Below are 57,466 nucleotides of genomic sequence, written 5' to 3' on the forward strand. Positions count from 1 at the left end.
GATAAGAAATCTAAAAAAACTTCCCCAAGAATCTACTTGAGGAAGTTCTTTTCGAAAGATTAGTCAATGTAGTGCAATTTTCCACGGAAGTCTTCCAGGCTTTGGTAGCCTTTTTCCTCCATAATAGCTTTGAGCTCAGCTGTAATACGCTCGAAAGCCCCAACTCCTTCTTTATGAAGTGTGGTTCCGATTTGCACCATACTAGCGCCACAAAGGATATGTTCAAAGGCATCGCGACCAGTCAAGACCCCACCGGTTCCCACTATCTGAATTTCTGGATTCAAACGTTGGTAAAAGGCATGGACATTGGCCAGAGCAGTTGGTTTGATGTACTCGCCACCAATTCCACCAAAACCGTTCTTCGGACGGATCACTACGGTTTCATCCTCGATATAGAGACCATTTCCGATCGAGTTGACACAGTTGACAAACTTGAGCGGGTATTTGTTAAAAATCGTTGCAGCTTGATCAAAGTGGACAATATCAAAGTAAGGTGGTAACTTGATGCCAAGAGGTTTGGTGAAATAGGCAAAGACCTCTGACAAGATCCGATCCGTCGTCTCAAAGTCATAAGCAATCTGAGGTTTTCCAGGGACATTAGGGCAAGAAAGGTTCAGTTCTGTCAAGCCTTTAAAGTCGCTGTCCTGCACCTTTTTCAAGATGGTATGGGTCTCTTCGGGCGACATGCCGACAAGAGATAAGAAGAAGGTCCGGTCAGGATCTGTTTCTTGCAACTCTAATAGGTAATCCAAATAATAATCCAATCCTTGGTTAGGTAGCCCCATCGAATTGATTGAGCCAAGTGGCACATCTTGGTAGCGTGGCTCTGGATTTCCAGCACGGAATTCCAGAGTTGCTGTCTTGGTCACAAAAGTCCCAGCAGCTGAATTCTTCACTTCCTCTAATTCCTCAGTAGTCATACAGGCTACACCCGCCGCATTCATCAGGCAGTTGTCAAATTCAAAACCAGCAATTTGCGTCTTTGTTGATACCATCTTCTTCTCCTTGAAATAAATTCCTACAGTCATTATAGCACGAAAAAAAGAATTCATGCCTAGAAAACTAAAAAAGAGAAAGGATCGTCCGGAAATAGTAAGAAATTACTCAAGAAAGAGTAGCTTTTTTCTCTAGGAATAGCTAAAAATCGTATCATCATTTCAACCGGACTCAGTCCAAGATAGGGATCTTTTTGACATCGTCCATCAGCTGTGAAAATTTTCAGAAAATTCAACTTTTTTCTTTACAAGTCAAAAAAAGTCTGTTATAATGATCCACGTAATAAAACATGACATTGCTTTCAGCAGTGCCTCCATATACCAGTATGTTCGCTAACCTACTGGCATTCGTTTCAATAAAAAAAGGAGAAACAAGATGACAACTGCAAAAGAATATATCCAAAGCACTTTCGAAACTGTAAAAGCTCGTAACGGCCATGAAGCAGAATTCCTTCAAGCTGTTGAAGAGTTCCTCAGCACTTTGGAACCTGTATTTGAAAAACATCCAGAATACATTGAAGAAAATATCTTGGCTCGCATTACTGAGCCAGAACGCGTGATTTCTTTCCGTGTTCCTTGGGTTGACTGTGATGGAAAGGTTCAAGTGAACCGTGGTTACCGTGTTCAATTCAACTCAGCTGTCGGTCCTTACAAAGGCGGACTTCGTTTCCACCCAACTGTTAACCAAGGGATCTTGAAATTCCTCGGATTTGAACAAATCTTCAAAAACGTCTTGACTGGCCTTCCTATCGGTGGTGGTAAAGGTGGATCAGACTTTGATCCTAAAGGCAAGACTGATGCGGAAGTGATGCGCTTCTGCCAAAGCTTCATGACTGAATTGCAAAAACACATCGGTCCTTCTCTTGACGTGCCTGCCGGTGATATCGGAGTTGGTGGACGTGAGATTGGTTACCTTTACGGACAATACAAACGTCTTCGCCAATTTGACGCTGGTGTCTTGACTGGTAAACCTCTTGGTTTCGGTGGTAGCTTGATCCGTCCAGAAGCAACTGGTTACGGTTTGGTTTACTATACGGAAGAAATGCTCAAAGCCAACGGCGACAGCTTTGCTGGTAAGAAAGTCGTGATCTCAGGTTCTGGTAACGTTGCTCAATACGCTCTTCAAAAAGCAACTGAACTTGGTGCAACTGTTATCTCTGTATCTGACTCAAACGGTTACGTGATCGACGAGAACGGTATTGACTTCGACCTTCTTACAGACGTCAAAGAAAAACGTCGTGCACGTTTGACTGAATACGCTGCAGAAAAACCAACTGCTACCTACTACGAGGGTTCTGTATGGACTTACGCTGGTCACTATGACATCGCACTTCCATGTGCAACTCAAAATGAAATCGATGGCGATGCTGCTAAACGTTTGGTCGCTCAAGGTGTGAAAGTTGTCTCTGAAGGAGCCAACATGCCTAGCGACCTTGAAGCCATTAAAGTCTACAAAGAAAACGGCATCCTTTATGGACCTGCTAAAGCTGCCAATGCTGGTGGGGTAGCTGTATCTGCTCTTGAAATGAGCCAAAACAGCCTCCGTCTTTCATGGACACGTGAAGAAGTGGATGGTCGTTTGAAAGACATCATGACCAACATCTTCAACACTGCTAAAACAACTGCAGAAACTTACGGACTTGGTAAAGATTACCTTGCAGGCGCCAACATCGCTGCCTTTGAAAATGTCGCAAACGCGATGATTGCACAAGGTCTTGTATAATCAATCGATATTTTTCTTTGAGACCTTCGGGTCAAAGCCTCTCAACTCTTGAAACCAGTGTGTTTCAGGAGTTTTTTGTAGCTACTGATCTCTTTAGGGACAATTGGTCCCAAGGGAAGAAAGTCATTTTTAAAGAAAGGAATCTTAACCATCATTAGAGGTGAGAGATTTGAGTCTTGTCTTTTTCTGTATCTTTTTCTAAAAAAATTTTATTTTTTTACGTTCCCCCCTTGCATTTTTAATAAATTAGTATTAAACTATAGCAAAAGGAGGTGCGCTTATGTTTCATTTTGCTCAAGACAAGTCAACTACCATTGAGTTCCTTAAATCTGAATTGATGCAACTGCTTTCTGATATGCGTCAGGAGATTGCAGCAAGCCGTCAAACACAGACTTGTACTGCTTGCCAGCACATCCAACACTGCATTAACAAGATCCAAAGGGCAAAAAGTTCCGTAGCCATAGCCCTCACCATCGAATCACTGGATCTTGAAATCACTGCCCTATTGCGCAAGCAATTATTGATCTTACCACCTAAAGCTCGAAAGATTTGGGATCAGATTAAATATTTGGATGACAAATACTGCCACTTAAGATCGTAACATCGATTAAAAAGAGAGTGGGACAGAAATCGGTAATTCGTTAGAATTCGATTTCGTCGTCCCACCTCCGCACAGTTGAGTAGGGCTGTAAAAGCTTATGAAATCAGCGTTGTAGAGCCCACTCAACCACTGCGTCTTGCTCGACAATCCAAAAACAATTAAGAGGCTAGGACTTTTGTCCCAGCCTCTTTTTTACATGATTCCGTTATTTGCTGTTGGAAGGTTGATTCCTGCTTCCATCAAGGCATCATGATAGAGTTTATAGTAAGTATGATAAACAGTAACCTGGGTTCCATTTTGAGCGGTCATAGCAATACGGAAGGAATAGCGACCACTTTTTTCGATCTGTGGGCCTAAAATGGTAGGGCCTGTCAACACTTCTGGATGCTTATCTTGTTGAGACTGATTGACCTGAGCGATAACCTGGTAGATCTTGTCAAGATCTGTATTCGCATCTAGTGGAATATCTACCAACACGCGCATATCTCCACGAGAAAGATTGCTGACGACAGTGATATTGCGATTCGGGACAAAGTGGAGAGTCCCGTCAAAATCACGTACTTGAGTTGTCCGAATTCCCACACTGCTAACGATGCCGGCAATATTAATAGAACCATTGGTAAGTCGGACATTGTCCCCCACATCCAGCTGGCGTTCTAAAAGGATAAAGAAACCATTGACCAAATCGGAAAGGAAGCCCTGGGCTCCCATCCCGATAGCCACCCCAGCAATCCCAGCACCAGCCAATAGACTAGAGACTGGAAGACCCAGGATCGACAAAATCCAGTAAATCAATATAAAATACAAGCAGTAGTTCAAGAGACTCTCTACTAAACGGAGAATGGTTTTTTTACGGGCTTCATCCTGCACCGTATACTTAAAGGAAGGAGTTAATATCCGCTTGACCAGGCTATGGATGACCTTTTTAGCGATGAAAAATAAGAGAAAGACAAAAATCAGGGAGATGCATTTTGAAATTAGGTCATCAAAAATCTTTGTCCAGTCTATTTTACTGAAATAACGTTGGAAAATTTGACTCATTTATTCGGGCCCTTCTAGCAAATAATAGTTTGATTATATCAAATATTCGGAAATGACGCTATTTTTTTCTAAATTGCATTGCTTTTACCCCCTAACTATCGTATAATATTCCTTAACTATTTTTTTAGGGGGTCTCGTATGTTTCATCGGCTGATTACCACTTGGAATAAAACCAACCTCATGAAGCGGATCGCGATTGGGATTGTACTTGGTGTTATTCTCGCACTTCTCTTCCCAAAAGCAACTGCTATTGGACTTTTAGGAGAGTTCTTCGTCGGAGGACTACGTGCCATCGCACCCCTTCTGGTCTTTGCGCTCGTCGCAAATGCCCTCTCCCAACACCAAAAAGGGACAGAGACCAATATGAAAAAGGTCATTATCCTCTATCTCTTAGGAACCTTTGCGGCAGCCTTTATTGCTGTCTTGGTCAATTATCTATTCCCAATCACCATTACCTTAACTGGGAAAGCGGCCGAAGGCTCCTCTCCAAATGGAATTGGCGAAGTCATTAGTAATCTTTTGCTCAAGATCGTCGACAACCCTGTCAATGCCTTGCAACAAGCCAACTACATTGGGATCCTTTCTTGGGCAACTGTCTTTGGAATTGCCATGAGAGAAGCCAGTGAACATAGTAAAGACCTCTTGCAAACCCTAGCAGATATCACATCAAAAATTGTCGAGTGGATTATCAATCTAGCTCCATTTGGGATATTGGGCTTGGTCTATACGACGATCGCTGGCCAAGGACTCAGTGCCCTTAGTAACTACGGGATTCTCTTGCTAGTATTGGTGGGAACGATGGCTTTTGTCGCTCTGGTCATCAATCCTTTGATTGTTTTCATGATGATCCACAAGAACCCTTATCCCCTTGTTTGGAAATGTCTTCGCATCAGTGGGGTGACAGCCTTCTTTACAAGAAGCTCAGCGGCGAACATTCCTGTCAATATGCGCCTTTGTGAAGAGCTGGGTCTCAATCCAGATACCTACTCTGTTTCTATCCCTCTTGGATCGACCATTAACATGGCAGGTGCAGCGGTAACCATCAATACCTTAACCCTTGCAGCAGCCAATACTTTAGGGATTCAGGTTGACTTTGGAACGGCGCTTATCCTCAGTGTTGTGGCAGCTATCTCAGCCTGCGGGGCATCCGGAGTTGCGGGAGGATCTCTCCTTCTGATCCCTGTTGCTTGTAGCCTCTTTGGCATCACCAATGATCTGGCCATGCAAGTCGTCAGTGTCGGCTTTATCATCGGGGTCATTCAAGACTCTTGCGAAACAGCCCTCAACTCATCAACAGATGTACTCTTCACAGCAGTCGCTGAGATGAGTAGCTGGCCAAAAGAAAAACGCTATTAAAAGATCCTATCTCAAATAGACAATAAAACCCAGACCTCGCGATCTGGGTTTTATTATTTCTTAAAGTAGCCTTTACTTTCTTTGATAATGACTGGGGAGAGGGCCAAGAGCGCAATCAAGTTGGGTAGAGCCATAAGCCCATTGACGATATCTGCAATCACCCAGACCAGATCTAATTTTAGGAAACCGCCTAGTCCAACCATTAAGACAAAGAAGATCCGGTAGAGATTGATATGTTTGACACCAAACAGGAATTCGAAACACCGTTCTCCGTAGTAAGACCATCCAAGAATGGTCGTTGTCGCAAACAGCACCAAGCACAGCGTTAAGATAATGCCTCCAACTGGGCCAAAGACACCTGTAAACGTATCCTGAGTCAAGGTACTCGTGCTGCCCTTCGCCATCCACTCACCTGATACCAGAAGAGACAGCCCTGTCAAACTACAGATGATAATGGTATCAATAAAGGTCCCTGTCATCGAGATCAAGCCCTGCTCGACAGGTTCATTGGTCTTCGCAGCTGCTGCTGCAATGGGAGCCGATCCAAGGCCCGATTCATTGGAGAAGACACCACGCGCCACCCCTTTTTGGATGGCCATTTTGACCGTTGCTCCTGCAAAACCTCCCATGGCTGCAGTCCCTGTGAAGGCACTTGAAAAGACCGATTTTAAAGCTGGAAGCAATTGGTCCAGATGCAAGGCAATGATCGTGACAGTCGCAAAGATATAGGCAGCAGCCATAAAAGGAACCACCTTTTCAGAGACTTTGGAAATCCAGTGAATCCCACCAAAGATAACGGTCGAAACGATGAGGGCAATCACCACACTAGCCACTTCTGGTGCTGTGCCAAAACTTGCGTGGAGAGAGCCTATGATAGAATTGACCTGGGTCATGGTTCCGATCCCAAAGAGGGCCACTAGAACTCCTGCAACCGCAAAGAAAATAGCTAGCGGTCGCCACTTCTCTCCCATTCCGTGAAGAATGTAGTACATGGGACCACCCGAAATAAGGCCATTGTCATCCTTGGTCCGATAACGAATGGCTAAGAGCCCTTCTGCATACTTGGTCGCCATTCCAAAGAAGGCTGCCATCCACATCCAAAAGAGGGCCCCTGGGCCACCTGTCTGAATCGCTGTTGCTACCCCTACGATATTGCCTGTTCCCACTGTGGCAGCTAGAGCTGTCGCCAGTGCTCCAAAGCTCGAGATATCCCCATGCCCCTCATCTTCTGTAAAGATCAGGCGAAAAGCTTTTGGAAGGTAGCGTATCTGAAGCAAGCCCAAGCGAAGGGTCAGGTAGATCCCTGTCCCTACCAAGAGCACCAAAAGCGGGGCGCCCCACACTAGATTATCGAGTTGCTGAAAAAACTGCAATACATGATCCATTCTTTGCCTCCTTTTTCATCGACCGCTCGACAGAAAAGAGAAAAAGAAAGAGTACATGTCAAACATGCACTCTGGTCCTGCTTAAAATAGGGGACTTCCCCTATTCTTCGCTCTGTCCTTTTACCTGAGAGTTTGAGTAGATGCATCCTCTACCTTGCCCCTTCGGTGCCATTTCTGGTCTCTCCAGAGTTCCGTCCATTCACAGTCACTCACGCTCCTGCAAACTTCATTCGGTCGTATGTAATTTTCTCTATTCTAATTGATTTTCAAAACTTTGTCAAAGATTAATGAAAATATCTTGCAAGATTTCTGCAAATGCACGGTTTTTAATCACTCAAGGAGAAGTGATTGGTCATGAGGTTGCTAGCATCTAGCAAAATCTTGTCTAAGAGTTGATCTGTCGCTTCCTGGATTTGATCACTCATGGCTTGGTTTTCCGCCTCAAAATCGACGGTTTCACCTGCTGCAAGGGCACGATCGACTTTATTGATGCGTGCATGTCCCCAAGCCATTGTCGATTCTTGGTAGTCATCTAGATCCCCAACATGGTGAGCATAGTGAGGATCTGCTAGTCCTGCAATAATCCGGTTAGCCCAGTAAAAGGAATTAGTCGTGACTTTAGCTGTCGTATTGGCAAAGTAGTCTGGCGTTGTATCCACTTGGGTAAAGAAAGGGACAGCTGTGTTGTATGGCATGGAGCCGTAAGAAAGCCATTGGATGCCTGTCGTTTCCTGTGGTTTATTGGGACGCAATTGAAGAATCGCTGTCTGACTGGTCCGGTTGATCCCGATTGTCCGGAAGGTCCGCTGACTTACCTGATCTCCTTCTGGTCCATATGGATCGTAGATGGTATCTTGGTAGTGGTTGCTCAAGACATATTTGACATCTTCAATCGTCACCTTGCGATAGGGCTTTTGACACCAAGGAATCTCAAAATTCCGTGGATCCTGCTCGATTTCAGGATTTAGGAAACGCTGGATGGCCCAAGCCCGCGGTGTATTGTAGTGGCGGTCCTTGTCTTTTTGGCTACCAAAAGCATAGCGTGGATTGAAACCTTTACCTTTTTGATCCAGAATCAAATGGTGCTCTGCGACAAAGTTCTCAAGATCTGGGTCACAGAGAAACTCGTCTGGATTTCCAAATTCAAAATAATCACTTCCCAGTTGGTTCGGGTTGGTCACATAGGCATCATCTGGGACACGGCGTGCCATCCAGTGGTGACCTCCGATGGTTTCCAACCACCAGATTTCATGGACATCTGAAATAGCAATCCCATTAGACTCATAGGTTCCGTACTCTTCTAAAATCTTTCCGAGACGCAAAACCCCTTCGCGGGCAGTCTTGACATAAGGCAAGACCAAGGTCAGCATGTCTTCCTCACCGATGCCACTCTCTACAAGAGGATCTGCCCCTAGCACACGGCTATTGGTCGTAATGGTCTCTGTTTCACTCATGGCAACATTATAGACATTGATCCCAGCTTCTCCCCAGATCCCGTCCTTAGGAATGGCATCTGGAACTGCTGTATAGCGAACTGGATTATCTGGTAAGTCAATCTCAAAAGTGGATAAGACAGACTTGTAATGACGCGGTTGATCTTCTGGTTTGACCACGATCCATTTCTTAGGTGTAAAGGCCCCATTTTGAGAATCCTCTGTCCGTGCTACAATCGTTGAACCATCATAGCTAGCATTTTTTCCGACTAGAATCGTTGTACACGAATCTGCACTTTCACGTTTACGCATGCGTATCCTCCCAAATCATTCATTGCCTTTATTATAGCACTTTTAAAAAGAAGGACCTACTGAAAATCAGATTTAAAAGCGAATCCTTTTCATCGGCTCTCAATCATTTTCATGATGTCAGATGTAAAAAAACCTAGCTGATAAACAGCAAGATTTTAGAATGTAGATAAAATTTTTACTTAAAACAACTTAACTGATATAGAATAATTAAAACTGATACATACTAATAGGCTCATTCAAACATACACTGAAACTTTCCGCCGTGAGAAAAGTGTCTGAAACACAATTGTTTCAGACACTCGGAAGTTTTGAGACCTTAGGCTCAAAACTAAGTCATGGAACTTCTTCGAAGTTCGCTGACGTCCGTACTCACCTAAGGAAAGTTGCTAAGATAGCTTTTTCTTTAATCTGAATCTAGCTGATAAACAGCTAGGATTCGATTAGCCTTTAAACGTGACAATAGTTGCACCGCTTCCACCTGCATTTTGTGGGGCATATTCAAAACTCTTGACATGCTTGTTGCGGCGGAGGTATTTGGTCACCCCTTCACGGATGACCCCTGTCCCAATCCCGTGGATGATATCGACTTGGGCCATGTTGTTGAGCAGAGCCTGATCGATAAAATCATCTAGCTCTTGCATGGCCTCTTCATAGCGTTTTCCACGGAGGTCCAGACGCGCTCTCGGCCCGCTCGTGTTTGAGCGCTTGACGACATTCACCTGGCGTTTCTTAGGTTGAGCCGCTTCTTTTTCAACCTTGATAAGGTTGAATTCTTTTTCTTCCAAGGTCATCTTGATCAAGCCGACTTGCGCCTCCCAGCGCCCATCTTTGAGTTGCTTGACTAGGGTTCCGCGTTGCCCATAGCTGATAACCAGGATTTCATCTCCGACCTTAGGAGCACGCGCCTTCTTGGCTTTTTTCAAGACCTTATTTTTAGAAAGATCGACGGTCTCAGGAGCTAGTTTTTTCAACTGAGCCTTGGCCTCAATGATCTCATGTGGCTTCAACTGAGATTTGGCGTGAAGACCTTGAAGGATGCGGTCACTCTCTGAAAGTGCCATGTCCACAATTTCCTTGGCTTCTTCTCTTGCCTTATTGAGCTCTGTTTCCCTCTCTCGAGTCAGCTCGTTATAGAGCTTTCGAAGAGCGCGATTGAATTTGAGATTTTCTTGCTCCACTTCTTGAATGGTATCCAAGCGCTTGCGACTCTCTAAGGTCTGCGCCTCCAGTTTTTCAATAATCTGATTGACATCATTGTCCGTATTGGTCATCTTCATGGCATCCTGGATAATGGTCTCAGACAAGCCCAAACGGCGGGCGATCTCAAAAGCATTGGAGCGACCAGGAACTCCTTGCATAAAGCGATAGGTCGGGCGCAGACTCGTTGTGTCAAACTCCATGCTAGCATTTTGCACCCCATCAGTCTCAATTCCATAAGCCTTGAGCTCTGGATAGTGGGTTGTCGCCATGGTCTTAATCCCGCGTAAGCGCAGGTCTTCTAAGATGGCAATGGCAAGGCCAGCCCCCTCTTGGGGATCGGTTCCAGCACCCAACTCATCCAGAAGGATCAAGGAGGCGGTATCTACTTGATGTAAGATCGATACGATATTGGTCATATGACTGGAGAAGGTCGACAAGCTCTGCTCGATCGATTGTTCATCTCCAATATCTGCAAAGACTTGTGAGAAGATGCCCACACGACTACCTGGATCCGCTAGGATGGGAAGACCAGACTGGGCCATAATTTGCGCTAGTCCCAGCGTTTTTAGCATGATGGTTTTACCACCTGTATTGGGACCAGTAATCACGATTTCAGTCAAGTCCTCGGTAAAATGCAGGTCATTCGCGACGGCATTCTCAATCAAGGGATGACGCACTTGCAAGAGCTGAATCGAGCGATTGTTAGTCACTTCTGGGACCACTGCCTTGAAATCGCGCATAAATCGATACTTGGCCTTGATCAAGTCCAAGTGTCCAATAATCCAGGCATTATTTGCAATTTCTGCTGCATGAGGGCGCAGGGTGTCAGATAATTCCTCCAGAATCTGAATAATCTCATACCGCTCATCAGCTCTATGATTGGCAATTTCTTCATTGAGATTAACCACTGCACGAGGCTCGATATAAACAGTATTCCCACTGGCAGAGATATCATGAACCACCCCTGCAATGCGGTTTCGATAGGTGTTTTTTACCGGCAGAACATTTCGCCCATTTCGACTAGCAACTACAGCATCCGCCAACATATCGGCTTTACTTTTCAACAGGTCTTGCAGAATCTCTCTGACCTGGTGTTCATTTTCCTGGATGCGGCGACGGATTTTAGCCAATTTTTCACTGGCAAAAGACTCGACAAAGCCTCCTTCGTTGATAGCTTGTAGCCCTCCTTGTAAGCGGGGCAAATCCACCAAGTTGTCAAAGAGGCGATGGAGCCTTTCCAAACGGACATTTTCCAAGTTTTCGTAAAAATCCTTGAGCTCATGTGTCACTCGAAGAACTGCTTTTAAAGCCAGTAATTCATCGATATTGAGGGCCGCCTCCATCTCCAAACGCTTGGTCACTGGACGGACATCTTGGATGGTCGATACTGCAAAGCGTGAATCTTCCAAGAGGATCTGCTCCATATCCTCTAGCTCCATAAAGGCCGTTTCGATGCTTTCTTTTTTATCAGTTGGAGTAAGGACTGCTAGCTCCATCTCCCCTTGCTCTGTCTGTAAATAGGGTTCAAAGAGCTGCTTGACCTTGTCAAACTCCAGAATATCTAAGATTTTTTTGTTCATTTTTCTCCTACAAAAAAAGTGAGCGTACGTCCTTGAGTCGTACTTGTCTCACTCCTTTCTTCCTGTCTTGCTCCTTAAGCCCCGACGATCGCAGTTACCCACAAATTGTGGAACAGACTTGAACTAATCGGGGTATGAAGGATGATAAAGCGGATCAAGCCGCTTGCATTTAGTCTATTTTGGATGGAAACCATGGGAACAGTTGAAAGGACGGTTAAGCCCATCTGGATGACCAAGAGAGTTATCACCACGGCGATCACACCTGCTCCAATTTGATACTTGCGCTCCTCCAGTTTTTCTGGCTGGGGAACCAAGTGCATAAAGATTCCAATCACACGGCCGATTAAATAAACAACCGCAAAAATCGCCACATAGGCCAGACCTGCATAAAAAATTTCATCTAACTGAAACAAGTAGTGATTGGAATAAAAATAATTCACCGATTCTTGGGTGGGACTCGAAAAAGGGACCCATAGAGATAAAATCTTAGCCAAGCTCTTGTAACTAGCACCTGCAATCAAGAGGGCCAAGATGGTCACTAGAAAATAGTAGGCCTGCAGAATAATCCCTCTTGCAAAGCCAATATAAAAGCTCCATGCCAAAATCAATAAGATTAAGAAAGTTAACATGTATCTCCTCTTATTTAGATGATTTATCCTTTAAGTCGTCTAAAGCTTTGCGACGAAAATCATCTAGTTCTGTTTCCTTGTCGTCAAACTCAATCTCTCGATTCAGTTGCATAGACAAACTATTTACTGCCAATAAAATGGCGATGGTTTCATCGTCAGCCTCCGGCATTTGTTCTTTAATTGCTTGGTATTTTTCTCTTGCAACACGTTCGACTTCTTCCATAAACAAATTATCATGGTTGGTTGTTAAAGTGAGCGCTTTGTTTCCAAATGTAAATTTATATCTATTTAAGCTCGCCATAAAAATCACCTCACGGTATTATATCAAAAAAGGGGCGCTTTGTCAGTAGCAAAGGCCCTCTTCAAGGCGATTTTCTTAAGGGATTCTTTCTTTCTTTTTGCTCCCTCTCTCCCTGAATTTGTGGTACAATAGTGGTTATGGAAAGTATGACACTCACTCCAACACAGGAGCAAATCCTTGATTTTGTCCATACCTATCGCAGTTCTCTCACTCAAAGCAAGAACCCACATATGGATTATTTCTTTCGACTAGAGGGAGCGACCGTTTCGATCTACAAGTCTGGAAAGGTCCTGCTCCAGGGCAATGACCTCACTCCTTACCTGACCTTTTTCGGGCAAGATGCTGGGAACCTTAAGCGTTCTACTTCATCTGCACGACAAGATCTAGCCATGATCGGAACCGATGAGGTCGGAAACGGCTCTTATTTTGGTGGACTCACCGTTGTCGCATCCTTTGTGACACCTGACCAGCACGACTGGCTCAAAAAGCTCGGTGTTGGAGATTCTAAGACCTTGGATGATCGAAAAATTCAGCAATTGGCTCCTCTCCTTGAGGAAAATATCCAGCACCAAGCACTCTTATTGTCTCCAAAGAAGTATAATGAAGTGATCGCTTCTGGTTACAATGCTGTTTCGGTCAAGGTAGCCCTGCACAATCAGGCCATCTACCTTCTATTAAATACAGGAGTTCAAGCAGAGCGAATTGTGATTGATGCCTTTACAACTGCTAAAAACTACCAAAAATACGTAAAAGCTGAAAAAAATCAGGTCTCCCAAGCTATTGAGTTGGAAGAAAAAGCAGAAGGTAAGTATTTAGCTGTAGCGGTTAGTTCCATCATCGCCCGCAATCTCTTCCTTCAAAATCTGGAAGATCTGGGCAAAGAACTGGGCTTTAATCTCCCTAGTGGAGCAGGGCCTAAATCAGACCAAGTCGCTGCTAAATTGCTCCAGACCTACGGGATGAAAGCTTTGGATTATTGTGCCAAACTCCATTTTAAAAACACAGAAAAAGCAAAGAAATTACTAGAAAGATAAGTTATGTCAAAAAGAAGTTCAAAACATACATCTAGCTCACCAGTGGTGAGATTCCTTAAAGAATGGGGCCTCTTCAGTATCATTGTTGGTCTCATCATCGCCTCTCGCATTTATCTCTGGGCTCCTGTCAAGGTGGATGGCCATTCGATGGATCCTACCTTAGCTGATAGCGAGTACCTTCTTGTGGTCAACCATCTCTCGATCGATCGCTTCGACATTGTCGTTGCTAGCGAAAAAGACGACGACGGCAAAACCAAGGACATTGTCAAACGGGTCATCGGTCTTCCTGGAGATACCATCCAGTATGACAACGATACCCTCTATATCAATGGAAAGAAAACCGATGAGCCCTATTTAAAAGACTACATCGCTCGCTTCAAAAAAGATAAATTGCAATCGACCTACACTGGAAAAGGGTTCGAAGAAAATGGAGAACTCTTCCGCCAATTGGCCAATACAGCCCAAGCCTTTACGGTAGACAAGGATGGCAATACAAAATTCACCTTGAAGTTACTGGACAATGAATACCTCTTACTTGGAGACGACCGGATCGTTTCAAAAGATAGCCGTCAGGTCGGAGCTTTCAAAAAAGAACAAATCAAAGGGCAAGCCGTCTTTAGACTTTGGCCTATCTACCCCTTCAAAACGTATTAGTATAGATTAACAGACTGAGGCTGAGACAAGTATGTCCCAGCCTTGCTTTATAAAAAGGAAAAAATGATGGAATATTATTTTTCAGGCACCATCGAGCGCATTATTTTTGAAAATCCTAGCAGTTTTTTTCGAATTCTCTTGCTCGATATCAGCGATACAGATGCCGAAGATTTTGACAATTTTGAAATCATTGTAACGGGGACTATGGCAGACATCTTAGAAGGTGAAGACTACTCCTTCTGGGGAGAGTTGGTCCATCATCCCAAATACGGAGAACAACTTAAAATCAGTCGCTACGAACGAGCTAAACCCACTAGCAAGGGATTGGTCAAATATTTTTCCAGTGATCACTTTAAAGGGATTGGTCTCAAAACCGCTCAAAAGATCGTCGATCTCTATGGCGACAACACCATCGATAAAATTCTTGAGGCTCCTGAAAAATTAGAAGAAATCGCAGGCCTCTCCAAGAAAAACCGCTTGGCTTTTGTGGACAAGCTCCGTCAGAATTATGGAACAGAACGCATTCTCGCCCAACTAGCTAATTACGGAATTCCCAATAAATTGGCCTTTCAGATCCAAGATTTCTACAAAGAAGAAACGCTCCAAATTGTGGAGCAACAGCCCTACCAATTGGTGGAAGATATCCAAGGCATGGGCTTTAAAATCGCGGACCAATTGGCCGAAGAGCTTGGCATTGCCAGTGACGCCCCTGAACGTTTCCGTGCGGGGCTGATTCACAGCCTCTTTAGCTATTCTATCGAGACAGGAAATACCTATATCGAAGCCAAGGACCTCTTACGCTACACTATTGATCTCTTAGAATCTGCACGACCAGTAGAATTGGATCCTTCCACTGTCGCCCAAGAATTAGGACGTCTCATCGAGGAAGACAAGGTCCAAAACGTGGATACTAAGATTTTTGACAACAGCCTCTTCTTTGCGGAGGAAGGCATTCGCAGTCACATCGGTCGATTGTTGGAAAAAGGAAAGCAAGCTTCATTTGAAGCTGAGAAAATCAACCAGGCTATTGCGCAAGTTGAAAAAGATTTGGGGATCCACTACGATGCCATTCAAAAAGAGGCCATTCACCAAGCCATCCAAAACAAGGTCTTTATCCTCACTGGGGGACCGGGGACAGGAAAGACCACGGTTATCAACGGGATGATTAGTGTCTATGCCCAACTCCACCAGTTGGATCTTCGGAAGAAACAAGACCTGCCGATCCTCTTGGCTGCCCCAACGGGACGGGCTGCTCGGCGCATGAATGAACTGACAGGACTTCCGAGTGCTACCATCCACCGCCATTTGGGGATGACAGGAGATGATGACACCAGCCACTTAGAGGACTATCTGGACGCCGACTTTATCATTGTGGACGAATTTTCCATGGTTGATACCTGGCTGGCCAATCAATTGCTCAGCAATATCGCAACCGATACCAAACTCTTGATTGTGGGAGATGCAGACCAATTACCATCTGTCAGTCCTGGTCAGGTCTTAGCTGATCTCTTGCAGATCCCAAGCATCCCTCAGACCAAACTCGAACATATTTTCCGACAGAGTGAAGATTCGACCATTGTCTCCCTGGCAGGAGACATTCGCCAGGGTAAACTTCCCCATGACTTCACGGAACGAAAAGCCGACCGCTCATACTTCGAAGCTGGAAGCGAACATATCCCTAAGATGATTGAACAGATCACCTCTGCTGCCCTTCGCAGTCAGATCCCGGCTCAAGATATCCAAGTCTTAGCTCCTATGTACAAGGGCCAGGCCGGTATTGACAATATCAATACACTCATGCAAGACCTTCTCAATCCAGCTGTCAAAGATCAGGTCGTCTTTGACACGCCAGACTGCCAATACCGTGATGGGGATAAGGTCATCCATCTGGTCAACGATGCGGAAAGCAATGTTTTTAATGGAGATATTGGCTACATCACAGACCTTCTACCAGGAAAATATACAGAATCCAAGCAAGATGAATTGACCATTCAATTTGATGGCAATGAAATCGTCTACCCGCGCAATGAATGGTACAAAATTCGCTTAGCCTATGCGATGAGTATTCACAAATCGCAAGGAAGCGAATTTCCTGTGGTGATTTTACCCATTACTAATCAAAGCCACCGGATGTTGCAACGTAATTTGATCTATACCGCCATCACGCGCTCAAAGAGCAAGCTGATTCTCTTAGGAGAATACAGCGCCTTTGATTACGCTACTAAAAATACCGGTACTGCACGTAAGACCTACTTGGTGGAGCGCTTCAAGGACCTGGATGGAGGCGCAGACACCAAAGACTCTTCTTCAGCCGTTACCACAGCTTCTGCTACGGTCGAATCTGCACGAAGGAAGGAAGAAACTGTTGAAAGGAAGGCTGATCTTGACGAACCGACTGTCTATCGACTGACTGAAGACAATCTCCACACCATCTCGCCTATGATTGGACTAACAGAAGAAGAGATTGCAGCCTTTTTTGATATCAAAAAAGACGACTAGTGAATAGACTAGTTGTCTTTTTCTTCCTCTACCAGAGGCAGCTCAGTATGATCAACAAAGTTAGTCATGGTGACCCCCAAGAGGCGAATTCCCATATTTGTCGACTCAATCTCTTGGAAAATGTGACGCGCTGAACGATTGATGCGCTCAGCATCTCGCGTTGGCTCCGTCAGGGTGATGCGCTTAGTCAGGGTGGTAAAGTCTCCATAGCGCACTTTTAAAACCAAGGTCTTTCCTTGCTTCCCATGTTTTTCCAGCGATTGGGCCACCTTACTGGACAGATTGGCAATTTCTTCTAGAACATCATCTTCTCCATAGAGGAGCTTGCGGTAGGTCCGCTCTTTTCCGATCGACTTCCGGATTCGATGATTTTTGACAGGGCTATTGTGAATCCCTCGCGCCTTTCGAAAGAGATCATAGCCAAAGCGCCCAAACCGATCGATCAAGGTCATCTCCGGAATATCCAACAGATCGGCACCAGTATAGACCCCCATCTCGTGTAGGCGCTCCACTGTCTTTTTTCCCACCCCATGAAATTTGGCAATGTCCATCTGGCTCAGAAAATCCTCAGCATCCTCCGGCAAGACCACCGTCAAACCACGGGGTTTCTGATAGTCACTTGCCATCTTGGCCAAAAACTTATTATAAGAGACCCCTGCAGAGGCTGTCAGATGTAGTTCCTCCCAGATAGCGTGCTGGATCAAGCGGGCGATTTTGACAGCTGATTTGCTCTGAATTTTATTTTCCGTCACATCCAGATAGGCTTCGTCAATACTCACGGGCTCGATGAGATCCGTATACCGCCTAAAAATCTCACGAACTTGCTCACCCACTTCTCGGTATTTTTCATAATTCCCAGAAATAAAGATTGCTTTGGGGCAGAGTTCCAACGCTTCTTTGGAACTCATAGCCGAGTGGATCCCGTATTTTCGAGCTTCATAGTTGCAGGTCGAGACCACCCCTCTTCCCCCTGACTGTCGAGGGTCCTGGCCAATCACAAGCGGTTGGCCTTTCAAACTAGGATTGTCTCTTTCTTCGACAGCAGCAAAAAATGCATCCATATCAATATGAATGATCTTACGACTTGTATCGTTCACTAATGGAAATATCAGCATTTTTCGCCCTCCTTTTTCTATTATAAAAATAAAATTTCGGAATTGCAAAAATCGACATTCACCCAATTCTTGGAAATTGATGGAAATAATTTTCGGTTTTCAAAAATATAGTACAGTATAGTAATAATCGCTAAACTGTATTATAAAAGAATCTGCTATTTTCCGCGATTCTCCTTTGTGTAACCGATTTCTGTATGGTATACTACTAGTGTAAATGCAACAGATACAGTTGCTAGAAAGACAAATAGAGGAAAATACAAATGGTTGTTAAAACAGTTGTTGAAGCACAAGATATTTTTGATAAAGCTTGGGAAGGCTTCAAAGGTGAAGATTGGAAAGAAAAAGCAAGCGTTTCTCGCTTCGTTCAAGCTAACTACACACCATATGATGGAGATGAAAGCTTCCTAGCTGGTCCAACTGAACGTTCTCTTCACATCAAAAAAATTGTTGAAGAAACGAAAGCTCATTATGAAGAAACTCGTTTCCCATACGATAACCGTCCAACATCTATCGCTGATATCGCAGCTGGATATATCGATAAAGAAAACGAAGTCATCTTCGGTATCCAAAACGATGAACTCTTCAAATTGAACTTCATGCCTCGTGGTGGTATCCGTATGGCGGAAACTACTTTGAAAGAAAATGGCTATGAACCAGATCCAGCTGTTCATGAAATCTTCACTAAATATGTTACAACTGTAAACGATGGTATTTTCCGTGCTTACACTACAAACATTCGTCGTGCACGTCACGCTCACACTGTAACTGGTCTTCCAGATGCATACTCACGTGGACGTATCATCGGGGTTTATGCTCGTTTGGCTCTTTATGGTGCTGACTACTTGATGGCTGAAAAAGCAAACGACTGGAATGCGATCACTGAAATCGACGAAGAATCAATCCGTCTTCGTGAAGAAGTAAACCTTCAATACCAAGCACTTAAAGAAGTTGTTAAATTGGGTGACCTTTATGGTGTAGATGTACGTCGTCCTGCCTTCGATACAAAAGAAGCGATCCAATGGACAAACATCGCCTTCATGGCTGTCTGCCGTGTGATCAACGGTGCTGCTACTTCTCTTGGACGTGTGCCAATCGTTTTGGATATCTATGCTGAACGTGACTTGGCTCGTGGTACTTACACTGAGTCTGAAATCCAAGAATTCGTTGACGATTTCGTTATGAAATTGCGTACTGTTAAATTTGCTCGTACAAAAGCTTACGACCAATTGTACTCAGGTGACCCAACCTTCATCACAACTTCTATGGCTGGTATGGGGAACGACGGACGTCACCGTGTTACTAAGATGGACTTCCGTTTCTTGAACACTTTGGACAACATCGGTAACTCTCCAGAACCAAACTTGACAGTTCTTTGGACTGACAAATTGCCATATAGCTTCCGTCGCTACTGTATGCACATGAGCCACAAACACTCTTCTATCCAATACGAAGGTGTGACAACAATGGCTAAAGACGGATACGGTGAAATGAGCTGTATTTCATGTTGTGTATCTCCACTTGACCCAGAAAACGAAGAACAACGCCACAACATCCAGTACTTCGGTGCTCGTGTAAACGTGCTTAAAGCTCTTCTTACTGGTTTGAACGGTGGTTACGACGACGTTCATAAAGACTACAAAGTATTTGACATCGATCCTATCCGTGACGAAGTTCTTGAATTCGAATCTGTTAAAGCAAACTTCGAAAAATCTCTTGACTGGTTGACTGACACTTATGTAGATGCTTTGAACATCATCCACTACATGACTGATAAGTACAACTACGAAGCAGTTCAAATGGCCTTCTTGCCAACTCACCAACGCGCTAACATGGGATTCGGTATCTGTGGATTCGCTAACACTGTTGATACCTTGTCAGCAATCAAATACGCTACAGTTAAACCAATCCGTTACGAAAATGGCTACATCTACGATTACGAAACAATCGGTGAATACCCACGTTGGGGTGAAGATGATCCACGTTCAAACGAATTGGCAGAATGGTTGATCGAAGCTTACACAACTCGTCTACGTAGCCACAAACTTTACAAAGACGCAGAAGCTACTGTATCACTTTTGACTATCACTTCTAACGTTGCATACTCTAAACAAACTGGTAACTCTCCAGTCCACAAAGGGGTATACCTCAACGAAGATGGTTCTGTGAACTTGTCTAAATTGGAATTCTTCTCACCAGGTGCTAACCCATCTAACAAAGCAAAAGGTGGTTGGTTGCAAAACTTGAACTCACTTGCTAGCCTTGACTTTGGTTATGCAGCTGACGGTATCTCACTCACTACTCAAGTTTCACCACGTGCTCTTGGTAAAACTCGTGACGAACAAGTTGATAACTTGGTAACAATCCTTGATGGTTACTTCGAAAACGGTGGACAACACGTTAACTTGAACGTTATGGACTTGAACGATGTTTACGAAAAGATCATGAGCGGTGAAGACGTTATCGTTCGTATCTCTGGATACTGCGTAAACACTAAATACCTCACTCCAGAACAAAAAACTGAATTGACACAACGTGTCTTCCACGAAGTTCTTTCAATGGATGATGCATTGAGCTAAGATTCAAGCAAATCATATAAACCAGTCGGAAACGGCTGGTTTTTTTCATCCCATCGTAAGACTATTCTGAATTTTGAAAGAGTTTAACAGCTTGCAGTATAGCGTTTGACAGCGTTTTCTCCAAGTGTTATAGTAGAGCTGTAAATAAGATAGAAGGGGTGATCCTATGTTTTTAACATTTATTTTCGCTATTATTTGGCTCTTTATTCTGATTGCACTGATCTTTTTAGCAACCCTTCTCGTCCAGGATACGACCGTGCAGCATCACCACCCGAGTTAACGAATGATAAAGCTAAACGAATAGCTCTCTAAATGGAATTCATAAGGACAAGAAACAAACTAGAATTGTCAAATTTTAGTTCTGTCTCTCGTCCTTTTTTGCTATAATAGAAACAGATTATTTAGTAAGAAGGAAATTATGGAAGAGTCAAAACAGATCAACCAAGTGATCGACGTCCTGATGTTAGCTGGAACCCTCCTTATTGAGAGTGGTTCTGAGATTCACCGGGTCGAAGATACCATGATCCGGATCGCCCATTCACAGGGAATCATCGATTGCAATGTTTTAGCGATGCCCGTCGCTATTTTCTTTTCAATTGAAAACGCCAATGTGACGCGCATGAAACGGATCTTACGGACCAATTACAACATTGAAAAAGTCTGCGATGTCAACCAGATCTCTCGTCAACTGGTTTCTGGAGAGTTGGATCTTGACCAAGCCTACCAGGCCTTGAGCGAGTTGAAAAACAAGCGTGTTCCTTATACCAATCTCCAGTTGACCATTGCGGCAACCCTTAGTGCGCCTTTCTTCTCCATCATGTTTGGTGGAAATTTCTACGATGCCATTGGAGCGGGCATTGCAACTGTCTTTGCCTTTGCTTTTTCACTTGTCGTTGATAAATATGTGCGCATTCCTTTTGCCACTGCTTTTGCGGCCGCTTTTGTCTTTGGCTTTTTGGCTCATATCTGGACGCGCTATAGTGGTTTCCCTTCTAATACCGATCTCATCATTGCCGGCTGTGTTATGCCCTTTGTTCCTGGTATTGCCATGACCAATGCTGTCCGCGATCTCATGAATTACCACCTTAACTCTGGGATGAGTAAGCTCTTTGAGACTCTCCTCATTACTCTTGCCCTTGGTGCCGGAACGACCGTCGCCCTTGTCCTGATGAAATAGAACCATGAACTTAACTGAATTTTTAATCCAAGCAGTGGCCAGTTTGATTGCCATCATCACCTTTTTAATCGTCCTAAATGTGCAACGCTCCATGCTGATTCCTGGAGGTATTCTCGGTATGGGGATTTGGCTCCTCTACTATGTACTAAAAGGGCCTACCAATGTCATCGTAGCAACTTTTATCGCGGCCATTGTCGGCTCTTGTATTAGTCAGATTTTAAGTATCGTCCTTAAGACACCTGTCGTTGTCTTTATGCTGGCTATTCTCGCACCCTTGGTTCCTGGATATATTTCCTATCGGACCACTTCCTTCTTTGTTAGTGGCCAATACCGGCAAGCAGTGACTAGCGTGAGTCTGGTTGTTATTCTCGCCTTGGTGATCTCCATTGGGATGGCTAGTGGATCTGTCGTTTTGAAACTCTACCATTCTTATCAACGCCATCAAAAAAGAAAAATGACCAATGCCAACTAGCATTGGTTTTCTAATTTTCATCTATGTAATCGCTTGCTTTATCGCTTAAAAGGAGTACAATAATAGTGGAAAAACAAATTCTTTAAAGGATGCGAGGTGCTGTATGATGGTAAACAAGTATATCAAGTATCTTCCTTGGATGATCCTAGGAGCCTTCCCCTCCTATCAATCAGCGACTTACTATGCCCGCAATTCATTTGACTTGTTTTATCTGACCTTGAACTTTCTGATTGTGTACATCGCTTTAATCGTCTTCTACGAAAAAGTTCTAAGAGACAAATGCAAAGAACTCTTCATACGGGTCATGAGTAACCCTAAAAAAGATAGCTAAGCATCAGAGTTGAAAAGTCATCTGAGGATGGCTTTTTTATAGATTCTCTATTTTTTATTTGAAACATTGCAAAATCGGTCCCGAGAATGATTTCCTTGCTGATCTAGCTTTTTCAAGGGAGTTTTACCCTTAAATATGGTAAAATAGTAAGGAAATATACTAGTAGATATCAAATTAAAAAGAGGTTAAGAATGACAATTGGGATTGATAAGATTGGTTTTGCGACGAGCCCTTATGTCTTGCGTTTAGAAGATTTGGCCGCTGCTCGGAATACCGATCCTGAAAAATTAAGCAAAGGTCTTCTCTTAAAAGAACAAAGTATTACACCGATCTCTGAAGACATTGTCACACTGGCTGCAACTGCTGCAGATGACATTTTGACAGATGAAGATAAAGAAGCGATCGATATGGTGATTCTTGCGACGGAATCTGGGATTGACCAGAGTAAAGCTGCTGCTGTTTTTGTACATGGTTTAGTAGACATTCAGCCCTTTGCCCGCTCTTTTGAGATGAAGGAAGCTTGCTATGCTGCAACTGCTGCTTTGGATTATGCCAAACTCCACGTTGAAAAATTCCCGCAAAGTAAAGTCCTGGTCATTGCCAGTGACATTGCTAAATACGGAATTGGAACTCCTGGAGAACCAACACAAGGGGCTGGATCAGTTGCTATGCTGATCAGTCAAAACCCGCGTATTTTAGCTTTTAATGATGACAATGTAGCTCAAACACGTGATGTCATGGATTTTTGGCGCCCAAATTATGCAACAACCCCCTTCGTGAATGGTCTCTATTCTACCCAACAATATCTGGATTCCCTAAAAACCACCTGGGCAGAATACCAGAAACGAACAGGTCTCAACCTAAGAGACTTCGCTGCTGTTTGTTTCCATTTGCCTTATCCAAAATTGGCCCTTAAGGGCTTGAAAAAAATCTTGGATAAGTCTCTGCCAGAGGATCAAAAGGCCCAGTTACAATACAATTTTGATCAATCTATCTTATACAGCCAACGCATCGGAAATATCTATACTGCATCTCTTTTCCTAGGCTTACTATCTCTGCTTGAAAATCAACCACAACTCAAAGCTGGAGATCGGATTGCCCTCTTTAGCTACGGAAGTGGAGCGGTTGCTGAAATTTTCAGTGCCAATCTTGTCCCTGGATATGAGCAGATGTTGGATTCTAAGCGGATGGAAAAATTGGATCAACGGACGGTTCTCAGTGTTGAGGACTATGAACGACTCTTTTATGAAGAAGTAGACTTAGACCCTAATGGGAATCAAGTTTTTGAGCCTGCTGCTCATCAAACTTATGCTTTGACAGAGATTAAAGAGCACCAACGCATTTACCAGAAAGTAGAAAAATAATGGCACGATTACCAGGTTTTGCAAAACTTTCTCCCACAGAACGCATAGAGGCCTTACTTAGGGAAGGTCTCTTATCTTGGGATGAAGCTCAAATTTTAAAAGAACAAAAGGGACTTCCGATCTCCATTGCAGATCAACTGACAGAAAACGTCTTGTCGACTTTTGACTTACCTTTTAGCCTCGCTCCTTATTTTCTGATCAATGGCCGCGACTACCTCCTTCCCATGGTCACTGAAGAGCCTTCTGTGGTCGCTGCAGCTAGCTTTGCGGCCAAACTCATTCAACGTTCGGGCGGTTTCACCACCCAAGTGCACCAACGTCAAATGATCGGTGAGATTGCTCTATCGGATGTTGAGGATGTAGAAGTTGCCAGCAAGCGTATCCTCGAAGACAAGGAAACCCTGCTTCAGCTCGCTAATGAGGCCTATCCTTCGATCGTCAAGCGTGGAGGTGGAGCACGGGATCTTTGGCTTGAACACAAAGGGGACTTTCTCATTGTGTACTTGGCGGTTGACCCAAAAGAAGCCATGGGAGCCAATATGCTCAACACCATGCTGGAAGCTCTAACGGATCGAATCCAAAAACTCTCTGGTGCTCAGGCCTTAATGGCGATTTTATCCAACTTGGCCACGCGCTCTTTGGTGAGTTCACGGTGTGCTATCGATTTTAAAGCACTGAGTCGTAATCCTAAGGAAGCGATCGAGATTGCCTACCGAATGGAGTTAGCCAGCCAGCTGGCTCAAGTAGATCCTTACCGTGCAGCCACTCATAACAAGGGGATTTTTAACGGGATTGATGCCCTGGTCCTCGCGACAGGTAATGACTGGCGGGCCATCGAAGCTGGAGCCCATGCCTATGCTGCGCAAGGCGGGCCATACAAGGGCTTAAGCCAATGGAAAAGTCAGCCGGAAGAAAAAAAACTCTATGGCGAGATCACCCTACCTATGCCAGTTGCAACAAAAGGAGGCTCTATCGGCCTCAATCCAACGGTTCAGATTAGCCATCGTTTGCTGGGGGAACCTACTGCTATCGAATTAGCAGGTATCATCGCTTCTCTCGGTTTAGCACAGAATTTCGCTGCCTTGAAAGCCTTAGTGACTACAGGGATCCAAGCAGGACATATGAAGCTCCAAGCACGCTCTCTAGCCCTTCTAGCAGGAGCCAAGGAAGAGGAAGTTCCCCAATTGGTCAACCAACTCCTTGAAAACAAACCCTTCAATTTAGAAAAAGCACAAACATTTTTACAAGAACTGAGAAAATGAAAGAACTAAGACCCACGTCTTAGTTCTTTTGTGTTTGAAAAAATTTTATTGTTTTAAGAATGGCAGATCGGGCTTTTTCTTGGTATAGAGCACCACTTCGATAAAGGTCCCTACTTGGACGGCAAAGAGCAGTCCGACGAGAAGATTAATCCGATGGTCTGTTTCATAAAATGGAGAGTTCCATAAGAAATGATTTGCTACTGTCGAGAGAACACACCAGAGTCCAAAGAGTTTTTCCTTTTGCTGGGTCACTTGAGACAACAAGAGGAAGACACCAACGGATACAACAGCTGTATAGAGGGCGTGTGAAGCTAACCCACCAGAAATACGGTTAATGGCCTCAGTGATAGCGGCTAATTGGCTGGTTTTTGTTTGGCGGGCAACGTACCCTAAATCCTCAATGATCTGAAAACCAAAACCAGAGCCCAAGCCCGCAATTAGAATCGCTTTTAGATCTTTTTTGCCAACCATCAAAACAACCCAAAAGGCAACCAGGGCCTTAAAGAATTCTTCTGAAAATGGGGCTGTCAAGGCATCCGTCCACTTGTTAAAGACAGTGGCATCCTTGATCACATGGCTATTTAGGATGTCAATTAAGCTATTTCCTGAAAAACTCAACCAGCCTGCTACGAAAGCCCCCCCAAACATAGCAATCCATAAGAGATAGGTTGGGACAGACAACTGCTTGGCCAAACGTTTTGAAAAGAGATAGAGTGGGATAATAATAGCAGCTAAAACAGACAAGTTCAAGACCAAGTCTCTGCCTGCAGACTGGCTAAATTCTTGTTGAGAAAGATGACCAAGTTCAAACTCCAAGCCAATTCCTGCAAATAGTAGAAAGAGATAGATCGAGGCTCTTTGAATTTTAGTCATCTTGTTTTCCTCCCTTTTGTTTCTTTGAGCGAATTAGGTAGATCACAATCGCTAGAAGGGTTGCTCCGAACAAGCCTGCTGCTAAAATGTAATCATAGTCAAAATCAACCAGATCAATCTGTTCTTCATAAGCAGCATCTTCTTCGTCATCTAGATCTTGCAGGGCACTTTTTCCGTGCTCATCTGCTACCTTTTGTTCTGCTTCTTTTCTAATTTCTTGCAAACGTTCGAAGGTTTTCTCAGCTCTTGCTATCCCTTCTTCTGTTGCCTTCTTACTCGCTTCTTCAGGCTGAGAAGCAAGGGCAATTTGTTCCTGATCACTCAGATCTTGTTCAACCATCCACTGAGATTCCAATCGTTCCATTTCAGTACGAATCGCCCCATCTTCGAATAAATCAGGATACTTGGCAACAAGGTCATTGATTCTTGAAATGGTCCAATACCAGGAGCGGTCATTGTAATGATCCCCTAATTCTTGGTAGGCTTGATAGGTGTTGAGAATATTGCCATAGTACGGTAGGTAAGGAGCATTCCGTGGACTGCCCATCGACAGCCACATGGTGCCTCCACCCGCACTTGCTGGAACCTCGTCTTTCAGTTGGAAGATATGGGCCTCCATGACATTTGGATTGGAGATGGGGTATTTATAAACAGCATCAAACTCTCCTTTTTTCGGGATGCCTTTTCCATCCAGCTCCATTTGATCCTGTGGTTTATATTTGGTTCCTTCCAAACGATTGCGTTGGAGATTCATGGCATCGCGGAGAGTTAATTTTCGATCCGTTTTATGAAGAAGGTCAAAGGACGCATCGTCATATTTAACAGGAGAGCTTGGGTCTAGAGATTTGATCCCCGACCAAACCCGCGAGCGATCCGCTTCTTGCAAAGGCGGATTATAGGATTGAGAAACATGGAATTTTCCATCCACTTCCTTATAGCTATTTGCGTCCTTGGCAACTGTTTCAAGATCTTTTGAGGCAATCGTACGCTCTGTATCTGATACATCTACATGACCTAAGAAGAAAGTATTTGGAAAGACTGCAAAGCGATCTTCTGGAAAGAGAATGGCCGCATATTGGTGACCGGATAGGATTTCCATATACCAGACGCCTTCTTTATCGGCAATGGTCACAATATTTCCTTCTGCAGCGCCTTTTTCTTCGACGATTTTAGCAATGAGTTCAACCCCTTCTCTTGCGGTTTTCACACTTGGGAGAACGATACTGGTCAAGCCCGATTCTGCGAGGCCATCCTCGACATAGGGATCCACTTTTTGGATCTTGTCATTTGCTGAAGCAGATACAGTAGCAGAAATGGAAACCCCATATTCATTGAATCCTGCTTCGTCAAAAATTCCCTGATCTGGGGTGACATCTGGGACTGCTGTATACTTATAGCTAATCTCTGGCAAGGGATATTGAAAACCGTTGGCGGCATCCTCAAAGATGGCACCTTTTTTATTGTAGACGCGCTCTCTGACCACAAAGTTTTTATTATGGTTGGGCTCTAAATCTTCGGTACGCCCTACCAAGGTCGAGCCGTCGGCCGTCAGTTTCTTTCCGATGATGAACCCCGTACAGGCCTCAACAGGTTGAGCAATCAACAAAAGCGGAAGCAAGGCTGCTACAGCTGAGCGAAAATAGTGCTTCTTCATCCTAAACTCCTTTTTTAAAATGTTTTTCCTTATTTAGTATACTCTTTTACGATCCTGTTTTGCAAGCGATTCCAGCAACCGTAAAGGATTCGTAAACTATCAGAATTTTTGAGGGAAAACACTTTTTCAAAAAAAGAAAGGATTGGCTCATTTTGCCAATCCTTAGAATATAGATAAAGTCAACTTAAAAACTTTCCTTAGGTGAGTACGGACGTCAGCGAACTTCTACGAAGTTCCATGACTTAGTTTTGAACCTAAGGTTTCAAAACTACCGAGTGCTTGAAATTATCATGTTTCAAGCACTTTTCTCACGGCGGAAAGTTTTCGTATATCATGAATCATTTTAAAAATTAGAACTCTTTTATAGTTCTTTGAAGAATAACTTAACCTATTTTACTTAAAAATTAGTTCCTATACGTTTAGAGAGTGGGACAGAAATCCTAGCCTCTTAATTGTTTTTGGATTGTCAAGCAAGACGCAGTGGTTGAGTGGGCTCTACTACGCTGATTTCATCAGCTCTTACAGCCCTACTCAACTGTGCGGAGGTGGGACGACGAAATCGAATTCTAACGAATGACCGATTTCTGTCCCACTCTCTTTCATTTTTTCTGTTGCTTCGCTTGCCACAATTTTCCATAGAGGAGATAGTCGACTTCTCGGAGCTCTTTCAGGTTCTGACAACCGAGCGCACAAAGGAGTAATTTAAGGTCTTCTTTCCATCCTTGGACAATAGCAATCACTTCTTCGATGCTCTTGGTCTCTACCATCTCAAGAAAAACGCGGGAAAGTCCTACGCCACGCGCTCCAAGGACCAAGGCCTTGACCATATCAAGAGGATGACGGATGCCACCACTAGCGAGGATCTCAACCTGATCTATCTGATCTTGTAACTGTAAGAGACACTGCGCAGTTGATTGTCCCCAATCATCCAGATAAGCGCGATTTCCACCACGACGATTCTCAATATAAGCAAAACTAGTGCCACCACGGCCAGAAATGTCAACGGTTTTGATCCCAGCCTCTAGTGCCAGCTGGACTGTTTTGGGATCCATACCAAAGCCCACTTCTTTCAGGACTACAGGCACAGGAAAGCCCTGCCCATAGCTCTTGAGATGGTCTTTCCAAGTGTGGAAAATCCGCTCCCCTTCTGGCATAAGCAACTCTTGCATCAGATTCACATGAACTTGAAGAAAGAGAGGTTGAAGCTCTTCCACTGTTCTTAAGCCCAAGTCTGGCTCTTTATCGAGGCCAATATTGGTCGCTAACAGAAGACGAGGGTGATCTGTTTTGACAGCGTACGATTGATCGCTCGGATCCTTCAGCCCTGCACTGTAAGAACCAGTCACAAAGAGAATCCCACAGGCTTGGGCTACTGCTGCCAACTTTTGATTGATCTCTTTAGCCCGTTTACTCCCGCCTGTCATGGCATTGATATAAAAAGGAAACTCCCAATCACGCCCTGCGAAATGGGTTGTCAAATCAATCTCCGCTAGACCCACAAGTGGGAGGGAACGGTGAATTAGCTCGATCTCATCAAAGCTATTATAGGAAGAGCTTTGCTCCAAAGCATAGCGAATATGCTGGTCTTTTCGATTTTCGCTCACGAATCTCCCATCCTTTCTTGGTAAATGACTTCAATATTCTTTTCCTTCCAGCGGTCTATCAAGGTCTGAGTCTCAACTGGGTCAAAACTAAGGGCGATTCCACAGTCGCCTCCTCCAGCACCACTAGATTTGGCACAGGCAGAAAGACCCTCTGTCGCTTCTTGCAGAACTTTCAGAGCTGGGGTATAGATCAAAGGGTTCAAAGACTTTAGGTTCTTATCGGCACGTTTGATACTGGTCTCAATTTCTTTTTGGTTCCCTTCACGGAGGCCTTTTTCAAGATTCTTCACTGCGCTCTGGCTCTCCTGAAGAAATTCTTCCTTGATCGCTCCCTTGACCTGACGGATCAAATCACTTGAAATCGCTGGTTCCTTGGTCCAACCAACCAGAAAATCATAAGCGATGGCTGGCTGGATCGAGCAGATCTGGTAGTCCCAATCCAGGTCTAAAACTTGTGTCAGGGGCTGAGAAGTCAAGACTTCATGCAACCAAGCCCGATCAAAGGATTGGTAATAAATCAAGTCCTCGTAGGCAATACAAGCCAAATCGCCCATGGAACCATTGTCCCCTCTTTGCACCAAGACCACTGCTGCTAGTCGAAAGAGCAGGTCCGGATGTAGGTCTAGTTCATACAGAGCGGCCACGGCCTTGATCACGAGCAAGACCACACTTCCGCTGGAACCAATCCCATACTTTTTCCTCTCTTCGCCCAACGTCCCTCTTAGGTGAAGATCAAACGGTTTAGGGGCTATCCCCTGATCTTTCAGCCACTTTTCCATGAGCTGAATGGTCTCTTGAATCAAGGCGTAGTCCTTATTTGGGGTCAAATCCACCTGGTAACCAAAGAGATCTGAGACTAGCTGATAGCTTCTAGATTCTTGGATAGTAGCTGACAGATAAATGGGAATAAACTGAATCACGGCTCCATAGCCAGGCGTTAGCACTGCGTATTCTCCAGCTAGATAGAGCTTGCCTCCAGTCTGTACCTGATACTTAGTCTTCATCTTGAGGGTCCTTTGTCTTAGATACGATGGTCCGATAGCGGGCATCAAATAAAGGTACCAGCTGATCCAAGTCTTCTTCTAAACAGAGAACCTTAACATTCGGCCCTGCATCCATAGTAAAGTAACAAGCATGGCCTGCAGCGCGAAGCTCACGGACAAAGTCCATAGCTTTATGGCTTTCTTCTGTCAAGTAGCTAAAAGCTGGAGTGGCTGTTCTAGTCGTCGCATGCATAGCAAGGGCATTGCGCTCTGTCAGATGACCGACCCGTTCAAAATCATTGGCAACTAGATAGCCCAGCATGTCCTTATAATCTTGTCGAGACTCTTCGATCCATTCTTTGAAATTAGTCGAAGTCTCCATGCAGCGTTTCATCCCTTCGCGGCTGGAAACAGGCTTTTGCTTGTCATTGAGGACCAGCATGATCATCGCGAGTTTTAGGTCTGTTTGGACCTTATAAATTTCTCCACTTTCTTTGTCCCAGGCTGCTAAAGGGCCAAAGAAAGACCGCGAAGAAGAGCCCGAAGCAAACTTGGCTTTTTGAGCTAATTCCTCCTGGGTCAAGCCCAAATCATAGTACCGATTACAAGCCTTGACGAGAGCAGAGAGGCCGCTCGAGCTAGAGGACAAGCCTGCGGCGGTTGGCATGTTGTTGCTGGTATCCACCCGAACAAATCCTGCTTCATCTGCTGGCTTCAAGCCATCAATCACAGCTCCAATTTTGGCTTGCTCAGCTGGATTTTGGAATTCCCCATCGATGTAAAATTCATGCGCAGTCGCATCTGCTGGCAAGGGAGAGAGACTGGTCTCTGTATACATATTCTCTAAGGTCAACGAAATCGAACTGGTCGAAGGGACCATCTGTTTGGCATCTTCTTTTCCCCAGTATTTGATAATCGCGATATTGGCATAGGACTTAGCCTTTACAGGTTTTCGATCCATGTATGGTGCGCTCCTTCTTTTTCTAATGCATGGGCAATGGTTTCTGCTTCACGAGAATCCTTGACGAGGGCAATCACACAGCCTCCAAGACCACCCCCACTCATTTTAGCCCCTAAGGCCCCATTTTCAAGGGCAACGGCGACCAGGTGATCTGCTTCTTTACAGCTGACACCAACGGCTCTCAAGTGGTCATGACAAGCTGTAAGAGCCTGCCCAAGGCCAATGAGATCTTTTTCTTTCAGAGCCGCTTCTACCTGCTGGGTCAACTGACCAATCTCATGGAAATGGGACAAAACTTCCTGCCCTTTAGCTTCAACCTTTTGAATCGCCTCACGGGTATTGCCGTGAATCCCCGTATCCGCAATCACCAAACTCGCTTTTATACCCAGCTCCAGCGGGTAAAAGCCGACATTCCGGATGAATTTAATGGCTTGATCGCTCAGACAAGTCTTGGCATCCAGACCGCTTGGATTCATATGGGCAATGGTTTCTGCTCGATTGACCAGGATTTCTAAGGTCTCATCGTCCAGCTCCTCTTGATAATAGTCAAAAACTGCACGAATAGCTGCGATACTGACCGCCGCAGAGGACCCCATCCCCCGTTTTTCCGGTACCATAGACTGAATCCGACAGCGAATCCGGGCCTCACGAATCCCGAGGTGCTCAAGAGACGCAAAAACCGCCATGGACAATGTGTCATCTTCAAACAAAATCCATGGACTGTCTGCCGGGATGATCTGGCAGATCACTTCGATATGATGGAGTGGCAGGGCAATAGCCGGATAACCATAAACCACCGCATGCTCTCCAATTAAGATAATTTTACTATGCGCCTTTCCGACGCCTATCTCTTTATGCATATTCATCTCGCTCTACTAAGGTCATTACTATTTTAATATAAATCAGCCAAAAAAGCGATGCTTTTGAAGGAAATCCAACCTAAGACGGAGTCCAAAAATGAATCACCCAGAAGAGCTCCTTCTTATGGACAGACAAGAAAAGGCCGGGATCCGTCATCCCAGCCATCCATTTCTATTTTTCACATTCTTGTTTGATCAAGTCCATCAAAGAGTTGCGGTCTAAGATCCATTGGGCCCGTTCGTCCTTCTCATAGGTCCGGTTAGACAAAAAGATCACAGCTTCCTGCCTCTTTCGATTGTACATGATGAAGGTTCCAGTATAGCCCGTATGATCCAACCAGTCACCCTCTAGATTCCATCCGAGAGCGCGGGTCTTGCCCTCTTCACGCGCAAAATTCTGAGACAAGTCACGCGCAAAATCATCCTTCAGATAATGCTCTAAGAAGCGCTCTAGATCAGCAACAGTTGAAAAAAGTCCAGCACTTCCCGCATGACAGCCCAATACTCTCGCTTTGGGATCATGAACACTTCCAGAAGCAAGGCCACGGACCGTTGGCACCGCCTTTTCGACCGGTCCAAACCGTGTCTCTGTCATCTTCCAAGGTGTAAAGATCAGCTCTTCAAATAAACGATCCAAGGGCTGGTGAAACCTGTCTTCTAACCAAAAGCCCAGCAGAAGAAAATTGACGTCGGTGTAATGAAAACTCTTGTCTTCTTTCAACTGCAAATTTTCAAGAGCTGTTTTCAACTGTCTCGCATCCAATTGATCCCGGTTGGGGATAAAAGGATCCAGCCCAGAAGTATGGGTCAAGAGTTCCCGGATGGTCGTCTTCTCATGAGCAAAACGCGGGTAAAACTCTTTAAAGGGACGATCGAGCGGAAGCTCCCCTTTCGCATACAAAAAAGCACAGATGGTAGCGACTCCGACGACCTTACTGACACTGGCCAAATCATAGACCAGGTCAGCCACTACTGACTCTCCTTTTTCAGGATCCGCTAGTCCCAGATAGTGCTCACTCCACTGACCCTTGCGGTAAAGCGCAAGAGAGGCACCTGGATAGATGCCTTCTTGGATTTGTTCGGTAATTTTTTCGATGATTGCATTCACGCTCATCACTCCATTCTTATTCTTCATAAGAAATATGGACCTGATCTTGATTGGCTTCAAACCAGAGTTCAATCTGGCTTGGATCCTTGGCAATCAAGAAAGTTCCCTTACGGTGCACAAAATCGACAGTTTCTCCCAAGCGTTCTTTCACGACTTCCACATCAAAAGATGCCAATTCGACCTTGATCATGCTCAAATCCCAAGTCACCTTGTTCTCCACTTGGAGATCTTCTCCTTGAGCTTCCTGCAAATGGATAAAGTGGGCCAAAGCTGGCAAGTTGCTATAGAACTTCTCAGCCTCAGCAAAATCGGCCACATTGACCTCAAGAAAGTCCACATCAAAGCTGGTCAAACCTTTGAAATCTTCTGGCACGTCAACAAGAGGCGCTTTCTCCAACGGTTCTAGGCTTTCAAGATTTTCTTCAGCATGCACGAAAATGGTATCTCCTTGAGGAGACACAACTTCAAAGGCGCGACCATTAGCTCCTTGGTAAAGGGCGCTTGTTTCTGGCTGGCGGGCCAACAAATAATCAATTTCTTGAGCTTGTGCCACTTTCACCACGATGCGACCCAATTTCTTTGGACCTTCGACCTTACGCGAACGCATACTCGGTGACTCTTCTAAGACAATTTTCTCTACTTTTGAGGCATCTCCTAAAGATAGGAGAGCTCCTTCTTCCACTAATACTTTCATTCCCAATGTCTCTTCATAAAAGCGTTGATTGACATTTCGGTTATTCACTTTCAAGACTGGGATCACTCTTACGATCTGATTTGCTGTCATACTTTCCTCCAAGCACTTTTTATTGTAAAAGATTTTCTGGCTTTTTACAAGAAATCTTGTGCAAAAAAGACAGATTTTTCAAAAATAAAAATCTGTCTTTCTTTTTTTAGTATACTGTTCGTGTATGGATCCGCCCGTTTGGAGCTTCAAATTCGTATTCTAAGTAATCCTGATAGGTCCCTGGTGCAATCACTCCACGCACATCTAATACAGCCGTTCCTGCCTGTCCCACAATGGAATCTGCTAACAGGCAGCAATTAGTAGACAGAACAAAGTAAGATTTAAAACGCGAAGAAGTAAATTTATATAGCTCAGCCCCTAAATCATATTTCAATTTGTAAGCGTAGGTCGGCTGACCGTCTTCCAGTAACCTCCTAGGTGGATCCCAAGGTTCTAACAACTGATCAATTTCAGCTAGACGCTTCTCTACTGCCTGATTCTCTTCTTCGGTAAGGGATAGGCTGTAGCCAAACAGCGTCTTTTGACTCTCTTTTTTACATAGTTCGATGTATGGTTCCTTATCCACTTTAAACAGTACGCCATCCCCAATCGTCCCAAATAGACGCTCTGAAAAGGGATCGTAACTTCCGTAAGAAATGACCTTCCCCTGATAACAAATATCTACATGCCCAATCGCTCCAAATAAGTTGCTGTCAGAAGTATGAACCAAAATTTCTAATTCCCTTGCCTCTTCTTCTTTTTTCACCAATCGATAAGGGCCTGTGTGTCCCGCCGAGCTCCCTTTTTGAAGAAACTGGTTAAACCGTTTTAACTCCTTAGCAGGGATAAAGGCTGCAAAGATAACCGGTAGGCTAATACGAAAGCGACGTTTTAACTCTTGGCCTTGTTGGTCTTTGTCAAATAAAATACCATCTCGAATATTAGAAATCCCCAACAAGACCAGATAAGCCCCCAAGAGGATAAATTGGAAGTGCCCATCTGAACCAGGTTCCAAGACAGTTGCTAGACCAAGCCCACCGTTTAAAAGCGCATCCCATAAATAGAGCCAGCCTCCTTTTACCCGATTGGCCTTATAAAGCCAAAATGTGATCCCATAGACAATGGCAGTCCCCAACTGATATGCCCCTAAACAAATCACAACTAAGTTTACGGGCAGACTACTCAGTCGATTCAACCAGCTCAAAGCAAGCGAAAGAAAAATAAACCAAATAGAGTGGCTATAGGAAATAGACTTGCGACGCAACATTAAGCGAAGAAGAAAGCTTCCTAGTCCATCAACTAAAAAGTAAATGGCTAATAGATCCAAGGAAAATTTGGTGAAGCCAACACCATTTCGAAAAATGAGGATCCCAAAAATGACAGCAAGAACCCCAAACAATAAGGTCCTTCTTCTTGCAATTTGTTCAAAAGATATTTTTTTCAATATTCCTTCTCCTTATAGACGAAAGGTCTTTAGACAAATACCATTTTATCAAGTATAATATAAAAAGTAAAGAACAAAGAAACTGATAAAAGGAGCAGCCTATGAAATACAATCAATATAGCTATCTATCTGTTGACCAAAAAGACATTCTTAAGGAACTAAAAGAAATTGGGTTTGACCTTCCCCTTCATCTTACAGAGAAAGAACTGTTTGAATGGTTTGTTCGCAAGGTTTATTTCACCTACAAAAATACAGATTATCCCCTCTCTAACCTAGTGGCGGATGCTGAAACAGATCTCCTGAGCTATTTCCAATCAGACCGCGAATGGTCGCCGGAGATTTTTTACACAGTAGCTCTCCAGTTGCTCGGTTTCCACTATTTTATTGATTTTGAAGATACGGATAGCTTCTTGAAAGAAGTCCAATTTCCGATTGAGTATGGAAACTTGGTTGAAAACCTCTATCACCTCCTCAATACTCGAACAGTCAAAGGGAATTTACTAATTGATCAGTTGGTCAGCGATGGTTTGATTCCTGAGACCAACCAGTATCACTATTTTAATGGTAAGAGCCTCGCAACCTTTACAAGCCATGATGCCATCCGCGAGGTCGTTTATGTCGAAAGTCGGGTTGATACCGACAAGGATGGCCTGCCAGACTTGGTTAAGGTCAGCATCATCCGTCCTCGCTATGAAGGCAAGATTCCAGCTGTAATGACCGCTAGCCCTTACCACCAAGGGACTAATGACAAGGCCAGCGACAAGGCCCTCTACAATATGAATGTCGACCTCGAGGTTAAAGAACCTCATACCATTCAAGTAGAAACACCTCAATTAGAATTGGTGGACCCTCTTGGTCAAGCTGAACTAGTCGATGAAGCTGAAGAAACCCTCACTCATATCAATTCCAGCTATACCCTCAATGACTACCTGCTTCCACGTGGCTACGCCAATCTTTACGTCTCTGGAGTGGGGACAAAAGATTCGCAAGGGCTGATGACCAACGGAAATTACCAACAAATCGAAGCCTACAAGAACGTTATCGACTGGCTCAATGGCCGTTGCCGGGCCTTTACAGATCATACACGCAAGCGTCAAGTCACAGCTGATTGGTCTAATGGAAAGGTCGCAACGACAGGGATCTCTTACCTTGGAACTATGTCTAACGGTCTTGCGACCACTGGTGTCGATGGTCTTGAAGTCATCATTGCGGAAGCTGGTATCTCTTCTTGGTACAACTACTACCGCGAAAACGGCCTCGTGACAAGTCCTGGTGGCTATCCAGGTGAAGATTTCGATTCCCTTGCCGAATTGACCTACTCGCGCAACCTTCTAGGTGGAGACTATTTGCACCATAATGCAGCCCACCAAGCCGATCTAGACATCGTGAAAAAAGAGCTGGACCGCGCTTCTGGGGACTACAACCAGTTCTGGCACGACCGCAATTATCTCTTACATGCTGATCAGGTGAAGGCTGAGGTGGTTTTCACCCATGGTTCCCAAGACTGGAACGTCAAACCCCTTCACGTCTTTAATATGTTCCAGGCTCTTCCAGCAAGCATCAAGAAACACCTCTTCTATCACAATGGTGCCCATGTCTACCTCAACAACTGGCAATCCATTGACTTCCGAGAAAGCATGAACGCCCTCCTCTCTAAAAAATTGCTGGGCTACGATTCAAGCTATGAATTGCCTACTGTCATCTGGCAGGACAATACAGGAGAACAAAGTTGGACTTCCTTGGATGATTTTGGCAACCAAACAAGTCAGCAAACCTTCTCCCTGGGAGACGACGAAAAAGTCATCCAAAACCGCTACGAGACAAAAGATTACGAGCGCTATGGCAAGGCTTATCCGACCTTCTTAACGGACCTCTACCAGGATAAGGCGCAACAGGTGACTATTGACCTGCCAATCGAAGAAGACCTACACCTCAATGGGAAAGCTCGCCTTCACCTGCGGCTTCACTCCAGCACCAATAAAGGCCTGCTTTCAGCACAACTCTTAGAGCTTGGAAGCAAGAAATACCTCCAACCCTATCCTGCTGTCTTGTCGGTCCGTACGCTGGATAACGGTCGCTACCATATGCTAGACAATTTGACTGAGTTGCCTTTCAAAGAAGCTGGCCAACGAGTCATTTCGAAAGGTTATCTCAACCTCCAAAATCGTCATGACCTCTTAGAGGTTGAGGCTGTGACGCCAGGCGAGTGGATGGAATTTGACTTTGATCTTCAACCAACCATCTACAAGCTCGAAAAAGGAGCGACCCTTCGCCTGGTCCTTTACACAACGGACTTTGAAATCACTGTGCGCGATCAAACCGATTACCAACTGACCATTGATTTAGCACAATCCAGCCTCCATCTTCCTGAAATGACAGAGACCCGCTAATCGTGGTCTCAAGGCTTGCCCTTACTCGGCTTCATTTGACAGCTTAGCCTACTTATGTTACTATCTAATAGAGTATTTCATAGAAAAAGATATTAGAGGAAGTTATGGCGATTGAAAAAACTGTCAGCGAAATTGCTGAAATTTTAGGAGTCAGCCGCCAGGCGGTCAATAACCGTGTCAAGGCGCTGGCTCCAGAAGATACCCAAAAAAACGAAAAAGGGGTTACCGTTGTAACCCGTAGTGGCTTGATCAAGCTCGAAGAAATCTACAAAAAAACTATTTTTGAAGATGAGCCAGTCAGCGATGATGTGAAGCAACGCGAATTGATGGAAATTTTGGTGGATGAAAAAAATTCTGAAATCGTCCGTCTCTACGAGCAACTCAAAGCCAAAGACGAGCAACTCGCTAAGAAAGATGAACAGTTGCGCGTGAAAGACGTTCAAATTGCTGAAAAAGACAAGCAATTGGACCAACAACAACAATTGACTTTACAAGCAATGAACGACCGCGATACCTTGAAACTTGAACTCGAACAAGCCAATGAAAAAGTTCAAGAGCAAGAAAGCAAAGGTTTCTGGGCACGCGTTTTCCGTCGATAATCTGGGGCTGGATCCTACCAGTCCCTTTTCTTTTCTACCACAGGAGATTTCCAATGAAAATATTAGAAGATTATATCGCCTTCGATCTCGAATTTAACCAATACGAAGGTGCCTATCAGATCATCCAGGTGTCTGCCGTGCGTTTTACGGACGGTAAAGAAGTCGACCACTATGACTCCTACGTCTACACCGATAAGCCTCTAAAAAGCTTTATTAACGGCCTCACTGGCATAACTCAGGACAAGATTCAAAATGCTCCACAACTAGAGCAGGTTCTCGGCGAATTCAAGGCCTTCGTTGGAGACCGCCCCTTGATTGGATACAATGCCAAAAAAAGCGACCTTCCCATCCTACTTGAAAATGGCTTGGATTTAGAAGAGCAATACGCTGTCGATGTCTTTGACGAAGCCTTCGAACGTCGTCCATCTGACCTTCATGGCATTAAAAATCTCCAACTCCACACCGTTGCAGAATTTTTGGGAGTTGCAGGAAAATCACACGATAGCTTAGAAGACGCCCGCATGACAGCTCTTGTCTACCAACAATTCCTCGAATTTGATCAAGGCCGTACCCTCCTTGAAGAGCAAGAGAACTTCTCCATCAACCCCTTTGGAGGCTTGGACTTATCCGGATTTTTTGATGAATAAAAAGAGAGAGTGGAACAGAAATCGGTAATTCGTTAGAATTCAATTTCTTCGTCCCACCTCCGCACAGTTGAGTAGGGCTGTAAAAGCTGATGAAATCAGCGTAGTAGAGCCCACTCAACCACTGCGTCTTGCTCGACAATCCAAAAACAATTAAGAGGCTAGGACTTTTGTCCCAGCCTCTTTTGAGTTGATGAAACTTTTTTTGCTTAAAATGGTAATTTCCCTGCGAAAGCACCGAGTTTTTTCTTGGTTGCCGCATCAATTTCTTCAATGGCAGCATTGATGGCTTGCACCGTCATATCAGAAAGCGTTTCTGTATCTTCTGGGTCGACCACTGCAGCGTTAAAATCGATGGAAATAACCTTCTTATCACCTGTAAGAGTCGCGACAACCAAATCCTGAGCAGATTTCCCTACAAATTGAGTTGCAGCTAATTCTGCTTGACTTTGCTCCATTTGCTTTTGCAATTTTTGAGCTTGCTTCATCATATTTTGCATATTCATCATAGCAATCACATTCCTTCCAACTTCTGAAATTTACAGTTCATTATACCATTTTTTAGACGCTTGGAAAAGCCTTGGACACATTGTCATGAAAAGCTCCCTTCTCTCTAGATTGATTTTGATCATTCTCCTAGAAAATAAGAGAGACCCTTCTTGAGCCTCTCTCAGAAAATAATAAAATGTATTAGGATAAAATCATCGAAGCCACAATTGAACTAATGAAGACATACAAAATTCCTGTGATCCCTATTGCCAATCCTGCCATAGCACCAGCCACATGACCATACTTAAATGCCGTCCCTGTTCCTACTGCATGTCCTGTTCCGCCAAGGGCTAAACCAATAGCTACTGGATCTTTTATTTTTAACAGTTTCAATATCGTTGGACCCAAGACACTTGTTAATAATCCAGTTGCTACAACTACCACAAGAGTGATGGTCGTAAGCCCCTGCATTTTTTCAGTAATTCCAACAGCCATTGCCGTCGTAACCGATTTTGGAAAGAGTGAAATAGCTAGAAAATACTTCATCCCAAATGCTTTCGCGATCAAGGCTGTAAAAATGGTATTCACAACAACTGCCAATGTCGAGCCGACTAGAATACTCCGTACATGATGCTTCATCAAATGGAAACTTTTATAGAGAGGAATCCCCAAGGCGACTGTTGATGGGCCAATCAACTGATTTAACAGGGAACCACCGACATAGTAATCTTTATAAGAAATTCCTGTCATCAGTAAGAATGAAATCACGATTACTGTGGCCACTAAAAGTGGCGTTGTGATAGGATGAGGAAATCTGCGAAAGATTAACATCCCAATCAAATAAGCCCAAATAGATAAGACAATCCCAAATAAAGGATTACTCGCAAAATTAGCCATGCTTGCGTCCCCCTTCTGGATAATCACCCTCCAAACGATTTTTTATAAAACTAACCACGATTGCAATTAAAACCACATTGATGACCAAGGCTCCAAGTAGAATCAACATGATCGGAAATAGATAAGGCGCAATCACATGAAACTTATCCATAATACCAACAGCAGGGGGCAGAAACAGAATCGTCATATTGGCTAATAAAAAATTTCCCACCATATTTACATGGCGCATGCGCAAGAGCTTAAATTGCAGTAATAAAAACAAGATCAACAACCCGATCATACTTCCAGGAATTGGTAAGCGCAAGCCTTCAGAAATGATTTCACCAATTAATGAAATCGTAAAAATAATCGTCAGTTGAACATATAATTTCATCTCCATCTCCCTTTTTATATCATGTCCAGTAAAGATTCAGATCCTTTTGCCTCTATTGACTTAAAAGCAACCATCCACTTGTCCCCTATCAGTTTACTATTTTTCAGAAAATTTGCAAGTATATTTCTAAATATTATCACTCCTTTTTCAAATTGCTAGTGGCTATTTTGATCCCTACCATCCATTTTATGATACAATGAAAGCAAAAACGGTTCAGCTACCAAGAAAGGAGCTACATGACTCACTATCACACCATTGTCATCGGTGGTGGTCCAGCAGGTATGATGGCGACCATTGCCAGCGCCTCTTATGGCCAAGCCACCCTTCTCATCGAAAAAAATAAAAAGCTGGGTAAGAAACTCGCTGGTACCGGAGGAGGCCGCTGTAATGTTACGAATAACGGGACCTTAGACGATTTGATGGCTGGTATCCCTGGAAATGGCCGTTTCCTTTACAGTGTGTTTTCTCAATTTGATAATCATGATATCATCCAATTTTTCACCGATAATGGCGTCAAGCTAAAAGTCGAAGATCATGGCCGGGTCTTTCCTGCTAGTGATCAATCTCGCACCATTATTCAAGCTTTAGAGAATAAGATCCTGGAGCTAGGTGCTAGCATTGCCACCAACTGCGAAGTGGTCTCCGTCACCAAACCAGAAGACGTCTTTATCGTCAAGTCTGCTGAAAAAACTTGGACAGCTGACAAGCTGATTGTCACAACTGGGGGCAAATCCTATCCTTCTACCGGCTCTACTGGCTACGGACACGAAATTGCCCGCCACTTCAAACACACCATCACCGATCTCGAAGCGGCAGAAAGTCCTCTTTTGACAGACTTCCCACACAAGGCCCTCCAAGGGATCTCTCTGACAGATGTGACTCTTAGCTATGACAAGCACATGATCACCCATGACCTGCTCTTTACGCATTTCGGTCTTTCTGGCCCTGCAGCCCTTCGGATGTCTAGCTTTGTCAAAGGTGGGGAAATCTTAACTTTAGATCTCCTTCCAACCACTTCTTCTCAAGAGTTAAAAGATTTTCTAGAAGAACATCGAGAAAAGTCCATTAAAAATAGCCTCAAAACCCTTCTTCCTGAACGGTTAGCTGATTTCTTGGTGCAAGGATTCCCTGAAAAAGCTAAGCAACTCACTCCTCCTCAGACAGAAGAGCTCATTCAAAAGATCAAAGAGATGCCCATCTCTGTCACTGGTAAGATGTCTCTAGCCAAGTCCTTTGTGACCAAGGGCGGCGTTAGCCTCAAAGAAATCAATCCTAAAACCCTAGAAAGTAAGCTGGTTCCTGGCCTCCACTTTGCCGGAGAAGTCCTCGATATCAATGCTCATACAGGTGGCTTTAATATCACATCTGCCCTCTGTACCGGTTGGGTCGCAGGAAGTCTTCATTACTGATAAATCATTCTCCATACTTTTTTCTCCACCTATTGAAACAAAATTTTGAAAAAATCTTTACAAGTTAGTATTTACTTGATAGAATGGATTGGTATAAAATTTATAAAGGAGATTATTAGAATCATGGATTTTGATTTTAGTGTTAAACTCATGACTGAGTTTTTCGGTACGGCATTGCTACTGATCCTCGGAAACGGTGCTGTTGCAAACGTTGAATTAAAAGGAACTAAAGGTCATCAAAGCGGATGGCTTGTCATTGCGATTGGATATGGGATGGGTGTTATGATGCCAGCCTTGATGTTTGGTAATGTTTCAGGAAACCACATTAACCCTGCCTTTACTCTTGGACTTGCGGTTAGCGGGCTCTTCCCATGGGCAAATGTTTTACCATACATCGCCGCTCAACTTCTTGGAGCTATGTTTGGACAATTGGTTGTCGTTGTAAGTCACCGTCCATATTATCTCCAGACTGAAAATCCTAACAACATCTTGGGAACATTCTCAACGATTTCTAGTTTGGATAAAGGAACTCCTGAATCACGTAAAGCTGCTACCATCAATGGTTTTATCAACGAATTTGCAGGATCTTTCGTACTTTTCTTTTGTGCACTTGGATTAACCAAGAATTTCTTCGGAGCAGAGGTTGCTGGTCTAGCTCAAAAAGCTGCGGCTGAACAAGGAGGAGTCTTTAATGCTACTTCAACAGCAGCCAAATTGGCTTTGTCACAAGCACATGCTTCAGGACTAGGAATTGCCCACTTGGCTCTTGGCTTCCTTGTTATGGCTCTTGTTACGTCACTCGGTGGTCCTACTGGACCTGGTTTGAACCCTGCACGTGACTTTGGTCCTCGTTTGGTCCACGCCTTCCTTCCAAAGTCTGTCTTAGGAGAGCACAAGGGTGATTCTAAATGGTGGTATGCTTGGGTACCCGTTGTAGCTCCTATTCTTGCTGCTATCTTAGCTGTACTATTGTTCAAAGTTATCTACCTTGCTTAATCTAACTAGTAAAAAACGAACTCGATTTTCCATCGAGTTCGTCTTTTTATTGTTCTTTGGTTAATGAAAAGCGGAAATCATTGTATTTAGTATAGTCAAATTCTGTATTGAGATCCGTTGTGAAAACAATCGGTGTATAGTGTCCGTCTTCTAAGACAAAACCAGGCTCAAATCGGAAGTTTGCTCCACCTAAACCTGTGATCCCAGGGAGTAAGGCATCAGCCCCATCAAAGCCTTCAACATTCCAATAGTAGATATTTCCAGTTGCTTGGACGGCTCTTGCCGTATAGGTCGCTGTCCGAGTCGGTTCGCTATCATTTTTGAAGCTTACCACTGTTGTTACATCCCCATTGGCATCCACTGTCATTTTAATCGCATCCGCTTGTGGACTAGATCCTACCCAAGTTCCTACCAGTTCTGCAGGGACCGTAGCAGAAGCATTCTCGGTCTTACTAGAGTCTTTTGTAGCTGTCTGGCTACTGGCTTGAGTTGAAGAGCTAGCTGTATCTTTTTCCTGAGCAGAAGATGCTGCACTCTTTTTGCTATTACTTTTGGCTTTTTTCTCTACCTTACTGGTAGATGCTTTTGCGGATGAGGAAGCTGTCTTTTTATCCTTAGCACCACAACCACCGAGAGCTAGACCAAGTGAAGCAGCCACTAGAGCAGCGGTACTCCAACGGAAGATTGATTTTTTCATACGATCACCTCTTTATCTTTCTGACTCCCATTATACTCCAATTGTTACAAAAATCAAGTTTTTTTGTAACAATTGTAATTTTTTTGTAACATTTTCCCATTTAAAATGCCAATCGTAATAGAGCGATCAAGACAATTCCAAACAAAACGGTTCCCATAAGGTTTTTGTAACGAAAGGCTACAAAGAGACTGGGAATGGTCACCATGAGATCCAACCAGTGGAACTGCGGGAGGTTTCCAATTTTCCCCTCTACTAAGCTTGATAAAACCAAGGCAAAGATAATGGAAATGGGCAGGTATTTGAGAAAGCGGGTCACAGGAGCCGGCAGTCCCTTGTATTTGACTAAGAGGAAGGGTAAGATCCGAGGAATCCAGGTAACGAGGGCTGAGGCCAGAATGGCCATGAAGATAGAACTATTCACGCGCATCACAAACCACCCCCACAAAACAGCCGATCAAGGTCGCAGCTAGCACAGCAAGCGATTGCGAAACAAAAAAGAGGAAGAACAAGAAACTCACTGCTACTGCTAAGAGCACCATTAGCATGGTCTTGGTCTTTTCTGTCAGTTGCATTCCTTGAAACTGGGCTGCAAAAATCCCAATAAACATAGCCACTAAAGCAAAATCAAGCCCAAAAGCCTTTGGATCAGGTAGGAGAGATCCTAGAGCTGTTCCGATAACCGTCGCACTGATCCAAGCCCCATAGCCTACTAGATTGTTCCCATGCATCCAAGGAACTGTAATGGTATCCGTCTTTAACTTCTCACTCAAGTAGACCCCGTAACTCTCATCTGTCAACAAACTACCAATTCCAATATTATGAACCAGGCTAGCCTCCTTAAAATCAGGGGAGGTATGCAGACTCATCAACATATTCCGGAGATTGATCAAACACACGGTCAAGGCTATATTCAAGATCGAAGAGTGGGCCGCAATCAGAGAGATCATCGCAAACTGGGCCGCCCCAGCATAGACTAGAATACTCATCAAGGCCATCTCCAAAGGAGAAAGATAGGGAGACGCCACCACACCGCAAGCCAGGCCAATACTGATATAGCCTAGAGCTGTCGGCAGCGCATCCCTCACCCCCTGCCAAAAATCTTTTTCCATACTCTCACTCCTTGCTGAATCATTGACCTCTATTATAACACAAGAAAAAAGCTTGAAAAAGGACCGATGAGAAATCCAACTACACTTAATTCCTAACCCTTAATTTGCTTTCCAATTGTATATGATAGATAAAATAGTAAGTGTTACAAAAACGATCATAAAAATGATGTAGAGAACGAGATAAAGAAGAGCTAACTTTTTATACAGTTTATCTTTATTACAAAAACATTCAACATAAGACTCTTCTGGATTTTGAGGATTATACCAGACAGTCATGGTAGATCCTTTAGGAAAGGCTTCTTCTAAAACGTTTGTATAGGATACCATTGAGTTTCTAGAAATCACTAAATTTTCACTTAAAAGATCCGGTGTATCAGCTACCGCCTTTCGACTCATCCAAGGGGCAGATTTCACTACAGTCCAACGATATTCTAATTGTCTCTTATATGTTATTCCATCAACAATATATTCTACAATGGGTGGAATCACTTGTTTTGCGTATGCATAGCCAACAACAATACCTTCAACCCGCTCTGTTGATAGGTTTTTCCTTCTTGCAAAACGCTTAGAAATGTAGGAATAGATGAAAAAAACAGTTAGGAAAAAGATCGACCCGCCCCCTATTACAAAAAGAAGTATAATATATACTGGCATTTTTCTACCTCCTATTTTAAAGAATTTTAATAGCTGTCAAATCTTTCTTACTCACTATTTCTCACTTCTTGAGATATGATCTCTATCATATCAGGCCATTTGGATAATTGGTAATCAAATTTAAACATAAATATCACTAAAAAACTAATGAGCAAAAAGACGACTGCAATGGTTGCATTTCCGATGACAAACAAAAGAATAGCGGGCACAGTTAGGAACCTAAAAAGATTGACCAGAAATGTAAAGTACACCTTCCGTCTCTTTAATGCCTTGATTAACTTCTTGCACTGATCCTCATCCAACTTGGAGGTCTGTAATTTCAGGCTTGCATGGTAATATCGAATGATCCACGCAGCTAAGAAGTAGGAGATAACACCTAAAATCGGAATCGTTCCAACTCGGACCAACTGATTGTCAAATATTCCAACCACCGCTAATCCATCCGAAATTTTATGGATAATAAATAATGTAATAGGGAGCAGTAGATAAGACCAGTAGTTAGGAGAAGATGTCTCTTCTAGTAGGACTTTTTTCTCCCAATCAAAATGGTAATTCTTGTTTTCCCATATTCCTAAATTAATCATTGTTGCCATAATAATCTCTTTTTCATTCTCCTTGTATATTTTCTAAAAACTCTATCAGTATCAATATGAAAAAGATTTACCGTTATAATACTGTTGAATCTCGTCGAACTGAGAGATTTTCGTATCTTTATTTTCTACACTCAGTTCTTTAGGCAGATAGGCATAATCGTACACAGAGGAACCTAATGTAAGAAATTCTGTTTCTAGATCTATCAGTTCTTTCCCATTCGTAATCACACCATTCTCAGAATTGATCACTTTATAAGCAAAACCTTCTGGTTTTGAAAAGAGGTTAAATGCAGTCGGATAGGATGCTTTTAAATTGATATTACCTTTGTAAGATTCATCCTTCCAAAAACCATTATAAAAGGGATGAACTCCAGCAGTGTAGCCTTTACGGGTAGATATTGAGAGATACACTCTATTTTTCTCATTCACGTCTTCTTCCGTTATTTCTTTATCAATTTTAAGGGTTTTAAGATTAAGTAAGAAATAACGTGGCTGAGTTTGCTTCATAATTTTAATGATAGCGTAATCATTCCCATTCATTTTTCGAAGAGTTGGAAAAGATCCATAGAGTTCGAAATCATCATTTTTTACATACTCCACCATCATCTTCCAAAGATCGACTTCCTTTCGTTTCGCCTTACTCCCTGTCAAATCATAAATCTCTAAATGGGCATATTCATCCGACTTCATTTTTTTCGATGGAATAATACCTCTTACTCTGTTTCTTTGTCTAACCAAATAATTAGAGTTCACCTCAACCCAATCTGATGAATCGGGAGACTTCAAAGATTTCTTCCGTTCTTTTTCATCAAACTTCCATTCGACCACAAGCCCATTTTTAGCATGGATAAATTGAAAGTCTTTAATGTCGGATTTCGCATTATAGACCGAAAATTCGTAGGACTCTTTACTCTTATCACTTTTTTCAATTTTCTTTTGTGATTCGCATCCTGCAACCAGTAGCAAACAGACCGCAAAGACAAGCATCGTGCCAATTCTATATTTAGATCTCTTTTCTTTTTTCATCTCTATTCTCTCTTCCACCTCAGTTTTATTCCCTCTATCATACCGAATTTTCTTTCGACTCGCAAATCCGCTACTAGTTGGTGAGATTCCAGCAAAAAAGCCATTGGACCTTACACATCCAATCGGCTCCTTTATCTTATTCAATTCCCTCAAAGGCTAGGCTTGGTTTGGCATTAAGATCCAAGCCTGCGAAGTTTTCTTTGTTCCATTCACTAACACTGGCATAGGCAATCATCCCTGCATTGTCCCCGCAGAGACGCAGAGGTGGGATGATGACCTTAACATCCGTGATGTCAGAAGCCAGGCGTTCACGAAGGCCTTGGTTGGCTGCGACCCCACCCGCAACGACTAAAGTCTTGACTGGATATTTCTCCAAAGCCTTCTTGGTCTTGGCCATGAGAATGTCTAAGACGGCTGCTTGAAAACTCGCTGATAGGTCCGCATTAGAGAGACTTTCTCCTTTTTGCTGGGCATTATGGTGCAGATTGATAAAAGCTGATTTGAGCCCTGAAAAAGAGAATTCCAGATTGTCTTCCTTGATCATAGCCCGTGGGAAATCATAGATATCAGCCCCTTGGTGGGCCAGCTGATCAATCTCACGTCCTGCTGGATAGGTCAAGCCCATCACGCGCCCGACCTTGTCATAAGCCTCACCAACCGCATCATCACGCGTTTCCCCAACAATCTTATAATCACCTGCCTCACTGACGTAGACCAGCTCTGTATGTCCTCCACTCACCAGCAAGGCTAAGAGCGGAAATTCTAAGGGCTCCACGCTTTGAGCGGCCATCAAGTGTCCTGCCATATGATTGACAGGAATCAAAGGGAGGCCGTGCGCCCAGGCAAAGGCCTTAGCCGCTGCTAGGCCGACTAACAGAGCCCCAACCAGTCCTGGACCGTAGGTGACAGCCACAGCTGAGACATCAGCTTCTGTTATGCCGGCTTCTTCCAGAGCTTCTTTAATACAAGCGGTGATGACTTCCACATGGTGACGAGAGGCTACCTCAGGCACTACCCCACCAAAACGCTTGTGACTTTCGATTTGACTGGCAATGACATTGGATAAGAGTTGGTCGTCATTTTTCAAGACAGCCACGCTGGTCTCATCACACGATGTCTCAAAAGCCAAAATATATCTATCTTTCATTCGGGTTCCTCTTCATGATCACGGCATCCTCTATGGGATCGTGATAGTAGTTTTTCCTCCGTGCAATTTCTTCAAAATGCATTTTTTTGTATAGGCCTTGGGCCGGTTGATTGGACAGGCGCACTTCTAAGAAAATCTCTTTTTGGTCCGGCAACTGCGCGAGTAACTGCTGGGCTAGGCCTTGACCCTGAAAGGCAGGCTTGACCGCAATCTGCAAAACCTCTGCTTCATAGAGAGTCTCTTGAATGGCGACAAACCCAAGGACTTGCCGCTCCTCATCCAGAGCTATGAAATAAGTACTTGATGCCTGCTCTAAATCGGCTTGGATCTGCTCCAACTTCCAGGGGCTGTGGCCATAGACATCTTCCATCACAGCAAGAATGGCGGCTGCATCCTGGACGCTCCCTTTCTTGATTGTTCCTTTCATCATAGACGCTTGATGTAGGAGGTCGTTGCTTCCGTGTGGTCTTTGAGCCAATTTTCCTCTGCTTCGACCCGTTTCAGATAATTGGGAACAAAATCATGGAGGCTAGCAGACGCTTGTTTGAGGCCGAGACGTCCGATTTTCACTGCATCCGGCAGGGTTTCAGAGCAAGTAGCCTTTGGCAGATGAGCTTGGATCTGTCCCTCAAAAGCCGTGACCTCTCCGACAAAGGTGACCTGCTTACTCGTTGCTGCACGCTCTAGGACTTCCTCAAATGGAAAATGCCCTTCTGGTGCGACCAGCTGATCTCCTTGGTAAAAACCCGCATAGACATTGTTCCGACGGGCATCCATCACAGGCACTACTAAACCTTCTAGACCATCTGGCACTAGGGCTAAGAGGCTCGAAACCCCAACCAATTCAATCCCTAAGGTATGAGCCAAGGTCTTTGCGGTTGCGACTGCAATGCGCAGTCCAGTATAGCTCCCAGGGCCTTCTGTCACCACGATGCGGTCCAAGTCCTTGGGTGTCAAGTCGATTTGTTGCATCAAAAAATCGATGACCGGCATCAAGGTGATACTATGATTCTTTTTAATGGTTAATGTTGTTTCTGCAAGTAGAGTCTCATCTTCTAAAATCGCTACAGAAAGAGCCTTACTCGAGGTATCAAATGCTAATAATTTCATTTCCTACTCCTCTTGAACTGGATTATATTATACTACAAATTCCCTTCAAATCCCAGCGAAACTCTCCCTTAAAGCGCAGGATTTTCATACACCAGACCCCTCAAAAGCTTGCCTATTATAGGACTTTGTCTCTCTGTCTTTTCCAGTCTACCTTTTACTTACAGGCGAATTTATGATATAATGATAATTAATTGTATCGAATCAGGTCTGCTAGTTGCGAGTCGGAAACTCTAGTGATTGCACTCCTTCGCAACCAATAAAATGGACCGAAATAACGAAAGGAAAATTACTTCATGATTTACAAAGTTTTTTATCAGAAAACAAAAGAACGAAACCCTCGTCGCGAAACGACACATGCACTTTATCTTGATATTGATGCACCAAACGAACGCGAAGGACGCATCCAAGCACGTCAATTGGTTGAACAAAACACCGACTTCAACATTGAATTTATCACACCACTTTCTGAGCAACACCTTGCTTACGAGAAAGAGTCAGGTGCCTTTGAACTAACGGAGTACTAATCCATGGCTTATACCTTAAAACCTGAAGAAGTTGGTGTATTTGCCATTGGTGGACTTGGAGAAATCGGGAAAAATACCTACGGGATCGAATACCAAGATGAAATTATCATTGTCGATGCTGGGATCAAATTTCCAGAAGATGACCTCCTTGGGATCGACTATGTGATCCCTGATTACTCTTATATCGTTGATAATATCGATCGTGTCAAAGCGGTCCTCATTACCCACGGACACGAAGACCACATCGGTGGGATTCCTTTCCTGTTGAAACAAGCCAATGTCCCTATCTATGCTGGACCTTTAGCGCTTGCCTTGATCCGTGGAAAATTAGAAGAGCATGGCCTTCTTCGCGATGCCAAACTCTACGAAATCAACCAAAACACTGAGCTTCAATTTAAAAATCTTAAAGCAACCTTCTTCCGTACGACCCACTCGATTCCAGAACCTTTGGGAATTGTGATTCACACCCCACAAGGAAAGATTGTCTGTACCGGAGATTTTAAATTTGACTTTACACCTGTTGGTGAACCAGCCGACCTCCATCGGATGGCGGCCCTTGGAGAAGAAGGCGTTCTCTGTCTACTTTCAGACTCTACCAACGCGGAAATCCCAACCTTTACCAACTCTGAAAAAGTGGTTGGCCAATCCATCCTGAAGATCATCGAAGGCATCCATGGACGCATCATCTTTGCTTCCTTTGCTTCGAATATCTTCCGTCTCCAACAGGCAGCTGAGGCTGCTGTCAAGACAGGTCGTAAGATCGTGGTCTTTGGACGCTCCATGGAAAAAGCCATTGTCAACGGAATCGAGCTTGGCTACATCAAGGTCCCTGCTGGAACCATTATCGAGCCAAATGAGATCAAAGACTATGCGGCCAATGAAATCCTGATCATGTGTACAGGAAGCCAAGGAGAGCCGATGGCAGCCCTCTCTCGGATCGCCAACGGAACCCACCGCCAAGTGCAACTCCAACCAGGAGACACCGTTATCTTCTCTTCTAGCCCGATTCCTGGGAATACAACCAGTGTGAACAAATTGATCAATACGATTTCTGAAGCAGGTGTCGATGTCATTCACGGGAAGATCAACAACATTCATACATCTGGACACGGGGGGCAACAAGAACAAAAACTCATGCTCCGCTTGATCAAACCAAAATACTTCATGCCTGTCCATGGTGAATACCGGATGCAGAAGATCCACGCAGGACTTGCGCGTGATTGCGGAGTAGAAAAAGACAATATTTTCATCATGAGTAATGGTGATATCCTCGCCCTTACAGCCAACTCTGCTCGTATCGCAGGAAGCTTTAATGCCCAAGACATCTATGTCGATGGAAACCGCATCGGTGAAATCGGAGCTGCCGTTCTCCGTGACCGGAGAGACTTATCCGAAGACGGTGTCGTGCTTGCTGTTGCAACTGTTGACTTCAAGTCAAAAATGATTTTAGCTGGACCAGATATTCTCAGCCGCGGCTTCATCTACATGCGTGAATCAGGGGATTTGATCCGTGAAAGCCAACGCATCCTCTTCAATGCCATTCGTATCGCCCTGAAGAACAAGGATGCCAATATCCAAACTGTTAATGGTGCGATTGTCAATGCCCTTCGCCCATTCCTATACGAAAGTACGGAACGTGAACCCATCATTATCCCAATGATTCTCACACCAGATGACGAAAATTAAAAAATAACCAGTTGAGGCACCTGTCCCAACTGGTTTTATTCTTGCATTTTGAAAAGCAAAGAAGAGGCTGGGACAAAAGTCCTAGCCTCTTAATTGTTTTTGGATTGTCGAGCAAGACGCAGTGGTTGAGTGGGCTTTACTACGCTGATTTCATCAGCTTTTACAGCCCTACTCAACCGTGCGGAGGTGGGACGACGAAATCGAATTCTAACGAATTACTGATTTCTGTCCCACTCTCTTTGCTCTTGTTTCTTAATAAAGATCTAGATAGTTGTCTACTTCCCATTGTGATACGAAGGTAGCGTAGCTTGCCCATTCAATTCGTTTGGCTTCAAGGAAGCTGGTGTAGATGTGCTCACCCAAGGCGGCTTTTACCACATCATCTTCAGTCAAGGCTTTCAAGGCATTGTGAAGGGTAGAAGGTAGATCTGTAATTCCAGCTGCTCTGCGTTCTTCCGGTGTCATTACATAGATATTTTCTTCGATCGGAGCAGGTGCTTCGATTTTGTTTTCAATACCATGTAGTCCAACTTCAAGCAAGACTGCCAAGGCAATGTATGGATTAGCCATTGGGTCTACGGAACGCAATTCCAAACGAGTTCCCATCCCACGTGAAGCTGGTACACGAACCAATGGGGAACGGTTGCGTCCTGCCCAAGCGATGTAAACGGGTGCTTCATATCCTGGAACTAAACGTTTGTATGAGTTGACAGTTGGGTTGGTCACAGCCGTAAAGTTGTAGGCATGTTTGATCAAGCCACCCAAGAAGTGGTAGGCTGTTTCTGACAATTGCATCCCACGTGGATCTTCTGGATCAAAGAAAGCATTCTTGCCATCTTGGTCAAAGAGAGACATATTACAGTGCATACCTGATCCAGCAATTCCAAATTTAGGTTTAGCCATAAAGGTTGCGTACAAACCATGTTTACGAGCAATGGTTTTTACAACAAGTTTAAAGATTTGGATCTTATCACAAGCACGCAACACTTCATCATATTTGAAGTCAATTTCATGCTGACCAACGGCCACTTCGTGGTGACTGGCTTCTACTTCAAAGCCCATCTTGGTCAAGACATTCACGATTTCACGACGAGTGTTATCTGCAAGATCTGTTGGAGCCAAGTCAAAATAGCCACCTTTGTCGTTTACTTCAAGAGTTGGATCTCCATTTTCGTCCAACTTGAAGAGGAAGAATTCAGGTTCTGGACCAAGGTTAAAGGACTTGAATCCAAGCTCTTCCATATGACGAAGGGCCCGTTTCAAATTACCACGTGGGTCTCCTGCAAATGGCTCCCCTTCTGTCGTATAGACATCACAGATCAAGCCAGCTACGCTACCATTTTCATCTCCCCAAGGGAAGACTGTCCATGTATCCAAATCTGGGTACAGATACATGTCTGACTCGTTGATGCGGACAAATCCTTCGATAGAGGAACCATCAAACATAGCCTTGTTTGACAGAACCTTATCCAGTTGCTCATCGGTAGCTGGAATTTCGACGTTCTTCATCGTTCCCAAAATATCTGAAAACATCAAGCGAATAAAAGTAACATTTTTTTCTTTCACTTCACGGCGAATATCTGCAGCAGTAATTGACATTTTTGTCTCCTTAAAATAGATTACAAGCTTATGAAATGATCAACGAAATTGACCATATGGCGATGGGGAAGATGTGAAGCGACTCTGTTGAACAATATCACGATGAAGAGCCTTACGAATCTCTTCTTGGCTAACCACCTTGTTTTGCTCTTGCTCTTTTTCCGCATATCTCTTCTTGATATCCGCAATATTTAAGCCATCTGAGATATAATCTTTAATCTCCAACAGGCGATCCATATTGTCCAATGAATACATGCGACGATTGCCTTCCGTTCGATCAGGAGAAATTAACCCTTGATCTTCATAATAACGAATCTGGCGAGCTGTCAAGTCGGTCAGCTTCATAACACTTCCAATCGGAAAGACTGCCAGCGAGCGTCGTAATTCCTTTTCCTTCATACCATTCCTCTTTCTATTCTATTATATCGAAAAAAAAATCTATGTCAAGATTAAATGTTACATAATCTCACATAGGTTTTTTGTACTTCTTAAGAAGGTCACGAATGCGATCCACATCTGAATTAACCAAAATCGCAACGAAGACTCCGATAAAGGTTTCAAAGATGCGGGCAAAAACATATAGGAAAGTTTCTCCTGTCGGAATCGAGAGAGTAATAATCAACATGGCTGAAACACCACCGATGATTCCAGCTTTGTTGTTCATAGCGACATTGGTCATAATGGTTAACATGGTCGCAATGGGCACAAAAATCAGGGTTACCCAAAAAGCATTGTGGAAGAGGATCTTAATCATAAAGAACAGCAGAGCATAAAAACCACCGATGCTGTTGCCCATGACACGCGAAGCTCCGAAGTGAACACTCTTATCAAAATCTTCTCTCAAACTAAAGACAGCTGTCAGTGCCCCAATCTGCAAGCCCCGCCAGCCAAAGATCCCAAAAATCAATAGAACCAGAAAAACGGCTATCCCTGTTTTGAAGGTTCGCATTCCCAATCGAAATTTGGAACGGTCAAATTTATGTCGTTTAAAGTAATCCATTGTCCCCTATCTTTCTATCTCTTTTATTCTAACATATTTCCAGAAAGGTTCAAGCAGGGAAATGAAGATCGACTAGCTTCCTTCTACTCTACAAAGTCATCTTAAAAACTTTCCTTAGGTGAGTACGGACGTCAGCGAACTTCGAAGAAGTTCCATGACTTAGTTTTGAACCTAAAGTTTCAAAACTCCCGAGTCCTTGAAACAAATGTTTCAAGCACTTTTCTCACGGCGGAAAGTTTCTGGATTTTCTTGATTAATTTCAAAAATGAGATCACATTTTATTTCGATACAGAATCACTTATCTTATATAAAAATTAGTTTGTATACATTCTAAAAAAAGCACCTTTCGGTGCTTCTTCTATGGTTCATGAGGAACCGTCTTATTTTTCAGTCAAGGCTGCAAGTCCTGGAAGAACTTTACCTTCAAGAAGTTCCATTGAAGCTCCACCACCGCGTCACAAATACCTACACTAACACAAAAAGGTGACAGAGCCACCTTTTTGTTAACGTTTCAGTTTTGTTCCTTTTTCTACAAAATCAGGATTTTGTAGAGACTAACGGGCTGAAATTATTTTTCTGTAAGTGCAGCCAAACCTGGCAATACTTTACCTTCAAGGAGTTCCATTGAAGCGCCTCCGCCCGTACTAATCCATGAGAACTTGTCTGCACGTCCAAGGTTGATCGCTGCGGCAGCTGAGTCACCACCACCGATGATTGATTTAACACCTGGTTGTTTCACGATAGCGTCCATCACACCGATTGTACCAGCTTGGAAGTCAGGGTTTTCAAATACACCCATTGGTCCATTCCATACAACTGTTTTAGCACCAGTCAAAGCTTCGTCAAATTTAGCGATAGATTTAGGACCGATATCCAAACCAAGGAATCCTGGGTCTACTGCTTCACCTTCAGTGTCTTTCACTTCAGTGTAGTCAGCAAATGCGTTCGCTTCTTTTGAGTCAACTGGCAAGATCAATTTGCCGTTTGCTTTTTCAAGAAGAGCTTTAGCCACATCCAATTTGTCTTCTTCTACAAGTGAGTTACCGATTTCGATCCCTTGTGCTTTGTAGAATGTGTAAGTCATCCCACCACCGATAAGAACTTTATCAGCTTTTTCAAGCAAGTTTTCAATCACACCGATCTTGTCTGAAACTTTTGAACCACCAAGGATAGCCACGAATGGACGTTCTGGAGCTTCAACTGCTTCTTGGATGTAAGCAATTTCGTTTTCAAGAAGGAATCCAGCAACTGCTTTTTCAACGTTTGCTGAGATACCAACATTAGATGCGTGTGCACGGTGAGCTGTACCGAATGCATCGTTTACGAAGATACCATCTCCAAGTGATGCCCAGTATTTACCAAGTTCAGGATCATTTTTAGATTCTTTCTTGCCGTCAACATCTTCGAAACGAGTGTTTTCAACCAAGAGAACTTGTCCATCTTCAAGAGCGTTAATCGCTGCTTCTAATTCAGCACCACGAGTAACACCTGGAAGGAAAGTAACGTCTTGACCCAATTTAGCAGCCAAGTCAGCAGCTACAGGAGCAAGTGATTTACCTTCTTTATCTGCTTCTTCTTTCACACGTCCAAGGTGAGAGAAAAGAATTGCACGTCCACCTTGTTCAAGGATGTACTTGATAGTTGGAAGAGCTGCAGTGATACGGTTGTCGTTAGTAATCACGCCATCTTTTACAGGTACGTTGAAGTCAACACGAACGAGAACTTTTTTCCCTTTCAAGTCAACGTCTTTAACAGTCAATTTTGCCATTGGATATGACTCCTTCTATTTTTTATACATGATAATTATATCACAAAAGCTGTAAAAGAGGTAGAAAAACCCAAGCTTTTCCCCTCTAATTGACAGTCCAGCTCAGAGACCCTATAATAGGATAAAAAAGGAGAACAAGATGAAACAAGGATTATCCACTCAACAAAGAGAAGCCGATCAAGATTTAAATATCCTAGCACTTCTCACCTTTCTTCCTCTAATAGGCTTTCTAGCTTTCCAGGAGCCGATCATCAGCTTCAGTCGAAACCCAGACCATTCTCTCTGGATGCGCTTATTCGTTCTCTTACTTTGTCAATTTTCTATAGCGGGCTTGGGAGCTAGCGTCATCCTGATCTATCGCCAGGAAGGTATACAGAAATATGGATTAGTCGGAAAAGAAATCTTCCCAACACTCCTTCAAACAGCCCTGTTTGCCTTACCTCTTCTTATTTTTCTCATGGCTTCAGGCCAGGTACACTCCTATCTTCCTTTTCAATCCATCCTCCTAACTAAAGAAGTCTTAGCTAGTCCCTTCCCCATCAATTTCTTAGGTTATCTCTTCATTTCTCTTATATGGGGATTCTGGGAAGGCTTTCATTATGTCTTAATTGCCCAAAAGATCAACCTCCGCTATCCTCAGAAAGAAAAGGGGATGTGGAATCTTGGAGCCTTTGTTTGCACCTTGATCTGCTTGCTCGTCCACAGGATGATCGGCCGTGACTCCTTGTTACTCCTTCAAGAAGCGACTGTATTCATTCTAATTTATGGAATGCTCCAAGTTCATAGACGTACAGGAAATGCTTCGGGCTGTATTCTGATCTTTTTCTTCCTTTGGAATGCCTTTTAAGATTGTTTAAACAAGATCAAACCTCTCTTGACAAGTACAGAAGAGGTCTTTATATTTTAGTCAGCACATCCAAAAGATCATCGCTAGAGTATACTTCTTTCTATCCAGGAACCTCCTTGTTAGAAGAATCCCTTCTCACCTTTTAGGAGCATGCTCTATACTTGTCTTTGTTGGAACTAGTTTTGAAACTCCCACCTTCAGCAGAGCAGGATACGCTCTGTAGAAGCACATTTCCTTCATCTGTATTGAAAAGCTCTAAGCAAGAATACGAAAATCTAATCGATTCCTCACTTTCAATTCATCTAGTCTTATGCCATAACTAAAAAAGAAAAAAAGAGGAGGGAACCCTCCTCTCTTCATACACATGAATTATTTAGCAATTTTTGCGAAGTATTCAAGAGTACGAACAAGTTGTGCAGTGTAAGACATTTCGTTGTCATACCATGAAACAACTTTAACCAATTGTTTACCGTCAACGTCAAGAACTTTAGTTTGAGTTGCGTCAAACAATGAACCGTAAGACATACCTACGATATCTGAAGATACGATTGGATCTTCAGTGTAGCCGTATGATTCGTTAGCTGCTGCTTTCATAGCTGCATTTACTTCATCAACAGTAACGTTCTTTTCAAGAACAGCTACCAATTCAGTAACTGAA

At 43.8% G+C, this 57,466-nt stretch carries 54 protein-coding genes and 1 riboswitch (1 of these 55 cut by a window edge); of the genes, 20 read left to right on the plus strand and 34 right to left on the minus strand.

What is annotated here, in order from left to right; genetic code table 11:
• Positions 1-59: 59 nt before the first annotated feature.
• The gene (locus QM968_RS05420) at positions 60-995 is read right to left on the minus strand and encodes a dihydroorotate oxidase (RefSeq protein ID WP_414382835.1); all 936 of its coding nucleotides are present in this window, start codon (positions 993-995) and stop codon (positions 60-62) included.
• Between the two features lie 376 nt (positions 996-1,371).
• On the opposite strand from QM968_RS05420, the gene gdhA reads away from it, so the two are divergent.
• Together gdhA and QM968_RS05430 are read left to right on the plus strand one after the other, a co-directional pair.
• Positions 1,372-2,718, plus strand: a complete 1,347-nt coding sequence (gene gdhA / locus QM968_RS05425) for an NADP-specific glutamate dehydrogenase (RefSeq protein ID WP_414382837.1) — start codon at positions 1,372-1,374, stop codon at positions 2,716-2,718.
• Between the two features lie 280 nt (positions 2,719-2,998).
• Entirely contained in the window at positions 2,999-3,319 is a 321-nt protein-coding gene (locus tag QM968_RS05430; RefSeq protein ID WP_414382839.1) for a hypothetical protein, read from the plus strand.
• 192 nt (positions 3,320-3,511) lie between these two features.
• On the opposite strand, the gene QM968_RS05435 is transcribed toward QM968_RS05430, so the two are convergent.
• The gene (locus tag QM968_RS05435) at positions 3,512-4,360 is read right to left on the minus strand and encodes a mechanosensitive ion channel family protein (protein WP_414382841.1); all 849 of its coding nucleotides are present in this window, start codon (positions 4,358-4,360) and stop codon (positions 3,512-3,514) included.
• 138 nt (positions 4,361-4,498) lie between these two features.
• Here QM968_RS05435 and sstT point away from each other — a divergent pair, with 138 nt between their 5' ends.
• Positions 4,499-5,716, plus strand: a complete 1,218-nt coding sequence (sstT, locus tag QM968_RS05440; RefSeq protein ID WP_414382843.1) for a serine/threonine transporter SstT — start codon at positions 4,499-4,501, stop codon at positions 5,714-5,716.
• A gap of 53 nt (positions 5,717-5,769) precedes the next feature.
• Here the strand turns inward: sstT and QM968_RS05445 are convergent, their stop codons facing one another.
• The 5 genes from QM968_RS05445 to QM968_RS05465 all read right to left on the minus strand — a co-directional run bounded on the left by QM968_RS05445 (position 5,770) and on the right by QM968_RS05465 (position 12,556).
• Entirely contained in the window at positions 5,770-7,101 is a 1,332-nt protein-coding gene (locus QM968_RS05445) for an alanine/glycine:cation symporter family protein (protein WP_414382845.1), read from the minus strand.
• A 102-nt stretch (positions 7,102-7,203) separates the two neighbouring features.
• Positions 7,204-7,298: riboswitch (glycine riboswitch) on the minus strand.
• Positions 7,299-7,427: 129 nt separating this feature from the next.
• Positions 7,428-8,846 carry a C69 family dipeptidase gene (locus tag QM968_RS05450; RefSeq protein ID WP_414326495.1) on the minus strand — a complete coding sequence of 473 codons (1,419 nt, stop codon included), beginning with the start codon at positions 8,844-8,846 and terminating at the stop codon, positions 7,428-7,430.
• A 440-nt stretch (positions 8,847-9,286) separates the two neighbouring features.
• Positions 9,287-11,626, minus strand: a complete 2,340-nt coding sequence (locus QM968_RS05455) for an endonuclease MutS2 (protein ID WP_414382847.1) — start codon at positions 11,624-11,626, stop codon at positions 9,287-9,289.
• 74 nt (positions 11,627-11,700) lie between these two features.
• Complete coding sequence (locus tag QM968_RS05460) at positions 11,701-12,255, minus strand: CvpA family protein (protein WP_414382849.1); 555 nt, start codon at positions 12,253-12,255, stop codon at positions 11,701-11,703.
• Between the two features lie 10 nt (positions 12,256-12,265).
• On the minus strand, positions 12,266-12,556 hold the full coding sequence (locus QM968_RS05465) for a hypothetical protein (RefSeq protein ID WP_009731676.1): 291 nt from the start codon (positions 12,554-12,556) through the stop codon (positions 12,266-12,268).
• 137 nt (positions 12,557-12,693) lie between these two features.
• Here QM968_RS05465 and rnhC point away from each other — a divergent pair, with 137 nt between their 5' ends.
• The 3 genes from rnhC to QM968_RS05480 all read left to right on the plus strand — a co-directional run bounded on the left by rnhC (position 12,694) and on the right by QM968_RS05480 (position 16,743).
• The gene (gene rnhC / locus QM968_RS05470) at positions 12,694-13,590 is read left to right on the plus strand and encodes a ribonuclease HIII (RefSeq protein WP_414382851.1); all 897 of its coding nucleotides are present in this window, start codon (positions 12,694-12,696) and stop codon (positions 13,588-13,590) included.
• A 3-nt stretch (positions 13,591-13,593) separates the two neighbouring features.
• Positions 13,594-14,244, plus strand: a complete 651-nt coding sequence (lepB, locus tag QM968_RS05475) for a signal peptidase I (RefSeq protein ID WP_195189342.1) — start codon at positions 13,594-13,596, stop codon at positions 14,242-14,244.
• Positions 14,245-14,310: 66 nt separating this feature from the next.
• A complete protein-coding gene (locus QM968_RS05480) occupies positions 14,311-16,743 on the plus strand; it encodes an ATP-dependent RecD-like DNA helicase (protein ID WP_414382972.1) in 2,433 nt (810 codons plus the stop codon).
• Positions 16,744-16,751: 8 nt separating this feature from the next.
• Here the strand turns inward: QM968_RS05480 and dinB are convergent, their stop codons facing one another.
• Positions 16,752-17,858 (minus strand): DNA polymerase IV, encoded by a 1,107-nt coding sequence (gene dinB, locus QM968_RS05485; protein WP_414382854.1) that lies wholly within the window; start codon positions 17,856-17,858, stop codon positions 16,752-16,754.
• Positions 17,859-18,118: 260 nt separating this feature from the next.
• Between dinB and pflB the strand changes: the two genes are divergently transcribed.
• The 6 genes from pflB to QM968_RS05515 all read left to right on the plus strand — a co-directional run bounded on the left by pflB (position 18,119) and on the right by QM968_RS05515 (position 25,040).
• On the plus strand, positions 18,119-20,434 hold the full coding sequence (gene pflB, locus QM968_RS05490) for a formate C-acetyltransferase (RefSeq protein WP_414382856.1): 2,316 nt from the start codon (positions 18,119-18,121) through the stop codon (positions 20,432-20,434).
• A 418-nt stretch (positions 20,435-20,852) separates the two neighbouring features.
• On the plus strand, positions 20,853-21,611 hold the full coding sequence (locus QM968_RS05495) for a threonine/serine exporter family protein (protein ID WP_009731683.1): 759 nt from the start codon (positions 20,853-20,855) through the stop codon (positions 21,609-21,611).
• A gap of 4 nt (positions 21,612-21,615) precedes the next feature.
• Positions 21,616-22,083, plus strand: a complete 468-nt coding sequence (locus QM968_RS05500; protein ID WP_414382858.1) for a threonine/serine exporter family protein — start codon at positions 21,616-21,618, stop codon at positions 22,081-22,083.
• A 106-nt stretch (positions 22,084-22,189) separates the two neighbouring features.
• Positions 22,190-22,414 (plus strand): hypothetical protein, encoded by a 225-nt coding sequence (locus QM968_RS05505; RefSeq protein ID WP_009731685.1) that lies wholly within the window; start codon positions 22,190-22,192, stop codon positions 22,412-22,414.
• Between the two features lie 191 nt (positions 22,415-22,605).
• A complete protein-coding gene (locus QM968_RS05510; protein WP_414382860.1) occupies positions 22,606-23,778 on the plus strand; it encodes a hydroxymethylglutaryl-CoA synthase in 1,173 nt (390 codons plus the stop codon).
• Positions 23,778-25,040, plus strand: a complete 1,263-nt coding sequence (locus QM968_RS05515) for a hydroxymethylglutaryl-CoA reductase, degradative (protein ID WP_414382862.1) — start codon at positions 23,778-23,780, stop codon at positions 25,038-25,040. Before QM968_RS05510 ends, QM968_RS05515 begins: the two co-directional genes overlap by 1 nt.
• Before the next feature lie 45 nt (positions 25,041-25,085).
• Here the strand turns inward: QM968_RS05515 and QM968_RS05520 are convergent, their stop codons facing one another.
• From QM968_RS05520 to QM968_RS05560, 9 genes are all read right to left on the minus strand, one after another.
• Positions 25,086-25,913, minus strand: a complete 828-nt coding sequence (locus QM968_RS05520) for a PrsW family glutamic-type intramembrane protease (protein WP_414382864.1) — start codon at positions 25,911-25,913, stop codon at positions 25,086-25,088.
• Positions 25,906-27,567 (minus strand): C69 family dipeptidase, encoded by a 1,662-nt coding sequence (locus QM968_RS05525; protein WP_414382866.1) that lies wholly within the window; start codon positions 27,565-27,567, stop codon positions 25,906-25,908. The genes QM968_RS05520 and QM968_RS05525 overlap by 8 nt, the downstream gene beginning before the upstream one ends.
• Before the next feature lie 599 nt (positions 27,568-28,166).
• Positions 28,167-29,171 (minus strand): type 2 isopentenyl-diphosphate Delta-isomerase, encoded by a 1,005-nt coding sequence (gene fni, locus QM968_RS05530; RefSeq protein WP_009731690.1) that lies wholly within the window; start codon positions 29,169-29,171, stop codon positions 28,167-28,169.
• On the minus strand, positions 29,168-30,175 hold the full coding sequence (locus QM968_RS05535) for a phosphomevalonate kinase (RefSeq protein WP_414382868.1): 1,008 nt from the start codon (positions 30,173-30,175) through the stop codon (positions 29,168-29,170). Before QM968_RS05535 ends, fni begins: the two co-directional genes overlap by 4 nt.
• Positions 30,165-31,115, minus strand: a complete 951-nt coding sequence (gene mvaD / locus QM968_RS05540) for a diphosphomevalonate decarboxylase (protein ID WP_023919167.1) — start codon at positions 31,113-31,115, stop codon at positions 30,165-30,167. Before mvaD ends, QM968_RS05535 begins: the two co-directional genes overlap by 11 nt.
• The gene (gene mvk, locus QM968_RS05545; protein ID WP_009731693.1) at positions 31,097-31,975 is read right to left on the minus strand and encodes a mevalonate kinase; all 879 of its coding nucleotides are present in this window, start codon (positions 31,973-31,975) and stop codon (positions 31,097-31,099) included. The genes mvaD and mvk overlap by 19 nt, the downstream gene beginning before the upstream one ends.
• A 172-nt stretch (positions 31,976-32,147) precedes the next feature.
• Positions 32,148-33,089 carry a serine hydrolase domain-containing protein gene (locus QM968_RS05550; RefSeq protein ID WP_037613944.1) on the minus strand — a complete coding sequence of 314 codons (942 nt, stop codon included), beginning with the start codon at positions 33,087-33,089 and terminating at the stop codon, positions 32,148-32,150.
• Between the two features lie 10 nt (positions 33,090-33,099).
• Positions 33,100-33,867 carry a CppA N-terminal domain-containing protein gene (locus QM968_RS05555; protein ID WP_024055030.1) on the minus strand — a complete coding sequence of 256 codons (768 nt, stop codon included), beginning with the start codon at positions 33,865-33,867 and terminating at the stop codon, positions 33,100-33,102.
• Between the two features lie 106 nt (positions 33,868-33,973).
• Positions 33,974-35,251 (minus strand): DUF308 domain-containing protein, encoded by a 1,278-nt coding sequence (locus QM968_RS05560; protein ID WP_414382870.1) that lies wholly within the window; start codon positions 35,249-35,251, stop codon positions 33,974-33,976.
• A 101-nt stretch (positions 35,252-35,352) separates the two neighbouring features.
• Here QM968_RS05560 and QM968_RS05565 point away from each other — a divergent pair, with 101 nt between their 5' ends.
• The 3 genes from QM968_RS05565 (at position 35,353) to QM968_RS05575 (ending at position 38,887) form a co-directional block, all read left to right on the plus strand.
• Positions 35,353-37,641 carry a Xaa-Pro dipeptidyl-peptidase gene (locus tag QM968_RS05565; protein WP_414382872.1) on the plus strand — a complete coding sequence of 763 codons (2,289 nt, stop codon included), beginning with the start codon at positions 35,353-35,355 and terminating at the stop codon, positions 37,639-37,641.
• A gap of 104 nt (positions 37,642-37,745) precedes the next feature.
• Positions 37,746-38,240 (plus strand): DUF536 domain-containing protein, encoded by a 495-nt coding sequence (locus QM968_RS05570; protein WP_125826623.1) that lies wholly within the window; start codon positions 37,746-37,748, stop codon positions 38,238-38,240.
• A 53-nt stretch (positions 38,241-38,293) separates the two neighbouring features.
• A complete protein-coding gene (locus QM968_RS05575; protein WP_014713923.1) occupies positions 38,294-38,887 on the plus strand; it encodes a 3'-5' exonuclease in 594 nt (197 codons plus the stop codon).
• 206 nt (positions 38,888-39,093) lie between these two features.
• Here QM968_RS05575 and QM968_RS05580 read toward each other — a convergent pair whose 3' ends face one another.
• From QM968_RS05580 to QM968_RS05590, 3 genes are all read right to left on the minus strand, one after another.
• Positions 39,094-39,393 carry a YbaB/EbfC family nucleoid-associated protein gene (locus QM968_RS05580; RefSeq protein ID WP_195311629.1) on the minus strand — a complete coding sequence of 100 codons (300 nt, stop codon included), beginning with the start codon at positions 39,391-39,393 and terminating at the stop codon, positions 39,094-39,096.
• Positions 39,394-39,574: 181 nt separating this feature from the next.
• Positions 39,575-40,270, minus strand: coding sequence for an LrgB family protein (locus tag QM968_RS05585; protein ID WP_414382875.1), 696 nt, complete (start codon positions 40,268-40,270; stop codon positions 39,575-39,577).
• Entirely contained in the window at positions 40,263-40,643 is a 381-nt protein-coding gene (locus QM968_RS05590; RefSeq protein ID WP_414326455.1) for a CidA/LrgA family protein, read from the minus strand. Before QM968_RS05590 ends, QM968_RS05585 begins: the two co-directional genes overlap by 8 nt.
• A 236-nt stretch (positions 40,644-40,879) precedes the next feature.
• On the opposite strand from QM968_RS05590, the gene QM968_RS05595 reads away from it, so the two are divergent.
• Both QM968_RS05595 and gla read left to right on the plus strand, forming a co-directional pair.
• Positions 40,880-42,052, plus strand: coding sequence for an NAD(P)/FAD-dependent oxidoreductase (locus QM968_RS05595; protein ID WP_414382877.1), 1,173 nt, complete (start codon positions 40,880-40,882; stop codon positions 42,050-42,052).
• Positions 42,053-42,175: 123 nt separating this feature from the next.
• Positions 42,176-43,048 carry an aquaglyceroporin Gla gene (gene gla, locus QM968_RS05600; RefSeq protein WP_414382879.1) on the plus strand — a complete coding sequence of 291 codons (873 nt, stop codon included), beginning with the start codon at positions 42,176-42,178 and terminating at the stop codon, positions 43,046-43,048.
• A gap of 46 nt (positions 43,049-43,094) precedes the next feature.
• Here the strand turns inward: gla and QM968_RS05605 are convergent, their stop codons facing one another.
• The 9 genes from QM968_RS05605 to tsaB form a co-directional block, all read right to left on the minus strand.
• Positions 43,095-43,745 (minus strand): hypothetical protein, encoded by a 651-nt coding sequence (locus QM968_RS05605; protein WP_414382881.1) that lies wholly within the window; start codon positions 43,743-43,745, stop codon positions 43,095-43,097.
• 100 nt (positions 43,746-43,845) lie between these two features.
• Positions 43,846-44,172 carry an AzlD domain-containing protein gene (locus tag QM968_RS05610; protein ID WP_009731731.1) on the minus strand — a complete coding sequence of 109 codons (327 nt, stop codon included), beginning with the start codon at positions 44,170-44,172 and terminating at the stop codon, positions 43,846-43,848.
• Complete coding sequence (locus tag QM968_RS05615) at positions 44,159-44,854, minus strand: AzlC family ABC transporter permease (protein ID WP_414382883.1); 696 nt, start codon at positions 44,852-44,854, stop codon at positions 44,159-44,161. Before QM968_RS05615 ends, QM968_RS05610 begins: the two co-directional genes overlap by 14 nt.
• A gap of 99 nt (positions 44,855-44,953) precedes the next feature.
• The gene (locus QM968_RS05620) at positions 44,954-45,508 is read right to left on the minus strand and encodes a DUF3592 domain-containing protein (RefSeq protein ID WP_414382885.1); all 555 of its coding nucleotides are present in this window, start codon (positions 45,506-45,508) and stop codon (positions 44,954-44,956) included.
• 47 nt (positions 45,509-45,555) lie between these two features.
• Positions 45,556-46,101, minus strand: a complete 546-nt coding sequence (locus QM968_RS05625) for a hypothetical protein (protein ID WP_414382887.1) — start codon at positions 46,099-46,101, stop codon at positions 45,556-45,558.
• A gap of 51 nt (positions 46,102-46,152) precedes the next feature.
• The gene (locus tag QM968_RS05630; RefSeq protein ID WP_414382889.1) at positions 46,153-47,127 is read right to left on the minus strand and encodes a hypothetical protein; all 975 of its coding nucleotides are present in this window, start codon (positions 47,125-47,127) and stop codon (positions 46,153-46,155) included.
• A gap of 136 nt (positions 47,128-47,263) precedes the next feature.
• Positions 47,264-48,274, minus strand: a complete 1,011-nt coding sequence (tsaD, locus tag QM968_RS05635) for a tRNA (adenosine(37)-N6)-threonylcarbamoyltransferase complex transferase subunit TsaD (protein WP_009731736.1) — start codon at positions 48,272-48,274, stop codon at positions 47,264-47,266.
• Positions 48,264-48,704 carry a ribosomal protein S18-alanine N-acetyltransferase gene (gene rimI / locus QM968_RS05640; RefSeq protein WP_414382974.1) on the minus strand — a complete coding sequence of 147 codons (441 nt, stop codon included), beginning with the start codon at positions 48,702-48,704 and terminating at the stop codon, positions 48,264-48,266. Before rimI ends, tsaD begins: the two co-directional genes overlap by 11 nt.
• On the minus strand, positions 48,701-49,384 hold the full coding sequence (gene tsaB, locus QM968_RS05645; RefSeq protein WP_414382891.1) for a tRNA (adenosine(37)-N6)-threonylcarbamoyltransferase complex dimerization subunit type 1 TsaB: 684 nt from the start codon (positions 49,382-49,384) through the stop codon (positions 48,701-48,703). The genes rimI and tsaB overlap by 4 nt, the downstream gene beginning before the upstream one ends.
• A gap of 293 nt (positions 49,385-49,677) precedes the next feature.
• On the opposite strand from tsaB, the gene QM968_RS05650 reads away from it, so the two are divergent.
• Positions 49,678-49,908 (plus strand): DNA-directed RNA polymerase subunit epsilon, encoded by a 231-nt coding sequence (locus tag QM968_RS05650; RefSeq protein ID WP_414326437.1) that lies wholly within the window; start codon positions 49,678-49,680, stop codon positions 49,906-49,908.
• Positions 49,909-49,911: 3 nt separating this feature from the next.
• Positions 49,912-51,594: a ribonuclease J1 gene (gene rnjA, locus QM968_RS05655; protein WP_414382893.1), complete on the plus strand. Its 1,683-nt coding sequence runs from the start codon at positions 49,912-49,914 to the stop codon at positions 51,592-51,594.
• 252 nt (positions 51,595-51,846) lie between these two features.
• On the opposite strand, the gene glnA is transcribed toward rnjA, so the two are convergent.
• From glnA to QM968_RS05675, 4 genes are all read right to left on the minus strand, one after another.
• The gene (glnA, locus tag QM968_RS05660) at positions 51,847-53,193 is read right to left on the minus strand and encodes a type I glutamate--ammonia ligase (RefSeq protein WP_009731741.1); all 1,347 of its coding nucleotides are present in this window, start codon (positions 53,191-53,193) and stop codon (positions 51,847-51,849) included.
• A 39-nt stretch (positions 53,194-53,232) separates the two neighbouring features.
• On the minus strand, positions 53,233-53,592 hold the full coding sequence (locus QM968_RS05665) for a MerR family transcriptional regulator (RefSeq protein ID WP_009731742.1): 360 nt from the start codon (positions 53,590-53,592) through the stop codon (positions 53,233-53,235).
• 67 nt (positions 53,593-53,659) lie between these two features.
• On the minus strand, positions 53,660-54,193 hold the full coding sequence (locus QM968_RS05670) for an FUSC family protein (RefSeq protein ID WP_009731743.1): 534 nt from the start codon (positions 54,191-54,193) through the stop codon (positions 53,660-53,662).
• Between the two features lie 568 nt (positions 54,194-54,761).
• Entirely contained in the window at positions 54,762-55,961 is a 1,200-nt protein-coding gene (locus tag QM968_RS05675; RefSeq protein ID WP_009731744.1) for a phosphoglycerate kinase, read from the minus strand.
• 139 nt (positions 55,962-56,100) lie between these two features.
• Here QM968_RS05675 and QM968_RS05680 point away from each other — a divergent pair, with 139 nt between their 5' ends.
• Positions 56,101-56,808 (plus strand): hypothetical protein, encoded by a 708-nt coding sequence (locus QM968_RS05680; RefSeq protein ID WP_414382896.1) that lies wholly within the window; start codon positions 56,101-56,103, stop codon positions 56,806-56,808.
• Positions 56,809-57,177: 369 nt separating this feature from the next.
• On the opposite strand, the gene gap is transcribed toward QM968_RS05680, so the two are convergent.
• Positions 57,178-57,466 carry the 3' end of a type I glyceraldehyde-3-phosphate dehydrogenase gene (gene gap, locus QM968_RS05685; protein WP_009731746.1) on the minus strand. The gene runs 722 nt beyond the window's last position, so the window shows 289 of its 1,011 coding nt (coding positions 723-1,011); its start codon lies beyond the right edge, outside the window; its stop codon occupies positions 57,178-57,180.

Source organism: Streptococcus sp. OMI870, assembly GCF_047460295.1.
Taxonomy (GTDB): Bacteria; Bacillota; Bacilli; order Lactobacillales; family Streptococcaceae; genus Streptococcus.

What these genes read in the sequence shown, in the direction of transcription:
- gla (WP_414382879.1), top strand. Translation starts at nt 42,176, where the DNA reads ATGGATTTTGATTTTAGTGTTAAACTCATGACTGAGTTTTTCGGTACG.
- QM968_RS05610 (WP_009731731.1), bottom strand. Translation starts at nt 44,172, where the DNA reads ATGCGCGTGAATAGTTCTATCTTCATGGCCATTCTGGCCTCAGCCCTC.
- QM968_RS05595 (WP_414382877.1), top strand. Translation starts at nt 40,880, where the DNA reads ATGACTCACTATCACACCATTGTCATCGGTGGTGGTCCAGCAGGTATG.
- QM968_RS05550 (WP_037613944.1), bottom strand. Translation starts at nt 33,089, where the DNA reads ATGAGCGTGAATGCAATCATCGAAAAAATTACCGAACAAATCCAAGAA.
- QM968_RS05480 (WP_414382972.1), top strand. Translation starts at nt 14,311, where the DNA reads ATGGAATATTATTTTTCAGGCACCATCGAGCGCATTATTTTTGAAAAT.
- QM968_RS05430 (WP_414382839.1), top strand. Translation starts at nt 2,999, where the DNA reads ATGTTTCATTTTGCTCAAGACAAGTCAACTACCATTGAGTTCCTTAAA.
- tsaD (WP_009731736.1), bottom strand. Translation starts at nt 48,274, where the DNA reads ATGAAAGATAGATATATTTTGGCTTTTGAGACATCGTGTGATGAGACC.
- QM968_RS05570 (WP_125826623.1), top strand. Translation starts at nt 37,746, where the DNA reads ATGGCGATTGAAAAAACTGTCAGCGAAATTGCTGAAATTTTAGGAGTC.
- glnA (WP_009731741.1), bottom strand. Translation starts at nt 53,193, where the DNA reads ATGTCAATTACTGCTGCAGATATTCGCCGTGAAGTGAAAGAAAAAAAT.
- QM968_RS05495 (WP_009731683.1), top strand. Translation starts at nt 20,853, where the DNA reads ATGGAAGAGTCAAAACAGATCAACCAAGTGATCGACGTCCTGATGTTA.
- QM968_RS05585 (WP_414382875.1), bottom strand. Translation starts at nt 40,270, where the DNA reads ATGGCTAATTTTGCGAGTAATCCTTTATTTGGGATTGTCTTATCTATT.
- mvk (WP_009731693.1), bottom strand. Translation starts at nt 31,975, where the DNA reads ATGCATAAAGAGATAGGCGTCGGAAAGGCGCATAGTAAAATTATCTTA.
- mvaD (WP_023919167.1), bottom strand. Translation starts at nt 31,115, where the DNA reads ATGGATCGAAAACCTGTAAAGGCTAAGTCCTATGCCAATATCGCGATT.
- QM968_RS05420 (WP_414382835.1), bottom strand. Translation starts at nt 995, where the DNA reads ATGGTATCAACAAAGACGCAAATTGCTGGTTTTGAATTTGACAACTGC.
- QM968_RS05580 (WP_195311629.1), bottom strand. Translation starts at nt 39,393, where the DNA reads ATGATGAATATGCAAAATATGATGAAGCAAGCTCAAAAATTGCAAAAG.
- QM968_RS05500 (WP_414382858.1), top strand. Translation starts at nt 21,616, where the DNA reads ATGAACTTAACTGAATTTTTAATCCAAGCAGTGGCCAGTTTGATTGCC.
- rnjA (WP_414382893.1), top strand. Translation starts at nt 49,912, where the DNA reads ATGGCTTATACCTTAAAACCTGAAGAAGTTGGTGTATTTGCCATTGGT.
- QM968_RS05515 (WP_414382862.1), top strand. Translation starts at nt 23,778, where the DNA reads ATGGCACGATTACCAGGTTTTGCAAAACTTTCTCCCACAGAACGCATA.
- QM968_RS05455 (WP_414382847.1), bottom strand. Translation starts at nt 11,626, where the DNA reads ATGAACAAAAAAATCTTAGATATTCTGGAGTTTGACAAGGTCAAGCAG.
- dinB (WP_414382854.1), bottom strand. Translation starts at nt 17,858, where the DNA reads ATGCTGATATTTCCATTAGTGAACGATACAAGTCGTAAGATCATTCAT.
- QM968_RS05565 (WP_414382872.1), top strand. Translation starts at nt 35,353, where the DNA reads ATGAAATACAATCAATATAGCTATCTATCTGTTGACCAAAAAGACATT.
- QM968_RS05555 (WP_024055030.1), bottom strand. Translation starts at nt 33,867, where the DNA reads ATGACAGCAAATCAGATCGTAAGAGTGATCCCAGTCTTGAAAGTGAAT.
- rnhC (WP_414382851.1), top strand. Translation starts at nt 12,694, where the DNA reads ATGGAAAGTATGACACTCACTCCAACACAGGAGCAAATCCTTGATTTT.
- QM968_RS05650 (WP_414326437.1), top strand. Translation starts at nt 49,678, where the DNA reads ATGATTTACAAAGTTTTTTATCAGAAAACAAAAGAACGAAACCCTCGT.
- pflB (WP_414382856.1), top strand. Translation starts at nt 18,119, where the DNA reads ATGGTTGTTAAAACAGTTGTTGAAGCACAAGATATTTTTGATAAAGCT.
- QM968_RS05675 (WP_009731744.1), bottom strand. Translation starts at nt 55,961, where the DNA reads ATGGCAAAATTGACTGTTAAAGACGTTGACTTGAAAGGGAAAAAAGTT.
- QM968_RS05575 (WP_014713923.1), top strand. Translation starts at nt 38,294, where the DNA reads ATGAAAATATTAGAAGATTATATCGCCTTCGATCTCGAATTTAACCAA.
- QM968_RS05510 (WP_414382860.1), top strand. Translation starts at nt 22,606, where the DNA reads ATGACAATTGGGATTGATAAGATTGGTTTTGCGACGAGCCCTTATGTC.
- QM968_RS05520 (WP_414382864.1), bottom strand. Translation starts at nt 25,913, where the DNA reads ATGACTAAAATTCAAAGAGCCTCGATCTATCTCTTTCTACTATTTGCA.
- tsaB (WP_414382891.1), bottom strand. Translation starts at nt 49,384, where the DNA reads ATGAAATTATTAGCATTTGATACCTCGAGTAAGGCTCTTTCTGTAGCG.
- QM968_RS05525 (WP_414382866.1), bottom strand. Translation starts at nt 27,567, where the DNA reads ATGAAGAAGCACTATTTTCGCTCAGCTGTAGCAGCCTTGCTTCCGCTT.
- QM968_RS05590 (WP_414326455.1), bottom strand. Translation starts at nt 40,643, where the DNA reads ATGAAATTATATGTTCAACTGACGATTATTTTTACGATTTCATTAATT.
- gdhA (WP_414382837.1), top strand. Translation starts at nt 1,372, where the DNA reads ATGACAACTGCAAAAGAATATATCCAAAGCACTTTCGAAACTGTAAAA.
- QM968_RS05670 (WP_009731743.1), bottom strand. Translation starts at nt 54,193, where the DNA reads ATGGATTACTTTAAACGACATAAATTTGACCGTTCCAAATTTCGATTG.
- QM968_RS05505 (WP_009731685.1), top strand. Translation starts at nt 22,190, where the DNA reads ATGGTAAACAAGTATATCAAGTATCTTCCTTGGATGATCCTAGGAGCC.
- QM968_RS05445 (WP_414382845.1), bottom strand. Translation starts at nt 7,101, where the DNA reads ATGGATCATGTATTGCAGTTTTTTCAGCAACTCGATAATCTAGTGTGG.
- QM968_RS05450 (WP_414326495.1), bottom strand. Translation starts at nt 8,846, where the DNA reads ATGCGTAAACGTGAAAGTGCAGATTCGTGTACAACGATTCTAGTCGGA.
- QM968_RS05620 (WP_414382885.1), bottom strand. Translation starts at nt 45,508, where the DNA reads ATGCCAGTATATATTATACTTCTTTTTGTAATAGGGGGCGGGTCGATC.
- lepB (WP_195189342.1), top strand. Translation starts at nt 13,594, where the DNA reads ATGTCAAAAAGAAGTTCAAAACATACATCTAGCTCACCAGTGGTGAGA.
- QM968_RS05460 (WP_414382849.1), bottom strand. Translation starts at nt 12,255, where the DNA reads ATGTTAACTTTCTTAATCTTATTGATTTTGGCATGGAGCTTTTATATT.
- QM968_RS05615 (WP_414382883.1), bottom strand. Translation starts at nt 44,854, where the DNA reads ATGGAAAAAGATTTTTGGCAGGGGGTGAGGGATGCGCTGCCGACAGCT.
- QM968_RS05680 (WP_414382896.1), top strand. Translation starts at nt 56,101, where the DNA reads ATGAAACAAGGATTATCCACTCAACAAAGAGAAGCCGATCAAGATTTA.
- QM968_RS05665 (WP_009731742.1), bottom strand. Translation starts at nt 53,592, where the DNA reads ATGAAGGAAAAGGAATTACGACGCTCGCTGGCAGTCTTTCCGATTGGA.
- QM968_RS05465 (WP_009731676.1), bottom strand. Translation starts at nt 12,556, where the DNA reads ATGGCGAGCTTAAATAGATATAAATTTACATTTGGAAACAAAGCGCTC.
- QM968_RS05605 (WP_414382881.1), bottom strand. Translation starts at nt 43,745, where the DNA reads ATGAAAAAATCAATCTTCCGTTGGAGTACCGCTGCTCTAGTGGCTGCT.
- sstT (WP_414382843.1), top strand. Translation starts at nt 4,499, where the DNA reads ATGTTTCATCGGCTGATTACCACTTGGAATAAAACCAACCTCATGAAG.
- QM968_RS05630 (WP_414382889.1), bottom strand. Translation starts at nt 47,127, where the DNA reads ATGAAAAAAGAAAAGAGATCTAAATATAGAATTGGCACGATGCTTGTC.
- rimI (WP_414382974.1), bottom strand. Translation starts at nt 48,704, where the DNA reads ATGATGAAAGGAACAATCAAGAAAGGGAGCGTCCAGGATGCAGCCGCC.
- QM968_RS05625 (WP_414382887.1), bottom strand. Translation starts at nt 46,101, where the DNA reads ATGGCAACAATGATTAATTTAGGAATATGGGAAAACAAGAATTACCAT.
- QM968_RS05435 (WP_414382841.1), bottom strand. Translation starts at nt 4,360, where the DNA reads ATGAGTCAAATTTTCCAACGTTATTTCAGTAAAATAGACTGGACAAAG.
- QM968_RS05535 (WP_414382868.1), bottom strand. Translation starts at nt 30,175, where the DNA reads ATGAAGACTAAGTATCAGGTACAGACTGGAGGCAAGCTCTATCTAGCT.